Source organism: Ignavibacteriales bacterium (assembly GCA_016709155.1).
Taxonomy (GTDB): Bacteria; Bacteroidota; Ignavibacteria; order Ignavibacteriales; family Ignavibacteriaceae; genus JADJEI01.
Genome location: JADJEI010000001.1, coordinates 980,413 through 1,038,083 on the forward strand (window position 1 = coordinate 980,413; position 57,671 = coordinate 1,038,083).

At 35.2% G+C, this 57,671-nt stretch carries 56 protein-coding genes, 4 pseudogenes and 1 riboswitch (2 of these 61 only partly in view); of the genes and pseudogenes, 22 read left to right on the top strand and 38 right to left on the bottom strand.

The window, feature by feature from the left end; all coding sequences use genetic code 11:
* The 16 genes and pseudogenes from IPH11_05080 to IPH11_05155 form a co-directional block, all read left to right on the top strand.
* Positions 1 to 57 carry the end of a cytochrome c gene (locus IPH11_05080; GenBank protein MBK6913054.1) on the top strand. 387 nt of this gene lie to the left of the window's left edge, so 57 of the gene's 444 nt are visible here — the last part of the coding sequence; its start codon lies beyond the left edge, outside the window; the stop codon is at positions 55 to 57.
* Between the two features lie 59 nt (positions 58 to 116).
* A complete protein-coding gene (locus tag IPH11_05085; GenBank protein MBK6913055.1) occupies positions 117 to 443 on the top strand; it encodes a hypothetical protein in 327 nt (108 codons plus the stop codon).
* An 11-nt stretch (positions 444 to 454) separates the two neighbouring features.
* Positions 455 to 4,061 (top strand): annotated as a pseudogene (locus IPH11_05090) (nitrate reductase subunit alpha).
* A 276-nt stretch (positions 4,062 to 4,337) separates the two neighbouring features.
* A complete protein-coding gene (gene narH / locus IPH11_05095; GenBank protein ID MBK6913056.1) occupies positions 4,338 to 5,891 on the top strand; it encodes a nitrate reductase subunit beta in 1,554 nt (517 codons plus the stop codon).
* Positions 5,892 to 5,894: 3 nt separating this feature from the next.
* Positions 5,895 to 6,560, top strand: coding sequence for a hypothetical protein (locus IPH11_05100; protein MBK6913057.1), 666 nt, complete (start codon positions 5,895 to 5,897; stop codon positions 6,558 to 6,560).
* Between the two features lie 8 nt (positions 6,561 to 6,568).
* Positions 6,569 to 7,297 carry a respiratory nitrate reductase subunit gamma gene (gene narI, locus IPH11_05105; protein ID MBK6913058.1) on the top strand — a complete coding sequence of 243 codons (729 nt, stop codon included), beginning with the start codon at positions 6,569 to 6,571 and terminating at the stop codon, positions 7,295 to 7,297.
* 9 nt (positions 7,298 to 7,306) lie between these two features.
* A complete protein-coding gene (locus tag IPH11_05110) occupies positions 7,307 to 8,770 on the top strand; it encodes an MFS transporter (GenBank protein ID MBK6913059.1) in 1,464 nt (487 codons plus the stop codon).
* Between the two features lie 94 nt (positions 8,771 to 8,864).
* Entirely contained in the window at positions 8,865 to 9,293 is a 429-nt protein-coding gene (locus IPH11_05115) for a DoxX family protein (protein MBK6913060.1), read from the top strand.
* A 27-nt stretch (positions 9,294 to 9,320) separates the two neighbouring features.
* Positions 9,321 to 9,974, top strand: coding sequence for a hemerythrin domain-containing protein (locus IPH11_05120; protein MBK6913061.1), 654 nt, complete (start codon positions 9,321 to 9,323; stop codon positions 9,972 to 9,974).
* A 46-nt stretch (positions 9,975 to 10,020) separates the two neighbouring features.
* A riboswitch (molybdenum cofactor riboswitch) is annotated at positions 10,021 to 10,201 on the top strand.
* Between the two features lie 120 nt (positions 10,202 to 10,321).
* Positions 10,322 to 10,642: a carboxymuconolactone decarboxylase family protein gene (locus IPH11_05125; protein MBK6913062.1), complete on the top strand. Its 321-nt coding sequence runs from the start codon at positions 10,322 to 10,324 to the stop codon at positions 10,640 to 10,642.
* On the top strand, positions 10,639 to 11,163 hold the full coding sequence (locus tag IPH11_05130) for a chromate transporter (protein ID MBK6913063.1): 525 nt from the start codon (positions 10,639 to 10,641) through the stop codon (positions 11,161 to 11,163). The genes IPH11_05125 and IPH11_05130 overlap by 4 nt, the downstream gene beginning before the upstream one ends.
* 103 nt (positions 11,164 to 11,266) lie before the next feature.
* On the top strand, positions 11,267 to 12,262 hold the full coding sequence (gene moaA / locus IPH11_05135; protein ID MBK6913064.1) for a GTP 3',8-cyclase MoaA: 996 nt from the start codon (positions 11,267 to 11,269) through the stop codon (positions 12,260 to 12,262).
* Positions 12,259 to 12,735 carry a cyclic pyranopterin monophosphate synthase MoaC gene (gene moaC, locus IPH11_05140; GenBank protein ID MBK6913065.1) on the top strand — a complete coding sequence of 159 codons (477 nt, stop codon included), beginning with the start codon at positions 12,259 to 12,261 and terminating at the stop codon, positions 12,733 to 12,735. The genes moaA and moaC overlap by 4 nt, the downstream gene beginning before the upstream one ends.
* Before the next feature lie 32 nt (positions 12,736 to 12,767).
* On the top strand, positions 12,768 to 13,256 hold the full coding sequence (locus IPH11_05145) for an MOSC domain-containing protein (protein MBK6913066.1): 489 nt from the start codon (positions 12,768 to 12,770) through the stop codon (positions 13,254 to 13,256).
* A 40-nt stretch (positions 13,257 to 13,296) separates the two neighbouring features.
* Positions 13,297 to 14,499, top strand: coding sequence for a molybdopterin molybdotransferase MoeA (locus IPH11_05150; GenBank protein MBK6913067.1), 1,203 nt, complete (start codon positions 13,297 to 13,299; stop codon positions 14,497 to 14,499).
* On the top strand, positions 14,484 to 15,083 hold the full coding sequence (locus IPH11_05155) for a molybdenum cofactor guanylyltransferase (protein ID MBK6913068.1): 600 nt from the start codon (positions 14,484 to 14,486) through the stop codon (positions 15,081 to 15,083). Before IPH11_05150 ends, IPH11_05155 begins: the two co-directional genes overlap by 16 nt.
* A 147-nt stretch (positions 15,084 to 15,230) precedes the next feature.
* Here the strand turns inward: IPH11_05155 and IPH11_05160 are convergent, their stop codons facing one another.
* The 5 genes from IPH11_05160 to IPH11_05180 all read right to left on the bottom strand — a co-directional run bounded on the left by IPH11_05160 (position 15,231) and on the right by IPH11_05180 (position 18,733).
* Positions 15,231 to 15,527: a metal-sulfur cluster assembly factor gene (locus IPH11_05160; protein MBK6913069.1), complete on the bottom strand. Its 297-nt coding sequence runs from the start codon at positions 15,525 to 15,527 to the stop codon at positions 15,231 to 15,233.
* 5 nt (positions 15,528 to 15,532) lie between these two features.
* The gene (locus tag IPH11_05165) at positions 15,533 to 16,798 is read right to left on the bottom strand and encodes a hypothetical protein (protein ID MBK6913070.1); all 1,266 of its coding nucleotides are present in this window, start codon (positions 16,796 to 16,798) and stop codon (positions 15,533 to 15,535) included.
* A gap of 2 nt (positions 16,799 to 16,800) precedes the next feature.
* A complete protein-coding gene (locus IPH11_05170) occupies positions 16,801 to 17,613 on the bottom strand; it encodes a DUF2249 domain-containing protein (protein MBK6913071.1) in 813 nt (270 codons plus the stop codon).
* Between the two features lie 36 nt (positions 17,614 to 17,649).
* Positions 17,650 to 17,919 (bottom strand): DUF2249 domain-containing protein, encoded by a 270-nt coding sequence (locus IPH11_05175; protein MBK6913072.1) that lies wholly within the window; start codon positions 17,917 to 17,919, stop codon positions 17,650 to 17,652.
* Positions 17,920 to 18,022: 103 nt separating this feature from the next.
* Complete coding sequence (locus tag IPH11_05180) at positions 18,023 to 18,733, bottom strand: Crp/Fnr family transcriptional regulator (GenBank protein MBK6913073.1); 711 nt, start codon at positions 18,731 to 18,733, stop codon at positions 18,023 to 18,025.
* A gap of 206 nt (positions 18,734 to 18,939) precedes the next feature.
* On the opposite strand from IPH11_05180, the gene IPH11_05185 reads away from it, so the two are divergent.
* Positions 18,940 to 21,261 (top strand): hypothetical protein, encoded by a 2,322-nt coding sequence (locus tag IPH11_05185; protein ID MBK6913074.1) that lies wholly within the window; start codon positions 18,940 to 18,942, stop codon positions 21,259 to 21,261.
* Positions 21,262 to 21,306: 45 nt separating this feature from the next.
* On the opposite strand, the gene IPH11_05190 is transcribed toward IPH11_05185, so the two are convergent.
* From IPH11_05190 to IPH11_05235, 10 genes are all read right to left on the bottom strand, one after another.
* Positions 21,307 to 21,669, bottom strand: coding sequence for a GTPase (locus IPH11_05190; GenBank protein MBK6913075.1), 363 nt, complete (start codon positions 21,667 to 21,669; stop codon positions 21,307 to 21,309).
* Positions 21,670 to 21,686: 17 nt separating this feature from the next.
* Positions 21,687 to 23,633: a glycogen debranching enzyme family protein gene (locus tag IPH11_05195; protein ID MBK6913076.1), complete on the bottom strand. Its 1,947-nt coding sequence runs from the start codon at positions 23,631 to 23,633 to the stop codon at positions 21,687 to 21,689.
* A gap of 205 nt (positions 23,634 to 23,838) precedes the next feature.
* Entirely contained in the window at positions 23,839 to 24,210 is a 372-nt protein-coding gene (locus IPH11_05200; protein ID MBK6913077.1) for a GxxExxY protein, read from the bottom strand.
* A gap of 112 nt (positions 24,211 to 24,322) precedes the next feature.
* Positions 24,323 to 26,944: a glucosidase gene (locus IPH11_05205; protein MBK6913078.1), complete on the bottom strand. Its 2,622-nt coding sequence runs from the start codon at positions 26,942 to 26,944 to the stop codon at positions 24,323 to 24,325.
* 506 nt (positions 26,945 to 27,450) lie between these two features.
* Positions 27,451 to 28,575, bottom strand: coding sequence for an anion permease (locus tag IPH11_05210; protein MBK6913079.1), 1,125 nt, complete (start codon positions 28,573 to 28,575; stop codon positions 27,451 to 27,453).
* Between the two features lie 59 nt (positions 28,576 to 28,634).
* The gene (locus tag IPH11_05215) at positions 28,635 to 29,354 is read right to left on the bottom strand and encodes an NAD(P)H-hydrate epimerase (GenBank protein MBK6913080.1); all 720 of its coding nucleotides are present in this window, start codon (positions 29,352 to 29,354) and stop codon (positions 28,635 to 28,637) included.
* 107 nt (positions 29,355 to 29,461) lie between these two features.
* Positions 29,462 to 30,187, bottom strand: a complete 726-nt coding sequence (locus IPH11_05220; GenBank protein MBK6913081.1) for an HAD family phosphatase — start codon at positions 30,185 to 30,187, stop codon at positions 29,462 to 29,464.
* A 1-nt stretch (position 30,188) separates the two neighbouring features.
* The gene (gene nrtS, locus IPH11_05225) at positions 30,189 to 30,422 is read right to left on the bottom strand and encodes a nitrate/nitrite transporter NrtS (GenBank protein MBK6913082.1); all 234 of its coding nucleotides are present in this window, start codon (positions 30,420 to 30,422) and stop codon (positions 30,189 to 30,191) included.
* 134 nt (positions 30,423 to 30,556) lie between these two features.
* The gene (locus tag IPH11_05230) at positions 30,557 to 30,979 is read right to left on the bottom strand and encodes a hypothetical protein (GenBank protein ID MBK6913083.1); all 423 of its coding nucleotides are present in this window, start codon (positions 30,977 to 30,979) and stop codon (positions 30,557 to 30,559) included.
* 119 nt (positions 30,980 to 31,098) lie between these two features.
* Positions 31,099 to 31,368, bottom strand: a complete 270-nt coding sequence (locus IPH11_05235) for a hypothetical protein (GenBank protein MBK6913084.1) — start codon at positions 31,366 to 31,368, stop codon at positions 31,099 to 31,101.
* 358 nt (positions 31,369 to 31,726) lie between these two features.
* On the opposite strand from IPH11_05235, the gene IPH11_05240 reads away from it, so the two are divergent.
* The 5 genes and pseudogenes from IPH11_05240 to IPH11_05260 all read left to right on the top strand — a co-directional run bounded on the left by IPH11_05240 (position 31,727) and on the right by IPH11_05260 (position 36,555).
* A complete protein-coding gene (locus IPH11_05240; GenBank protein ID MBK6913085.1) occupies positions 31,727 to 32,845 on the top strand; it encodes an adenosine deaminase in 1,119 nt (372 codons plus the stop codon).
* On the top strand, positions 32,826 to 33,074 hold the full coding sequence (locus IPH11_05245) for a hypothetical protein (protein MBK6913086.1): 249 nt from the start codon (positions 32,826 to 32,828) through the stop codon (positions 33,072 to 33,074). The genes IPH11_05240 and IPH11_05245 overlap by 20 nt, the downstream gene beginning before the upstream one ends.
* Positions 33,075 to 33,162: 88 nt before the next feature.
* Complete coding sequence (gene hutU, locus IPH11_05250) at positions 33,163 to 34,821, top strand: urocanate hydratase (GenBank protein MBK6913087.1); 1,659 nt, start codon at positions 33,163 to 33,165, stop codon at positions 34,819 to 34,821.
* An 89-nt stretch (positions 34,822 to 34,910) separates the two neighbouring features.
* Entirely contained in the window at positions 34,911 to 35,240 is a 330-nt protein-coding gene (locus IPH11_05255) for a hypothetical protein (protein MBK6913088.1), read from the top strand.
* 127 nt (positions 35,241 to 35,367) lie between these two features.
* Positions 35,368 to 36,555: pseudogene (locus tag IPH11_05260) on the top strand (phosphoglycerate dehydrogenase).
* A gap of 219 nt (positions 36,556 to 36,774) precedes the next feature.
* Here IPH11_05260 and IPH11_05265 read toward each other — a convergent pair.
* The 23 genes and pseudogenes from IPH11_05265 to IPH11_05375 all read right to left on the bottom strand — a co-directional run.
* The gene (locus IPH11_05265; GenBank protein ID MBK6913089.1) at positions 36,775 to 37,533 is read right to left on the bottom strand and encodes a hypothetical protein; all 759 of its coding nucleotides are present in this window, start codon (positions 37,531 to 37,533) and stop codon (positions 36,775 to 36,777) included.
* Positions 37,534 to 37,571: 38 nt separating this feature from the next.
* Entirely contained in the window at positions 37,572 to 37,916 is a 345-nt protein-coding gene (rplS, locus tag IPH11_05270) for a 50S ribosomal protein L19 (protein ID MBK6913090.1), read from the bottom strand.
* Between the two features lie 11 nt (positions 37,917 to 37,927).
* Positions 37,928 to 38,606: pseudogene (gene trmD / locus IPH11_05275) on the bottom strand (tRNA (guanosine(37)-N1)-methyltransferase TrmD).
* Positions 38,596 to 39,114 carry a 16S rRNA processing protein RimM gene (rimM, locus tag IPH11_05280; protein ID MBK6913091.1) on the bottom strand — a complete coding sequence of 173 codons (519 nt, stop codon included), beginning with the start codon at positions 39,112 to 39,114 and terminating at the stop codon, positions 38,596 to 38,598. The pseudogene trmD and the gene rimM overlap by 11 nt, the downstream one beginning before the upstream one ends.
* 11 nt (positions 39,115 to 39,125) lie before the next feature.
* Positions 39,126 to 39,365: a KH domain-containing protein gene (locus IPH11_05285; protein MBK6913092.1), complete on the bottom strand. Its 240-nt coding sequence runs from the start codon at positions 39,363 to 39,365 to the stop codon at positions 39,126 to 39,128.
* Positions 39,366 to 39,512: 147 nt separating this feature from the next.
* The gene (rpsP, locus tag IPH11_05290; GenBank protein ID MBK6913093.1) at positions 39,513 to 39,899 is read right to left on the bottom strand and encodes a 30S ribosomal protein S16; all 387 of its coding nucleotides are present in this window, start codon (positions 39,897 to 39,899) and stop codon (positions 39,513 to 39,515) included.
* A 30-nt stretch (positions 39,900 to 39,929) separates the two neighbouring features.
* Complete coding sequence (gene ffh, locus IPH11_05295) at positions 39,930 to 41,255, bottom strand: signal recognition particle protein (GenBank protein ID MBK6913094.1); 1,326 nt, start codon at positions 41,253 to 41,255, stop codon at positions 39,930 to 39,932.
* Positions 41,256 to 41,298: 43 nt separating this feature from the next.
* Positions 41,299 to 42,177, bottom strand: a complete 879-nt coding sequence (gene atpG / locus IPH11_05300) for an ATP synthase F1 subunit gamma (GenBank protein MBK6913095.1) — start codon at positions 42,175 to 42,177, stop codon at positions 41,299 to 41,301.
* A gap of 6 nt (positions 42,178 to 42,183) precedes the next feature.
* Positions 42,184 to 43,737, bottom strand: a complete 1,554-nt coding sequence (locus IPH11_05305; protein ID MBK6913096.1) for a F0F1 ATP synthase subunit alpha — start codon at positions 43,735 to 43,737, stop codon at positions 42,184 to 42,186.
* A 20-nt stretch (positions 43,738 to 43,757) separates the two neighbouring features.
* Positions 43,758 to 44,312, bottom strand: coding sequence for an ATP synthase F1 subunit delta (gene atpH / locus IPH11_05310; protein MBK6913097.1), 555 nt, complete (start codon positions 44,310 to 44,312; stop codon positions 43,758 to 43,760).
* A gap of 3 nt (positions 44,313 to 44,315) precedes the next feature.
* The gene (gene atpF, locus IPH11_05315; protein MBK6913098.1) at positions 44,316 to 44,852 is read right to left on the bottom strand and encodes a F0F1 ATP synthase subunit B; all 537 of its coding nucleotides are present in this window, start codon (positions 44,850 to 44,852) and stop codon (positions 44,316 to 44,318) included.
* A 45-nt stretch (positions 44,853 to 44,897) separates the two neighbouring features.
* Complete coding sequence (gene atpE, locus IPH11_05320) at positions 44,898 to 45,119, bottom strand: ATP synthase F0 subunit C (protein MBK6913099.1); 222 nt, start codon at positions 45,117 to 45,119, stop codon at positions 44,898 to 44,900.
* Positions 45,120 to 45,151: 32 nt separating this feature from the next.
* Positions 45,152 to 45,991 carry a F0F1 ATP synthase subunit A gene (atpB, locus tag IPH11_05325; GenBank protein MBK6913100.1) on the bottom strand — a complete coding sequence of 280 codons (840 nt, stop codon included), beginning with the start codon at positions 45,989 to 45,991 and terminating at the stop codon, positions 45,152 to 45,154.
* 375 nt (positions 45,992 to 46,366) lie between these two features.
* Positions 46,367 to 46,603: an AtpZ/AtpI family protein gene (locus tag IPH11_05330; GenBank protein MBK6913101.1), complete on the bottom strand. Its 237-nt coding sequence runs from the start codon at positions 46,601 to 46,603 to the stop codon at positions 46,367 to 46,369.
* On the bottom strand, positions 46,600 to 46,983 hold the full coding sequence (locus IPH11_05335; GenBank protein ID MBK6913102.1) for a polymer-forming cytoskeletal protein: 384 nt from the start codon (positions 46,981 to 46,983) through the stop codon (positions 46,600 to 46,602). The genes IPH11_05330 and IPH11_05335 overlap by 4 nt, the downstream gene beginning before the upstream one ends.
* A 10-nt stretch (positions 46,984 to 46,993) precedes the next feature.
* Positions 46,994 to 47,836: a M23 family metallopeptidase gene (locus tag IPH11_05340; GenBank protein ID MBK6913103.1), complete on the bottom strand. Its 843-nt coding sequence runs from the start codon at positions 47,834 to 47,836 to the stop codon at positions 46,994 to 46,996.
* Complete coding sequence (locus IPH11_05345; protein MBK6913104.1) at positions 47,833 to 49,716, bottom strand: glycosyltransferase family 39 protein; 1,884 nt, start codon at positions 49,714 to 49,716, stop codon at positions 47,833 to 47,835. Before IPH11_05345 ends, IPH11_05340 begins: the two co-directional genes overlap by 4 nt.
* A 9-nt stretch (positions 49,717 to 49,725) precedes the next feature.
* Positions 49,726 to 50,349, bottom strand: a complete 624-nt coding sequence (locus IPH11_05350) for a threonylcarbamoyl-AMP synthase (GenBank protein MBK6913105.1) — start codon at positions 50,347 to 50,349, stop codon at positions 49,726 to 49,728.
* A complete protein-coding gene (locus tag IPH11_05355) occupies positions 50,339 to 51,364 on the bottom strand; it encodes a glycosyltransferase family 9 protein (protein MBK6913106.1) in 1,026 nt (341 codons plus the stop codon). The genes IPH11_05350 and IPH11_05355 overlap by 11 nt, the downstream gene beginning before the upstream one ends.
* Before the next feature lies 1 nt (position 51,365).
* A pseudogene (locus tag IPH11_05360) lies at positions 51,366 to 52,106 on the bottom strand (lysophospholipid acyltransferase family protein).
* 241 nt (positions 52,107 to 52,347) lie between these two features.
* A complete protein-coding gene (locus IPH11_05365; GenBank protein ID MBK6913107.1) occupies positions 52,348 to 53,724 on the bottom strand; it encodes a GWxTD domain-containing protein in 1,377 nt (458 codons plus the stop codon).
* A gap of 66 nt (positions 53,725 to 53,790) precedes the next feature.
* A complete protein-coding gene (locus IPH11_05370; protein MBK6913108.1) occupies positions 53,791 to 54,828 on the bottom strand; it encodes a PorV/PorQ family protein in 1,038 nt (345 codons plus the stop codon).
* Between the two features lie 71 nt (positions 54,829 to 54,899).
* Positions 54,900 to 57,671 carry the 3' portion of a hypothetical protein gene (locus tag IPH11_05375; GenBank protein ID MBK6913109.1) on the bottom strand. Its footprint extends 366 nt past the window's final position, so 2,772 of the gene's 3,138 nt are visible here — the last part of the coding sequence; its start codon lies off the right edge, out of view; the stop codon is at positions 54,900 to 54,902.

A 57,671-nucleotide genomic window follows, 5' to 3' on the forward strand; every position in this document is an offset into this window, starting at 1 on the left:
GCCTCTTCAATAACCTCAACAGATATTGAAAGAGGGAAAAATATTTTGAAGGATTAACTAAACTCACCAACGGTGGTCCGGCTTGTATTTCCTGTCATAATATTAATAATCAGTCAATGTTTAATGGTGGACTTTTAGCAAAAGATCTTACTACTGCATTTACACGCTTAAGTGCTGCTGGAGTTGATGGTATTATTCGAAATCCACCTTTCCCTGCTATGGTTAATGCCTTTGGTTCAACTCCACTAACTGATAAAGAAGCTAAGGACATACTTGCTTTTTTGTATTATACAGATAGCAAAGGGGAAGTCAATCTAAGTCCAATACAAACACAATTTGATTTGTTGATAGGAATTATAATAGGAGTAAATATAGTACTCGGGATATTTTTCCTGATGTGGCAAAGGGTTAAAAAGTACAGCGTAAATTTTTTTAATAATTAAATGGCAGTCTAATGAGCTGGATAAAAGATATTATTTCACCCGATACAAGAAAATGGGAAGAGTTTTACAGGAATAGATTTCAGCATGATAAAATAATTCGCAGCACACATGGCGTTAATTGCACCGGCGGCTGTTCATGGCAAATTCATGTTAAGGAAGGAATTGTAGTTTGGGAAACTCAGCAATTAGATTATCCGCTGCTCGAAGATGGACTCCCTCCTTATGAACCAAGAGGATGCCAAAGAGGAATTTCGTTTTCATGGTATTTGTACAGCCCGCTTCGAATTAAATACCCGCTTATCCGCGGTGCTTTGATTGATGCTTACAGAGAAGAAAAACTTAAAACCGGCGATGCACTTTTAGCCTGGGAAAATCTTCAGAAGGATCCTGAGAAAAGAAAAAAATATCAGCAAGCTCGCGGTAAAGGCGGATTTAGAAGAACTTCCTGGGATGAGGTAAATGAAATAATTTCTGCAGCCAATATTTACACCGCAAAAAAATACGGACCGGATCGTGTAATTGGTTTTTCACCTATCCCTGCTATGTCTATGTTAAGCTATGCGGCAGGCAGCAGATTTCTTCAGTTATTTGGCGGAGTTAATCTTAGCTTTTACGATTGGTACTGCGATCTTCCAAATGCATCGCCTGAAATTTGGGGCGAGCAAACAGATGTTTGTGAAAGTGCCGATTGGTTTAATTCAAAAATGATTGCAGTGATGGGCGCGAACCTGAATATGACAAGAACTCCCGATTGCCATTTCTTTGCAGAGTCTCGGCATAACGGTACAAAAGCAATTGTCTTTGCCCCGGATTTTAATCAGGTTGCTAAATATGCCGATCAGTGGGTGCCGCTTCATGCTGGCAGCGATGGAGCATTTTGGATGGCTGTTACTCATGTTATTCTAAAAGAATTCCATCACGAACAAAAGACTCCCTATTTTCTAAACTATGTAAAAAAATATACCGATTCACCTTATCTTGTTGAACTTATTAATGAAAACGGTACATACAAACCAGGCAAACTTGTAAGAGCTAATCAAATATATGAATACAAAGATATTCCCAACGGCGACTGGAAATTTTTAAACATTGATTCACAATCTGGAAAACTTGTTGTTCCAAAAGGCAGCGTTGGACACAGATGGGATTCGAAGCAAGGAGATTGGAATCTTAAGTATGAAAATTCAACAGACAACTCACCCTTCGAACCGTTATTAAGTTTAGCCGAAACACATGATGATATTTTGCTAGTGGAATTTGTTGAGTTCGGTTTGAATATGAAAAAGTTACGCGGGGTTCCGGTTAATTTTATTGTATCAATTGATGGAAAGAAAATTCCCGTCACTACCGTTTATGATTTAACAATGGCGCAGTACGGAGTTGATAGAAATTTGGGCGGCGATTATCCAAAAGAATATTCAGATAAAGATTCTTCCTACACCCCTGCCTGGCAAGAAATTTTTACGGGTGTTGATTCAAAAACAGTTATCAGCTTTGCGCGTGAGTGGGCTAACACTGCAATTAGCACCGAAGGCAAGTGCATGATAATTATTGGCGCCGGAGTCAATCACTGGTTTCATAACAATCTTATGTACCGTGCGGGAATTATGGCTTTGATGCTGTGCGGCTGTGTTGGTAAAAACGGCGGCGGATTAAATCATTATGTCGGTCAGGAAAATTAGCGCCAACCGATTCATGGGCAACAATTGCATTTGCAAGAGATTGGGTTGATGCAGTGCGCCTTCAGCAAGCTCCTATCTGGCATTATATAAATACTTGTCAGTACCGATATGATGGGCGTACATCAAAATACAATACGGCGCCGGAAAATGAATTAACAAAAAAGCACATGGCAGATTTAATTTTTAAATCTGTACGAATGGGCTGGATGCCTTTCTATCCACAGTTTAATAAAAATACACTTGAACTGAGCAATGAGGTTGAATCCAAAGATCCCGAAGTAATAAAAAAATTAATTTTAGAAAAACTCAAATCGAAAGAAATAGAATATTCTGTCGCTGACCCCGATGCAGATATTAATTTTCCAAGGTTGTGGTATATCTGGCGTGGTAATGCAATAGCCGGAAGCATGAAAGGACACGAGTTTGCACTCAAACATTATCTTGGAACTCATACAAATCTAATCGCCAAAGACAATGAAGAAAAAACCGAAGAAGTAAAATGGCACGATATAGCTCCGGTTGGCAAAATGGATTTAGTTGTTGACTTAAATTTTAGAATGGATTCCTCCGCCCTTTATTCTGATATCGTTCTGCCCGCAGCTTCGTGGTATGAAAAAAATGATTTGAACAGTACTGATATGCATTCATTTATTCACCCTTTATCGGCAGCTATTGCGCCAGTGTGGGAAGCAAAAACTGATTGGGAAATTTTTAGAAACATAGCTTACGCAACAAGTCAATTAGCCAAAAACATTTTAATCATCCTCAGATTGATATTGTTACTGCTCCTCTTGCACACGATTCACCTGATGAAATTACTCAACCTAAAATTAAAGATTGGTATCTTGGCGAATGCGAAGCTATCCCCGGAAAAACGACTCATAAGATAGCTGTAGTCGAAAGAGATTACACAAAGATTTATGATAAATTTATTTCGCTTGGACCAAACGCAAAAACCAAAGGTATGGGAGCGCACGGCAATCATTATAAATGCGATGACTTTTATGATGATATGATAACGTCGAATCACTTCCCTACTGAAAATATTGAAGACAAAGTTTATCCATCATTAAAAGAAGATGTCTCCGCGGCAAATGCCGTTCTATATCTTTCTTCTCTTACCAACGGTGAACTAACTCACAGAGCTTATAAATATATGGAATCAAAAACCGGATTAGTGCTTGCTGATCTTGCTGATGGAAGTAGAGATGTAAGAATTAATTTTAAGGATTTACAAGCTCAGCCGCGAAGATATAATACGTCACCGGTTTGGTCTGGTTTAATGAATAACGGAAGAGCTTATTCAGCTTTCACTTATAATGTTGAAAGATTAGTTCCCTGGAGAACTCTTACCGGACGCCAGCACTTTTATTTGGATCACGAAATGTACATCGCATTTGGTGAAAACCTTCCAACATACAAGCCATCACCTAAACCGGAAGTCTTTGGTGACTTGAAAGAAACATTGAAAGACGGCAATGCAAAAGTTTTAAATTGTTTGACACCTCATGGTAAATGGCATATTCACTCAACCTATATGGATAATTTAAGAATGTTAACTCTTGGAAGAGGAATGGAACCTTGCTGGTTGAGTGAAGAAGATGCAAAAGAACTTTCAATAAATGATAACGACTGGGTCTAAGTTTATAACGATAATGGGGTTTACTGCACACGTGCAGTAGTTAGCTCTCGAATTCCAAAAGGAGTTTGCATAGTTTACCATACCGTTGAGCGCACTATTTCAATTCCAAAATCGCAAGTACGCGGAAATAAAAGAGGCGGTATGAATAACAGTATTACCAGAATACATTTGAAGCCAAATTTTCTTGCAGGTGGATACGGACAGTTCTCTTTTCATTTTAATTATTGGGGACCAAGTGCACCGAATCGTGATACGCATGTAGTTGTTAAGAAAATGAGCAAGGTAGAATTTTAATTTATGGGTGTCGTGTACAAAATAAAATTTTTAATAACCACGACTTTTAAGTTGCGAAATCCCCGATCTGAGGGGTCTGTTGCGTAATTCTCATTCCGAACTTGTTTCGGAATCTTGGTTTGCAATTTTACAAGAAAACAGATGCTGAAATAAATTCAGCACGACAATTTTCAGTTATACAACAGACCCTGAAGGTCGCGGCAATTCAAATAAAGAAATCGAGCCAGGTTACTAAGTAATAAATCGCAAGAAATAATCAATAATAAATAATAAATTATGAACGTACGATCACAAATCTCAATGTTGTTTCATCTTGACAAATGCATTGGCTGCCATACCTGCTCAATCGCCTGCAAAAATATCTGGACCGACCGAAAAGGCGCAGAATATATGTGGTGGAATAATGTTGAAACAAAACCCGGAACAGGTTATCCAACCAAATGGGAAAATCAAGACATCTATAAAGGTGGATGGAAGAGAAAAGAAAATGAAAACATCTCTTTAAGAGGATCGGGCAAGTATAAAGGTCTGCTTAATATTTTTCACAATCCTTATCTCCCATTATTGGAAGATTATTATGAACCCTGGACATATAAATATCTTGATCTGATTGAATCGCCTCAAGGAGATGATCAGCCGACAGCACGACCGGTTTCATTAATAACTGGAAAGTCGATTGATATTAAAACAGGTCCCAACTGGGATGATGATTTGAGCGGTACCCCGGAATATGCACGGCACGATCCAAACATTAAAAATTTATCACCGGCAGAGCAAGAAGCTATGTTTCAATTGGAAAAAATGGCTATGTTTTATCTTCCGCGAATTTGTAATCATTGTTTAAATCCTGCTTGCGTTGCATCGTGCCCGTCCGGCGCTATTTATAAACGAGGCGAAGATGGAGTTGTACTGATTAATCAGCAAGTCTGCCGTGCATGGAGGATGTGCGTTACTGCGTGTCCTTATAAAAAATCTTATTATAACTGGAGCACCGGCAAATCTGAAAAATGTATTTTATGTTATCCAAGATTAGAGGCAGGTCTCGCACCTGCTTGTATGCACTCGTGTGTCGGAAGAATTCGTTATCTCGGTGTACTTCTTTATGATGCAGATAAAATTCAAGAAGCAGCTTCGGCGCCTGATGATGAATTGATTGATCGCCAGCTTGATTTGATTTTAGATCCATTTGATGAAAAAGTAATTCAATATGCAAAAGAAAATGGAGTTGCAGATTCAACAATTGCAGCAGCACAAACTTCTCCCGTTTATAAATTTGTAAAAGTTTGGGGATTGGGACTTCCGCTGCATTCCGAGTTTCGCACATTGCCGATGCTGTTTTACGTTCCGCCGCTATTACCTGTTATGGCTTCCCTAAATGATACCGACAACAGTGAACAATCCGGAAAGCTCGATCCAATTGCAAAGTTCTGGAATAGAGATTCTCTATATGATACCTCGACAAATGCTTTGTGGGGAACAATTGAGCAAGCAAGATTTCCAATCAAATATATGGCAAATATGTTTGGAGTTGTAAACGAAGGAGTAATCAAAAATGTTTTAAGAAAACAATTAGCAGTTCGCTTACATAGAAGAAGTGTAACCGTCGGTGATATCAATAAAACATTAGTTGAAGATGCACTTAGTGAAGTTAGTTTGAAACCTGATGATGCAGACGACATTTACAAATTAACATCATTAGCAACTTTTGATGACCGTTTTAATATTCCCCCTGCACACCGAGAGCAAGCTTTGGAAATGCTTGAAAACACCAGCGATACTAAAGGTGCAACGGGATTTGGATTTAAGGAAAAACCTGTACGAGGTTTATAATTTATGAAAGAAAAAAATATTCAGAATCACTACGAAACTTTTGCATCATTCTTATCGTATCCGAATGAAGAAACGCTTATCAAGGTGGAGGCTGCCCAGGAATTTCTTAATAATAATTATCCTGACGCCGCACAAAGGATGACTGAGTTTACAGAATTTGCCAGAATTATTCCTCTCTGGAAGTGGGAAGAAATTTACACGCGTACATTTGATGTTCAAGCAATAACAACTCTTGATGTCGGCTATGTGCTTTTCGGAGATGATTATAAAAGAGGCGAGCTGCTCGTTAATCTCAGCAAAGAGCATATTAAAGCTGGTAATGATTGCGAAACAGAATTAGCCGACCATTTGCCAAATTTATTTCGGCTATTCAACAAGGTAACCGATAAAGATTTTAAGGATGATCTTATTTATTTAATCATTAAACCTGCACTAAAAAAAATAATTGCTGAATTTGACAGCAGAAATATTGAAAAGAAAAATAAGGTTTACGAAAAACATCATCGCACTCTTATTCAATTTGAAAATAATTATGCAACAGTTTATCAAGCCTTGCTGCAAACTTTACTGTTAGTGTTGAATCAGGATTTTACTGACGATCGAAAAGCTGCTGCTGATGATAGTAAGTTTACAACCAAATTTGCAAATGAAATGGAAATTCCGGATTAGGAGAATTTATGAATGCGCTAAATAATTTTTTGTTTATTGCTTTGCCTTATATCGCACTTTTTGTTTTTCTAATTGGCTCTATCTATCGCTATAAGTCAAAAAAATTCACATACTCATCTTTGTCCTCACAATTTTTGGAGACGAGAAAATTATACTGGGGTTCGCTTCCCTTCCATTGGGGAATAGTATTTTTATTCTTTGGTCACTTAATAGCTTTTACAATTCCGCAATCAGTGCTTCTTTGGAATCAGCAGCCAGTTCGTTTGGCAATACTGGAAATTACAGCTTTCGTTTTTGGTATTATGACATTGGCGGGACTTATAAATTTATTTTATAGAAGAATAACTAATCCGCGCATTCGCATTGTAACAAATTACATGGATATAATTCTTGAAATACTTTTACTTGCTCAAATCTTTTTAGGATTGTGGGTCGCTTATGGTTTCAGGTGGGGTTCTTCATGGTTCGCTATAGTATTAACACCTTACTTGTATTCTATCTTCACTCTTAATCCCCAAATTGATTCTATTGTTATGCTGCCGGTTGTCGTGCAGCTTCATATCATAGGCGCATTTTTAATTGTTATGATTATTCCTTTTACAAGATTGGTTCATTTTCTTGTTTATCCGTTAAGTTATCTATGGCGACCATATCAAAAAGTAATTTGGAATTGGGATAGAAAAAAAATAAGAAGCCCAAAAACAGATTGGACAATTCATAAACCAACCAATAACTGATTTAACAATATGGAAGAAAAGATTACAGGTAAAGCTCATCGTATATTATTCTTCAACACGCTCGCATTCACGATATGTTTTTCTGCGTGGATGTTAAATGGAACATTGGTTTCATTTTTAATTGATAACCATGTTTTTGATTGGAGCCCTGTACAAATTGGATGGCTTCTCGGTTTGCCTGTTTTAACTGGATCAATATTTAGATTACCTGTTGGGATGTTAACCGATCGTTTCGGTGGACGAAATATTTTTAGTTTGCTCATGTTAATTTCTGCCGTGCCGATGTTTCTTCTTTCTTTTGCAAATTCATATTTTTTATTTCTCCTTTGCAGTTTTGGATTTGGACTAACCGGTGCAAGTTTTGCAGTTGGAGTTGCCTATACTTCTGTTTGGTATCCAGCAAAGTGGCAAGGAACTGCACTTGGAATTTTTGGATTTGGTACAACAGGTGCAGCATTAACTACTTTAATCACTCCTTCAGTGTTACAATTTTTAACTGAACACGGAAAGAATATTGAAAGCTGGCGTACGCTCCCGATCATTTATGCAGCAATACTTCTTCTAATGTCAATATTATTTTATCTCTCTACTGAAAATAAAAAACCTGAACTTAGCGGAAAAACATTTACTAAACTGCTTGAACCCTTCAGAAATGTAAGAGTCTGGCGTTTCGGACTTTATTATTTTCTTGTCTTCGGATGTTTTGTTGCCTACTCACAATGGCTGGTGCCATATTATCTAAATGTATATTACATGTCATTCGTGCAGGCAGGAATGATTGCAAGCTTGTTTAGTTTTCCAGACGGCATTGTGCGTACATTAGGCGGGTGGTTATCAGATAAGTACGGACCGCGCAAAGTTCTTGTTTCGGTTTTTATTGCATCAACTGTGCTGGGATTATTATTGGTCTTCCCAAAAATGGAATTGTATTCTCCCGGTAAAGGAATAATTTCAAAGAACAATGGATTAGTCACGTCAATATCAAAAAAATCAATTACTGTGGATGATAAAGAATATCCTCTTACTTCTTTAAAAAGTAATTCTGATCTTAATGAAAATGATTTTATAGTTTTTCCAAAAAAAATTATGTGGCAGGAACCCGCTGTTAAAGTTGGTGATACTGTAAATAAGAATCAGCTTATCGCCAAAGGAATTACGAAAATCAATTTTCAGGCAAATGTAAATATTTTTGTTTTCTTTGTTCTATTATTAGGAATTTCTTGGGGACTCGGTATGGGCGCAGTGTATAAATTTATTCCGATGTATTTTCCAAATACAGTTGGCGTAGTTGGCGGCACAGTTGGTGTATTAGGTGGACTCGGTGGATTTTTTGGTCCTATTTTATTTGGTTACCTATTAGAGTTTACAGGTTTATGGACAAGCAGTTGGATATTTATATTTTTACTTTCACTCGCTTGCCTAATTTGGATGCAGTTAACTATTAATAAAATGAATAAGCGAAATGCAACTTAGTATTGGAGAAGTTATAAAATTTTATTCCATATTTTTTGAAATGGCTAATTCGATTATAGTTATAGTGGTATCAAAAATTTAATTTGGAGAAAAAATGAAACTATTTAATTCTATCACTTACTGGTTGGATAAACATAGTGATGTTGCATATTCAATCATTCGTATATTTCTGGGAACAGCATTGTTTGTAAGGGGCGCAATCCTGGCATCCGATCCTGCAACTCTTACTCAACTCGCTGGCAGTAATCAGTACTATTGGTGGTATTCTTACATAATCGTTATTCATATTATCTGCGGACTCTTTATGGCGATAGGTTTTGTTGGTCGGATTGCTGCATTATTACAAATACCTATTCTTTTTGGCGCTGTTTTCTTTCTACATCTTCAGCAAGGGTTGATGACTGTAGAACAATCATTAGAATTATCAGCATTGGTTCTTGTTCTTTTAATAACCTTTTTCCTTTTTGGATCCGGTGCATTCTCTGTTGATAATTACATTGCAAAAAGGCAATCAATTAAATAATTGCGCGATTTAAAGATTGAGAAATTTATGAACAATAACGTTGAATTTAAACCAATCAATGATCCATTAAAAAGACTTGTAGAGAAGGATATTATAGGAGAAGAGTTATCGCCTTTTGATCCGCCGGATGCTTACAATCCTCAGAATATTGGGTCAATGTCTTATGATCAAATGCATCCATTCCTTCAGAAATTAATTGATGAACATAAAGTCTATACGAATGTATTGAACAACTTTGAAGCAGCATTAATATACTGGCGAAATAACAATTGGATTTTTAACGATGAAATAAATGAAAAATTCAAAAAGTTTTTTACATTCATAGATGAGAACGTCCCGCTGCATAATCAGAAAGAAGAAAAGAAACTCTTTCCACTTTTGCATAACAAACTTATTGAGACAGGTGAACACAATTCTAAAGACTCCTCGCTAACCGGTATAAATATCATGGAAGATGAACACATTAAAGTTGCACAGTCTGCCGCCATCGTTTTTAATTTTTTAGGATTAGGTTCCCGATTGCCAGATAAACGTTCACAAGAGATTACTTTTGAAGCTGCATTCGATCAAGGAATCGCAATTGTAGAAACGATGAAACTTCACATATTCAGAGAAGAAAATATTCTGTTTCCGCAGGCGATGAAATTATTTAATTCATCCGAATTTGAAAAACTGGATTGAATTGAACACACTTATAAACCTATGTAATTGAAACTATAATTGTTCTTTAAAATATTTTCTCCGAGTTGTTGAGTCTAAGTTTCAATGATTGTCATTCCCGCGAATACGGGAATCTATAAAGCAGATATGAATATGATTCATCAACCGTTAGGGTAAGTTCGGAAACGAACTCGCCTGCCCGACGACAATTTGTTGTCCCTTTGCGAAGGAGAGTTTTATGTAGATGATTGAAAAATAATCACTTATATTTATTGAACCCTGCAAATGCAAAGCGGGGTTTTTTTATTTAATTATGGTAACACAGATTAGTAATCTGTGCTACAAAATCTAAAAAAGGAGTAACTACAATGTCACAAATACCAAAACAATTTCAAAAATTCACGGAAGATTATCCGCAAGTTGCGAAAGCGTACGAAGCGCTTGGCGATGCAGTTCACGCTGCGGGACCAATGGATGAAAAAACAAGAGCACTAATCAAACTTGCAATTTCAACCGGTGCAAGATTGGAGGGCGCTGTTCATTCACACGCACGTAAAGCATTGAAAGCCGGATGCACAGCAGAAGAAATGAGACAAGTTGCTTTGCTTTCACTGCCAACGATCGGACTTCCTTCGATGATGGCTGCATTAAGTTGGATTGATGATATCATTGAGGATAAAAAGAAATGATTGAAAATCTTATCAATCTTTTTCTCGCCTTCTTAAAAGTAGGTTCGTTTTCTTTTGGCGGGGCTTACTCTCTTATTCCGCTAATTGAAACAGAAGTTGTAAAAAATCATCAATGGCTGAGTAACGATGAATTCTTAAAAGTACTTGGAATGGTCGAAATTTTTCCCGGTGCAATTTCAATTAAGTTTGCAACTTACACCGGCTATAAATCTGCCGGCATATTAGGAGCAATTGCAGCAAATCTTGGAAATATTTTTACACCGGCAATCTTGATTTTGTTTAGCACCTACATCTATTCAATCTATGAAAAAAATGTTCTTGTAACCAAGGCATTTGATGGAATTAAGTATGCAGTAATCGGAATGATTGCAGCAATTATGTATCAATATGCAGTGAAGAATGGAAACCATTTGCAAGAATTCGTTTTGTTAGCCATTGGCGCGGCGCTTATAATCTTTTTCAGATTACATCCGGCGTATGTGGTTATCATTGCTGCGATAATTGGAATGATGATTTTGTGAACGAAAAACATTTAACCACCAAGTATTACAAAGGATCCGTCAGCCGACGGACACAAAAGAACACAAAGAAAAACTTCGTGAGCCTTAGTGGTGAAAAAATAATATGAAACTGATAGACAACTTCAATCGCATTCACGATTATGTTCGCATTTCACTGATTGATAAATGCAATCTAAACTGCATTTATTGCAATCCATCAAATTCTTTTGTTCACTTTGATTCAAAAAAATCCATTCTAACTTATGAAGAGTTGTATCGTTTGATAAAAATCCTTGTGAGAGATTTGGATGTGCGAAAAATTCGCTTTACCGGTGGCGAACCGCTTATCCGCAAAGATGTAATAAAATTTTTCCAGTTGATTTCTTTGTTAAAGCTGCAGTACAATTTTGAAATAGGTATTACAACTAACGGAACACATTTATTTGATAAAATTGAATTGCTCTATCAATTTGGTGTTGACGGCTTAAATGTAAGTCTTGATACGTTGAGTAAGAATAAATTCATTGCAATAACCGGCAAAGATTATTTTGAAGAAACTCTTGCAGCAATTCAGAAAGCTGTTACAATTGGTTTTAAGTCAGTCAAGATTAATATGGTAATTATTAAAAATATAAATGATAATGAGTTGAATACATTCATTGATTATTTCAAATCATATCCAATCACTCTTCGGTTTATTGAATATATGCCGTTTGCCGGAAATCAATGGGATAATTCAAAATTCATAAGCTGGCGGGAAATGAAATCTGATATTGAAAAGAATTTTTCTTTAAATGAAATTGAAAACGAGGGGAAAGTATCAAAGGATTATTTTGTTGATGGAATGAATCTTAAAATAGGGTTTATCAGTTCAATGTCAGATCATTTTTGTGATAGCTGCAATCGTTTACGAATAACTGCAACTGGACAAATAAAAAATTGTCTCTTCTCAAATCCATCTGAAATGAATTTAAAATCTTTGTTGGCTGATGAATCAAATTCAGATGAAGTAATTGTTGAGTTCATAAAAAATTCATTGCAAGCAAAATGGCTAAAGCATCCAAGTGCGGATGAATTATCAAAACTAAATCAAAACAATATGATGAGTATTGGCGGATGAAGAAAAAATTATCTCACATAAACAACACAGGCAAAGCAGAAATGGTTGATGTTTCTGAAAAAGAAATTACAACCCGCACTGCCGAAGCCTATGCCGAAGTAAAAGTATCGAAAGAAATTTTTAACGCGATTAAAAACAACACGGTAAAAAAAGGTGACGTGCTTTCAATTGCAAAGTTTGCCGGAATTCAAGCAGCAAAGAAAACGAGTGAGCTGATTCCACTCTGCCACAATATTTTCATTTCAAAAGTTGATATTGAGCTTAAGTTGAATCAAAAAAAATCTTCAGTTGAGATTACATCATTTGCAAAAACCACTGCACAAACCGGAATTGAAATGGAAGCATTTACAGCAGTTTCAGCCGCGGCTCTTACAGTCTACGATATGTGCAAAGTCATTGATAAAGCAATGGTTATCGGAGAAATAAAACTGCGCAGTAAATCTGGCGGGAAAAGCGGTGATTATTTCTATTAAAAATAATATCACAATAAAGAAGGAATCAAATTATGGTACAAGAAATAGAAAGCGTTATAAATAAGATACAACCACATAAAAATCTTGCAGGCAAAATAGCTGCAATCTCTATAAGTAAAAAGAGAGGCATTCCAAAAACTAATGTACCGTCCGCTCGATTGATTGAGAATTATGGAATTGATGGAGATGCTCACGCCGGGAATTGGCATAGGCAGGTTAGTTTGTTACCGCTTGAAAGCATTGAAAAAATGCGAATGGCAGGGTTACCTAAATTACGCTCCGGTGCATTTGCAGAAAATCTTACCATTGAAGGCATTACCTTGAACCAATTGCCGGTTGGTACAAAATTAAAAATCGGTAATTCGATTTTAATGGAGGTTACACAAATTGGTAAGGAATGCCACAGCAAGTGCGCTATATTCTTTAAGGTAGGAGATTGTGTAATGCCTCGCGAAGGAATATTTGCAAAAGTTATTTTTGGCGGTGAAATTTTTGTTAATGATGAAATTATTATATCGTAGAACAGATTAGTAATCTGTTCTACAATAATTTGGAGCATCTATGTATACATATAACGAAGCGCTCGAAATAATTAAAAATGAAATTGTGATATTAACTTTGCACACAGAAGAAGTTTATCTTCTTGATTCTGTAAATCGAATTTTGGCTGAAGATATAATATCCGATGTTGATCTTCCGCCGTTCGATAACTCTGCAATGGATGGATACGCAATAAAATTTAGTGAAAGAAATAAGTGGAATATCATCGGTGAAATTTCAGCAGGGAATTATTCTTCAATCAATCTTTCTGAAACTGATACTGTTTTAATCACAACTGGAAGCAAAATTCCAATTGAGGCTGATACAGTCATTCCGATTGAAGACTTATTTGTCGAAGGAAATATTCTGCATTTAAAACCAGATGCGTTTTATAAAAAAGAAATGAACATTCGAAAGCAAGGAAATGATTTGAAGAAAAATGAAGTAGCTGTTTCTCGCTTTACAAAAATAGATGCAAAAACAATTGCGGTTCTTGCAAGCTGCGGAAAAGAAAAAGTAAAGGTTTACAACAAATTAAAATTTGCGATAATGGCTACTGGTGATGAACTTATACCGATCAATGAGAAACCGACAGAAGATAAACTGCGCGTGTCAAATATTTATTCGCTTTATGCTGCCATTAAGGAAATGAATAACACAGTTATCAATCTTGGCTTTACAAAAGATGATCGTAAAATTATTAGTGAAAAGATCCGGACAGCATTATCAATGAATATTGATGTTTTAATAACAACGGGTGGAGTTTCTGTCGGTAAATACGATTTCCTGAAAGAAGTTTTTGAAGAACAGGGAGTGAAAGAAAAATTCTGGAAGGTAAATATTAAACCGGGCAAACCGATTTACTTTGGCGTTTACACAAAAGATGATAGAAGAATTTTAGTTTTCGGATTACCGGGCAATCCGGTTTCATCATTGGTAAACTTTTATGTATTTATAAAATCTGCAATTGATCAGATATCTAATCAGAAATCACTGGATAAAGTTACCGCAACATTATTAAACGATTTGAAAAAGAAAGATGGTAAAAGACATTTTTCGCGAGGGATCATTCAATATGAAGAGAATGAGTTTAAAGTAACATCAGAATTTTCTCAGTCATCGGGAAATCTTGTTGAAATGAGTCGAGCTAATTGTTTAATTGAAATAGAAGAAGAGAGAACAAATCCTAAAAAAGGAGAAAGAGTAAATTGTATACTGATATAACCGGAGTGATTCTTGCAGGAGGGAAAAGCTCCCGAATGGGTACAAACAAATCATTTCTTAAACTCGGAAATAAAACTATCATTGAAAGAATTGTCGATTTGATGAAATCAATTTTTTCTGATATAATTATAATCACAAATACAGCCGAAGATTATAAACACTTAAACCTATCTTTGTTTGAAGATATTTATAAATGGAAAGGACCTTTAGCCGGCATTCATTCAGCGCTTGTGAATTCTTCAACAGAAAAAATATTTGTTCTGTCCTGCGATGTTCCTTTAATGAGTAAAGAAATGATTGAATACATTATTGAATACAAAAGTGACAAACCAATTAAATTTTGCGAAGCTGCTGGTTATCATCAACCGCTGGTTGGAGTTTATTCAAAAGAAATATTGAATGATGTGGAGAAATTTATATCATCAATGGAAGTAAGCGATAAATCATTCCATCGTTTCTTGAAGAGTGTTGATGTGGAGATAATTCATCCTAATGATTTATCTATTTATAATGACGAGATTTTTTTTAACGTGAATAAGAAAGACGATTATGAAAAACTTCTTACTATTACCAGGCAAAGTTAGATTAATTTTCTTATCGTCTAATCACATCAATACTAATCTCATGCCTTTTACTAATGTCCACAACTTAAGTACAAAAAACATTAAACAGCACATTTATTCCAGCTAAAAGATATTTATTAAATAATCAATAATAAATCATAAATTATTTCACATTCCCAATTGTTCTTTTGCTTCGCGGGTCATTTTATCAGGCGTCCATTGCGGTTCCCAAACTAGATTTATAACTACTTTTTTCTCAGGCTCTAAATGTCCGACTACATTTTCAACCCATGATGAAATACTGCTGTGCATGGGGCAGCCGGGCGTTGTTAATGTCATCGTAATAATGTTTTCTTCGTCGTTGGATTCAACTTCGTAAACAAGTCCGAGATCAACTATATTAATTCCAATCTCGGGATCAATAACACCTTTAAGTACTTCGAGTATTTCTTCTTTGTTTGCCATAGTTTTTACTTTCTGAAAATTGTTATCATATTGAATAAAAAAATTATTGAACTGATGAACATCAATGAAAATGAAATCAACAATCCTGTTTCACTTCTAAACGATAATGAATATAGAGATCCAAAAATCGCTGTAATCATTAAATAGAATCCAACCTGTGCAGACTTTTCATTAAACATATCTTTTAACATTGGGACTTTTTCAATACCGACTTTACTGCTGTATTTATGATACCATACGAGGAACGGAACGATCTTGTACATTTGCCCAACAATCAGTATTGATATAAAACCGAAGATTATCATATAACCATAAACTAAAGTTATGTTGATAATATTTTCATAATCAACAAAAGCAATAAAGGTACCAAGCAAAGTTGTTAGTCCGAACATCAAGTATGCAACTGAAGAAAACCTGATCCCAATATCAAACTTTTTTCTGATTCTGTTTTTAAAGATGATATTAATTTGAAGTAGAAAAAATAATATTCCTAAAACTATTAATGCGATGAAAATGTAGTAAAGAAAAGTAGTGTCTTTGTAATGCATTATTGTAGAAATGCCGAGCAGACCAATGTTGATCATCCATAATGCCCGATTTCCATTTGTAAGCGCAAAGCCATGCGAGAGTGTAAACATCGGGATAAGCTTGAATGAAACTCCCATAATCACCATTGAAACCCAGCCGATAAAAGCAATGTGTGCATGCAAATTTAGATATTGAAGATGATCTAATTTTATGTACGGTGTCCAAAGATTAATTGCCAGTAATAATCCGGCAATTGCAGTAACAATCAAATAAAAAATTGCTGAGGCGAGATACCATGCTGTAACATTCCACTTCTTTACGCTTTTCATTGTAGCGATTATGTTGAATGAAAAAATGGACATTGCAAGATTAAGAAGTATTGCGGATGCCGTCATAATAATTCCGGTATCAAAAACCCAGAAGCAATAAACCAGACCGATAACACCGGGCATGTAAATCCAGAATTGAATCTCAGCAAGTTTTTCGCTGAACAATTTTGTTTCAAGCACAACCGGAACAAGCTGAAACATCGCACCAAAAATTATCATCGTTATCCAGCCAAGTGTTGCAACGTGATTGATTGATAATATTTTTGGCTGAAAATGATGCCCGTCAATTGAAGAATAGTTGAGTAATAAAAGCAGGTTAAGAACAACAAAGGAAATTATAGCTGCGGTAAAATATTTCGCAACAATTCTAAAAGGAGGCGCATAAGCAGAAACTATTGATTCGGATTGAATCATAATTAAGCATTCCTCTTTTTCGTTATTACGACCTTATAATAATTTTCTTCAATTTTATTTGATACTGCTTCGTACCCTCTTTCTTCCAGCTTAGGATAAAGCATCATCGGTTCGCGGTGATGATGAACTAACAGAAGAGTATTCTCATCAACCTGCGGCAGCGTTTCAAGTATTTTTATCATTGGTTCAGGTGGAACAAGTTCCCGCACATCTAATTCAATTACATTTTTATAATCAGTTTCATTTAAAGATGTTTTCTGCTTTTCAGAATTATCATTCTGAACTGCTTCCTTATTTTTATAAAAATAAATTCTAAACAAACCGTTTTCTTTTTCAGTCCAGTGTTCAAAACCTTTTTTAGCTAATACAGAATAAAGAGGAATAGGTTCAAAAGAATTTATGATTAATAACACTTCATCATCTTTTATTTCCTTTACAGCAGCCATAATATTTTGAAAAGGGTCAACGCCTGATTCCAATATCGGACGGACATCAAGTTGACGAATTTTTTCCGCGTTGATTTGATCAATAATGTTCGGTTTTTGATTTTTTGTTTCTTCGTTATTCATTTTCTTACTTTGGATTTTTTCAAGTTCAGTAGAAATATTTATTATTTTATTTAATTCGAAAAGCAGGTTGTATAAATCCACACCTGCAATTGAAGCTGCTTGCTCAACTGTTACTCTGCTTGCAAATGTCTTTCTGAGAATTTTATTATTCAACTTTTTAAAATGCGGACTAACTTTTATCAACACATCCAGAGTTTGGGGATGCTCAGAAAGCATTTTCGATATTTTTAAATCCTTGGTTATCATAAACGAGATGCACAGATTAAAATCTGTGCTACGAGTTTATTTTTTAGAAATATTAACGCGCCAAACTTCAGGACCCTTTTCCACGTACTCCCAACCAAACTGATTCGGTCTTTCAGCATTAAACTGATAATATAACGGCATTGGATCGTGATCATTAACCAATTGAAATCCTTCGCCATTTTTTAGTTCATCGAAAGTTGCAAAAATTGTTGGATGTTTTTCACGAACGGGAACTGGACGAATATCAAGTTGTTTTAATTCCAAATTAAACTCCTTTTGTTTTATAGATTGTTCTAATCCAAACATAGCAGATACAATATAGAATTTCCTTGACTTAAGTCAGATTTAGTGCTTTTTAAAGATAGATTTGGAATTGAAGTAAAGCGGTTCGGAATTGATGAAAATATTTTTACTTAGCCAGGTCCTTTAATCGTTTCATATCATTTACAAAAATCTTTTTTCCGTTAACACGGATTATCCCTTCATCCTGCAGTTTTTTGAATGAGCGTGATAATGTCTCAGTTATTGTTCCAAGATAAGAAGCAATTGTGGATTTTGGAATTGTCAGTTTAACAAATGGTTCAGGCAATTTTTCCGTTCCGGAAGTTTTTATTTCTTTTAATAAATATTTTGACAAACGATTAGTCACCTCTTTTGAGGAAAGATCCTCGATCTGATTAACGAGTGCTTTTAACCTTTTGGCAAATCCGGCTAACATCTTTAATGAAATCTCAGGCTCTTTGCAGATAAGTTCAAGAAATTTTTCTTTCGGAATAAAGAGAGTTAAACTTTCCTCAAGTGCCTCAGCACTAACTGGGTAGTTTCCGCCTTCAAATAAAGGGATATCTGCAAACGCGGTTAATGGACGAACAAGGTGCACAACAGATTCTTTTCCCTGACTCGATATTTTAAAAACTTTTACACTACCTTTTAGCAGAATATAGAATCCCAAATAAAAATCATCTTTATTAAATATTAGTTCATGCTTATTAAAGCTTTTTAATTTACTGAATGAAGAAATTTTTCGTAATTGTTCAATGCTTAGTTCAGAAAATAATGGAATATCTCTTAGTGTAGATTTTTTTCCTTCATTCTCAATTGTTGATGATAACTGATTCATATTTCGCATTGCGTCTTCGACACGACAAGAATTTGTTAAAAATAATATTATTTTCTTAAGTGTAAATAATAAACATTGTGGTTATTACGCAATTAAAATAAAAGGAATCAAACTCAATTTTCTTTCATTTTATGAATTAACTAATAATATTATTTTGAAGTCAGAATAAGTAATTGATTCATTGATTAAATACCAACGAGGATTCTTTGATAGTTAAATCTATTTTCTCCATATCAGTTTTTTTAAGTCTTATTTTTATTTTAACTAATTGCAACTACAACTCAAGCGCTGAATCAATTCCGAAAATTAAGTATGACTCGATATCTGATGAAAAACATTCGCTTATGAACTCACTATCGGAAGAGGGTGCTCTGCTGATTTATGGAGTTGATAATCCTGCCGATACTTTAAAATATCTTCAAGTGATTGAAAGCCTAAAACAAAATTATTTTTTTCCGAAGGTTACAATCAAAATGGCTGATAAAGTAAGTGATGAAGAATTAAAAAGTTCGGCATTGATAATTATTGGATCATACAGCTCGAATAAAATTTTACAGAATTTGAACGAACACCTTTTCGTCAAATTTCAAGCGAATAAATTTTTTTTTAACGATAACGAATACACAGGCAAAGATGAAACTGTTTCGTTAATCTCCCGCAATCCTTTCAACCCTGATAAATTGCTTATGATATTTTCAGGCAATAATAACAACTATGTTTATTCCAATTTATCTTTCAACTTTATCGGCGATTTAAGCATTTCTAAAAACAGTGAGCGGGAGTTTCTCGGCTTCTATAAATATAACAGCGAGCATAATTGGGTTATTGATGAATCTTCCTCAAGAAATTTTTCAAGGCAGAAACATGAATTGACTGACATCAGTTCGCATTACAATTATATTATTCATTTTAATGAGTTTGATGCCGATCAAATTCACAAAGAAGCAGCCAGGAACGATTCACTATTCGAAACAACAAATAAATTTTTTAACTCGCTGCTCATGAACAAAAAGACTGACATACATATTTATAAAAGTTTTGAGGATGAAGGATTAATCAGCGGAAATACACAATTAAATTTTATAAATCAAAAGGATTCATCCATTAACCTTGTCTTAAATGATTTTATAAACGGAAATGATTTTTCTGAAAATGCATTATTGCTATCCCGGCATTATTTAGGCAAAGCGAATTCAAAATTTTTGGAAGAAGGACTTTCAATTTATTTGTCTAATAATTGGCGTGGAAAGGGTTACGAGTATTGGGCATCAAAAATTTTCTTATCGAATAATATTCCGCCATTAAAGGAATTATTTGATAAAGATGAACTCGAGTTTACTTCATATTTAATTTATCAGCCGCTTGCAGGAGGTTTTGTTTCTTTCCTGATTGATAAATACAGCAGTGATTATTTTCTATCAAACTATTCGAGCTGGGATTTTGATTCGGATGACATTAATCAATTGGAAGGACAGTGGCATTCCTATCTTTCAAAATTATCTTCGAATTATAAATCACAAATTGAAAAAGATAATTGGATAGATGAACTGAAACTACCCTCCTTTCAGAAAGGTTTTTGCTTTGCGCACGTTGGTTATCAAATTTATAACGGCTACGCTTCTCAAAAAGCAGTTGAATCATTAAAGAAAATGAAAACACTTGGAGCTAATTCTTTTTCGATGACGCCATTTACTTACATGCGCGATCCAAATAACCCAATTGAGTTTAAATTCTGGGAATTTGCAGAGGGCGAGAGCATTGAGAGTATGATCAACTTGATGCAAGCTTCTCGCGATCTAAATTTGACCGCAATGTTAAAGCCTCATATTTATTTAGGAGAAAGTAATTGGCCCGGTACGATTGAAATGAAATCAGAAAAGGATTGGAAACTTTTCTTTGCTTACTATACAAAATGGATAATGCACTATGCAATGTTTGCAGAAATATATCACGTGCCGCTTTTCGTTATCGGAAATGAATTTTCAAAAGCTTCCGTTGGAAATGAGCACGCATGGATTGAGCTATCAAATAAGATTAGAAAAATTTATTCGGGTAAAATTATTTATGCTCCAAATTGGGGTAATGAATTTGAGAAACTGACTTTCTGGGATCACTTTGATTACATCGGGCTTAGCGAATATTATCCAATCAGTGATAAAGATAATCCCACAGATCAGGAATTGCTAAACGGCGCAGAAGCTGTTCTTAAAAAAATAAAAACGGTTCATAAAAAATTTAACACGCCGGTGATCTTTACCGAAGCTGGTTTTAGGGCTTCAAATGCACCATGGAAAACTGCACTTGAAAAAGATGGTCGTGATCAGGTAAATCTTATAAATCAGGCAAGATGTTATGAAGCTTTGTTTACAGCTATTCAAGATGAAGATTGGCTCGCAGGAATTTATTGGTGGAAGTGGCCCACTTATTTAGAATACAAGGGATTTACTTTCGGCGAAGGGTTTGATTTATACTCTCCGAATAATGACGGGACAGAAAAGGTGATTAAAAAATGGTATCAACAATTTTGAAATTTATGAGCTGATAAATTTTTTCATATTCAATGGGAAAAATTATTATTGAATTTTGATATCAGGATTAGTAAAAGTCTTCAGTAAAAATTCAAGCGCATTAATATTACGGATCGAATTTATTTCATGAGTATTGATCCTTCCGATCTCAACATCATTCCCATTCCGAAAAATAATTATCGGATAAAGCTTCTCTTTAGAATTCTTAGCTTCATAATCATCAATGTGCCAAAGCGTAATGTTATACTTTTCCTTTAACTCTCTAAACTTTTTGTTTTCTATAAATGCACCGTGAGTAATCTTGCATAAGTTGCATTGATATGTTTCCGGTGAAATTATTTTGTGTGCTAAATCAAACAAAGAATTAGCGGCTCCGCCTTTAGCATTATATATAAATTGAGTCTCCATTTAATTTCTAAACAGGTTTATTTTCCATACTTCTTATAAATTCTTAAAAACTCAGCTACGCTCCACGCCTGTGAAATACATCCTTTTGGGTTGTTTGGATAATCACCATCAAATATTTCTGATATAGTTCCCAATCCTACAGTTGATAAATGTGGAATAAAATCTTCAATTATTTTTTTTATTCTTTCATTTTTCTCTTCAGGATAAGCATACTCGATTGCATCTGCAAAAGCACCGAGCAGGTAGCTCCAAACTGTTCCTTGATGATAAGCAGCGTCACGGGAATATTGGTCGCCGGTATAAATTGATTTATAATTTTTATCATCCGGAGAAAGACTTCTTAATCCAAATGGCGTGTAAAGTTTTTCATAAACCTTATCAACAATAGCTTTTGCTTTTTCTTTATCCATTAATTTATGAGGAAGGCTAACCGCATAAAGCTGGTTCGGACGAAATGATGAATCATTGTAATCAGCATCAACGTAATCATATAAGTAGCCCGCATCTTCATTCCAAAATGTTTCATTAAAACTTTTATATATCTGCTTTGTCTTTTCTTTAAACATCGTAATGCATTCTTTGTCATTAAACATATCTGCAAGATAAGCAGCGATCATCAACGCATTATACCAGAGAGCGTTTATTTCAAATGCTTTGCCTTGGCGTGGTGTAATAACCCAATCCCCAATTTTAGCATCCATCCAGGTTAGCTGAACTCCAGGCTCACCTGCGTAAAGTAAACCATCATAATCCTCGTGAATATTGTGACGCGTTCCTTTCTGATGCCATTCAATTATTTTTTTAAAACGCGGGTAAAGTGTTTCCCGAACAAAATAAAAATCATTTGTTGCATCAAGGTATTTTTTTGCTGCGATAAAAAACCAGAGTGTTGCATCAACAGTATTGTATTCAGGTGCTTCGCCTCGATCAGGAAATCTGTTTGGAATCATTCCCCTATCCATCGAGTTTGCAAAAGTTTCAAGAATACTTTGCGCATCATTAAAGCGATTTGTAGTTAATGTTAATCCGGATAATGCAATCATAGTGTCCCGACCCCAATCCGAAAACCAATGATAACCGGCTATAACAGTTTTACCCATTGCTTTTCTATTAACGATAAACTGATCGGCGGCGAGTGTAAGATTTTTTAATATTTCATCGTCTTTAGATTTTTCAATTATCTTTTCACGTCTTAATTTTTCCTGATTAAAAACAGCCAGGCAATCCCTGGTATTTGGATTTGTAGAAAATGTGATTACCACCTTATCACCCTTATTCAGATTTACTTTAAAGTATCCCGGTTTAAACAGGTCTTCACGATAATCAAGACCGCGATCAAGTTCTTCGAGATATTCAAAATTGTAGTGCCAATCCTGCTGAGACACAAAATCTCCTTTGCTAATATTTGCATAAAGAGAATTTGGATGGCTGTTAAATTTTAATTCGAACATTCCATTTTGAAATGAATATTCAGAACGAATATTATCGTTAGCTTTTCTAAGTGAATGAAAATCGCGCATCGCAATAAATGGAGATAAGTGAAGAGTAAAGCTATCCTCCGCATCTAAAATATCGTAAATAACCGTTGTGGAATTTTTGCAGTGGATAGAAGAGATTGTTTTTTTAATCTTAACCTGACATACTTGATAAATAAATTCCGGGAATAAATCTTTGTTGAATTCAACTAAATATTTATAACCTTCAGGATGGACTTTGCCGGGAAATTGATTTGTGGAAAGTTCGTAAGATTTGTTTTTTATGATCAGAGTTTCATCAAGTTTAGATACTATTACTTCTCTTTCAACTGGTGGATTAAGTGCGGCTACAAGCAGTCCATGATAGCGGCGAGTATTTAAACCAAGCACCGTTGAACTTGCGTACCCGCCAAGTCCGTTTGTGTCAATCCATTCTAATCTTGATGATTTAGAAAAATCATTCAGTGTTTCTCTATTTATAGTATTCATAAAATTATTCCTTAAAATATTTCTTCGTACTACTTTGTGAAATCCTTAGTGATACTTTGTGGTAAAAGCTTTTTCACCACAAAGGCACTCAAAGTACATCGCTAAGGCGCACTAAGAATTTTTTACTTTGTGTTACTTTGTGAAATCCTTTGTGATACTTTGTGGTTAGTTCTTCTTCATCATAATGGCGCACAAAGAATTAGTTTTACATTATCACTCGTTTAATTCCTTCTTTAAGATGCTTTACATTAAAATTTGCTAAAAGACCTAAGCGACATTTAGAAAGTTTTAAGTAAGTAAGTATCTGTGCTAAATGAATATCCGCTAAGGCTTCAACAGATTTTATTTCAACGATAATACAATTCTCCACCAATAGATCAACTCTATAACCAGCATCTAACTTTACTTCTTTATAAACAAGAGGCAGCGGTTTTTGTTTTTCAACTTTTAATCCAGCATTAACAAGTTCAAAGTACAAACACTCTTCATAAGCACTTTCAAGTAAACCCGGACCAAGTGCTGTGTGCACTTGAAAAGAACAATCTAATATTTTCTTAAATATTTCTTCTTGATTCATAATAGTACTCCTTCTTTTTTGTTAGTTCGTGAAATCCTTAGTGATACTTCGTGGTTAATTCTTCTTCACCACAAAGGCGCTCAAAGTTCGTCACAAAGGCGCACTAAGTTTTTTATTTACTTTTTGGCTGTAATATTTTTGCAATTAATCCTGTCCAGCCGGTTTGATGTGAAGCTCCAACACCTCTGCCTGAATCACCATGAAAATATTCATGAAATAAAACATAATCCTTAAAGTGCGGATCATTCTGAATCTTGCTGTTATATTTAAACACCGGACGCAAACCTGTTTTATCTTTTAGAAATAATTTTGATAATCTATTTGCAAGTTCATCGGCAGCATCTTTTATGGTTACAAAATTTCCGGAGTTAGTTGGACATTCAATTTTAAAATCATCCCCGTAATAATGATGAAACCGGTACATTGATTCGAGAATTAAAAAATTTACAGGAAACCAAATTGGTCCGCGCCAATTTGAATTGCCGCCAAACAAACCGCTGTCAGATTCTGCCGGAGTGTATTTTACCTCAAACTTTTTTTCATCGAGTTTTAGCTGATAAGGATTTTGTTCGTGATATTTTGAAAGTGCACGTATTCCATAATCAGATAGAAATTCGGTTTCATCAAGCATTCGCTTAAATAATTTTTTCATTCGATGCCCTCTTAACAAAGAAAGAAGTCTCCGTTCTCCCATCCCTTTATCATTCCATCTCGAAACAAGTTTTGCCATCTCCGGTTTGTTTTTTAAAAACCAATTTAATCTTAACTCAAACTCAGGTACTTGCTGCATTAATTCAGGTTCAAGAACTTCCACCGCAAAAAGTGGAATCAATCCAACCATTGAGCGAATCTTCAAATGAAATATTTTTTCATCAAGATGAAGAGCATCATAATAAAACCCATCTTCATCATCCCAAAGACCAACTCCTTTGCATCCCATATTTGTCATTGATTGTGCGATGTATAAAAAGTGTTCGAAAAATTTTGTGGCTAAATCCTGATAGATTGGTTTTGTTTTAGAAAGCTCGAGAGAAATACGAAGCATATTAAGTGAAAACATTGCCATCCAACTTGTACCATCGGACTGATCCAGATGTCCGCCGGTTGGAAGCTGTGTGCTTCTATCGAAAACACCGATGTTATCTAAACCAAGAAATCCACCCTGAAAAATATTATGCCCATCGTGATCTTTTTTATTAACCCACCATGTAAAGTTTATTAATAGTTTGTGAAATACTCTTTCTAGAAAATCAGTATCAGGTTTTCCCCGAAGTTTTTGATCAATCTTAAAAACGCGCCACGTTGCCCAGGCATGCACAGGTGGATTGACATCGGAAAAATTCCATTCGTACGCAGGCAATTGCCCGTTCGGATGCATATACCATTCGCGTGTAAAAAGTATTAACTGTTCTTTTGCAAATTCAGGATCTATCATTGCAAAAGGAATGCAGTGAAAAGCTAAATCCCAGGTTGCATACCACGGATACTCCCATTTATCGGGCATTGAAATTATATCGGCATTGTTAAGATGAGTCCAGTCATTATTCCTTCCATCTTCACGCTGCTTGGGAGGTTTAGGCTGCCCCTTATCACCGTTTATCCATTCTTCCACATCATAATAAAAATATTGTTTACTCCACAGCATCCCGGCAAACGCCTGCCGCTGAACATTTTTTGCATCCTGATTTTTAATGTCTTTCTGAACTTCAGAATAAAATTCATCAGCTTCTTTTTTTCTAAGCTCAAATATCTTCTCAAAATCATTAAATGGATTCTGAATTGAAACTTTGCTTAATCTTAAATTAATTGAGACGGAAGATCCTCCATCTATTTGCAGATCAAAATTGCACGCTGCTTTAGTTCCGGTTTTAGCTGGATTTACAGCTTGCTTATTTTTTTGTGTGATGTAATCGTTAATTCCATCTTTAACAAATTTAGATATGTTATCTGAATTGTATAATCGCTTATTGTTTGTTTCATTCTCGCAAAAAAGAATTTCGGGAGATTGATCAAAGTACAAGTTGTATTCACCAAGATGCTTATGTATTATTTTGATTGAGTTGTGTTCTGATAAAAACATTTCGGGAATGTAATTACTTTTTCCCCAACGCCAGGTATTTCTAAACCAGATTTGTGGAATAATGTTTAATTCTGATTTTTCTTTTCCGCGGTTATGCGCTGTTATTTTAATAAGAATATCTTCCTCAGAATTTTTTACATACTCAACAAACACATCAAAGTATTTGTCTTCGTTAAAGATACCAGTGTCAATCAACTCGAACTCATTATCATTTTTTGTTCGCTTGTTGTTTTCATCAAGAAGTAATTGATAGGGAAATTCTGCTTGAGGATATTTATAAAGCATCTTCATATATGAGTGAGTTGGAGTGTTATCTAAATAATAATAATACTCTTTCACATCTTCGCCGTGGTTGCCTTGATTACCGGTTAATCCAAAATATCTTTCTTTTAAGATAGGATCTTTTTTATTCCACAGTGCAACAGAAAAACAAATAAGCTGTTGATCATCGCTAATACCTGCAATCCCCTCTTCACCCCAGCGATAAGCTTTGCTGCGTGCATCATCATGCGAAACAGATTCCCAAGCTGTTCCGTTTGGCGAATAATCTTCACGCACAGTTCCCCATTGCCGGTCGGTTAGGTAAGGTCCCCATTTACGCCAATGCAAGTTTTCAGATTTGATAGATTGTATTCTTTGTTTTTCTTTGTTCATAATTTTTTATTTCCAATATATAAGATTGCAAGTGTGCATGTTGTCATAATAATGACAAATCGAAATCCTTTAAAAAGTAATTAATTGACATTAAACATGTTAAGTAAAACCTTGAAGGTCTTTCTAATTTAGTTTTGTCCTGATTAATCCGCGATGGTGAATCCTATTTAATTTCTAGCAAAACTTTCAAGGTTTAGCCATTGGGCATGAGGGAACTTATTAACTACGTTACGCAAATTGAAAAAAACCTTCGAGGTTTTCTGAAATAATAAAGAGTTACTCTATTATTTTAACAATTGTATTAACCAAACCTCAAAGGTTTCACAGAAATGCGAAAGGTGACTTATTAACTGAAGTTACGCAAAATCACAAAAACGGCATGTCATACACGCGAAAGCGGGTATCTACTGTGCTAAAATGAACTAAAAAATGGATTCCCACTTTCGTGGGAATGACAAATCAAGTCCTTTTTTCTTTTAAAAAGTATCTGTGCGTAACTTCAGTTATTAATATAGCTTGAGCAATAACCAATAACTGACTGCACTAAATATTGCCGCAATAGGTAAAGTCAATGCCCATGACATTAGAATATTCCGAACAACTTTTACATCAGCGCTTTTAGTCACCGTGCCGATTCCGAAAATAGAACCAACTGAAACGTGTGTTGTAGAAACCGGAAGTCCGTGAATTGATGCTGTGGTAACTAATAAACCAGTAATAAGATTTGCAGTAAATCCCTGCCCGTGATCCATTGGTGTAATTTTTTTGCTGACAGTAACACCAACCTTTTTTGCATTTAATAATCCACCAACTGCCATTGCAATAGCGATTGCAATCATTCCATATTTAATATCTAATGCGCTAATCACTAAAAGTAGTCCAACTATTTTAGGAGTATCATTCAAACCTCTCGCAAAACTTACCACACCCGAACTAACGAAATGTGCATAATCTAAAATTGTTTGCGCGTCAATTCCGAAAATTCTTCCTGTGTAAGTTGTAATACATTGTTGATTTGTTCCAACAATAATTTTTTTGCGGGCTTCTCCATCCAGAGCAATGGATTGACTTTGATAAGAAGCTTCACTTACAGTATCACAATCATCAACAACGCAAAAGCAAGTTTCTTTTGTAATTCCAGAAGCAATTCTGATCTTTCTTAGTATAACGTAAGCTGACATACTTAATATCAGTGCTATAAGCGGACTAACAATCAGAGGCATTAAAAAAGTATCTCCCAACTTGGAAAAATTAAAAGTCGTTCCAACAGCAAGAAATCCGCTTCCTAATAAACCACCTACCAACCCGTGAGTTGTTGAAATCGGCATTCCTATTTTTGTTGCTAAGAAAACTGTTGCAGCAGCACCTAATGCAATTGAAACTGCGAATGCCGGCGTTTGAATTAATTCATCCGGAATTAATCCTTTGCCGGAAAAATTTTTAACTAATGTGCCGGCAAGAAAAATTGCAGTAACAGATCCAAGAAATGTGGTGATGGTTGCCCAGTTTATTGCTCTTTTATAATTAGTCGTACCGCTTCCAAATAAAGTGGCGACACCTTTAAAGTTATCGTTAGCGCCATTGCTGTATGCTAAAAATAAGGCTGCACAAAAGAGAAGAATTAATATCACAGTCCATTTCCCATAATTAATGAATTAAAAATATTTTTATTTGATTAAAACTTGCCCGTTCAGTTAAAAAGTTTAATGTAATATTTTTCACTAAACGGTAATTGATAATTAAGATTTAACTTTTCATAAACTTTAGAAGGAATTCCAATATCAGCAAGATATAGATCACCTGTAATTTCCGTAAGCAATCCTGTTTTAGGCAGTGCAAGTGTCATCGTAATATCAGGATTGATAAACGTGCCCATCTTTTCACCAGAAGTTGCGTTCACGCCTGATGGAACATCCAATGAAATTCGTATTCCCAATTTGTTTGAAGCCCAATCAATCATTTCAGCGGAAATGCCTTTTGGTTTTCCGGTTAAACTATAACCGATTATTGCATCAATAATCAGATCAGGATTGAGTTGTGATATTTCTTTAAATCTAATTTGCTTTGCGTTTGTTGATCTGAGAATGTGGAGCTGATATGCAGGAACATCTTTTAATTTTTCAATATCTGTAATGCATACATAAACTTTAGCACCTCTGTTTGCAAGATGTCGCGCTGCACAAATTCCGCCGCCGCCATTACCCCCTGTTCCTGCAAGAATTAATATTTCCGACTTGTTCCAGCTTTTGCCCAAAGTTTTAATCGTAAGCTCTGCTAAATTTCGTCCGGCGTTTTCCATCATCTGAAAAAGATTCGGACCTGTTTCTTCCATAGCTATTCTATCTATTTCAATCATCTGTTCTTTAGTTACTGCGGGAATTTCAATTCCATTTTCTGTTTTTAATTTCATATTTGTTTCTTCTTTGTGCTACTTTGTGCCATCCTTCGTGATACTTAGTGGTTAATTCTTCTTCACCACGAAGGTACTCAAAGGACATCACCAAGGCGCACTAAGTTTTATCTAATTGAATTAATAAAATTATAAACTCTTGTTTTTAACTCTGCTGGATTATCAATAATAAACTTTTTATCAAGCAATTTTGATGAATGAACAGAATCATGCGTAATGCTATTAGTTACAGCAAAAACATTCATATTAGCACTAAGTCCTGCTTTTATTCCCGCCACCGAATCTTCAATTACAATACACTCCTCGGGTTCTACCTGAAATTTATTTTTCATACGCAGGTAAATCTCTGGATGAGGTTTTGCATTTTCAATTTCATCTCTGGTAATAACAAATTTAAAGTGATTTTTTATGTTCATAATTCCCAATACTTTTTCAACTTGCCTGCAGTGAGACATTGTAGCCAATCCTGTAAGATAATTGTCTTTTTTCACTGAATGTAAAAATCCCATCGTCATTTTGCAGCAGTATTTTGGAAGAATATTCGGATCTTCCAGCATCGTGTTATAAATCTCTAAGCGATGTTCAATTAACTTATCTTCAACTTCTACAGAATCAGAAGATAAATAATTTAATTTAGACCAATAATCTTTAACAAGATTTTTGGCTACATCAGCTCTGGATAATCCCACATAATTTTTAAAGTTTTGTATTACCTCATCTTCAGTTACTTTATTTTGACTAATAGACGCAAGCGCTTTTGCATAGGAATGTGCTTTAACTATTTCTGTTTGCACAAGTGTACCATCCAAGTCAAAGATAATTGCTTTGATCATTTTATTTTTCCTGTTGATTTATAGTGGCAGCAGAATAAACTGAAACGGAAAATGGAATCAAATAAGTAATAACAACCTTAAATACATTCAGATTAACAAAATTCAAATTTGAGATTGCATCAAATTGATTTAATATGTTCAAAATGCTTCCAACAAAAAGAGCAATTACTATATGTTTCTTTAAATGCAATCTGTTGAGGGTTTCGCGATAGCAAAGATAAAATTGTTTTTTCATTTTAACTTATTTGATAAAAAAATATTGCTTAAAAAAATATAACCGGAAAAGTTTTCAGGATAAAAATAATAAAAATAAACGCTTGAGAGTAAGAAGCTGAAGAAACAATTCATTAATTGGCTTTAGTCTATACTTTAATAATGATAGTAAATGTCGCTTCCATTTATATGCTCTGCTAATTCCTTCAGGTCAAGAGGTTCAACAAAGGCAGGGATATGTGATTTTCCATTTAATGACCTTTCCCCCCCGGTTAAAATATTCCATGTTCCATTTACAGATATTTCAGCTCCATTCTTATGCAGGAATTCTAAGAACTCACCAAAGTTTTTTAACGTCAAAATGCTGCTGTCATGGAATTGTTCATTTACCAGATTTTTCAAATCCATCGGCACTTCAAATCTATCAAAATCATTTTTACCATCCGTACTATCAACCTTTAAGTTCCAAGCAGCTTCAGCATCAAAAAGTAATTCAACTCCTCCATAAAGTTTTAAATTAGCAAGAACAAGATCGAAAGCAACGCAAGGCGGACCATCTTCTTTTTTGATATTAGTCACTAAATGGATTAATATCTTTTAATTCGATCTCGCCGGAGTTGAAGAATTATTGTATAACAGTAAAACCCCAGCTGAAGCCAGAACAACTAAACTGATTGAAATTAATATTTTAGTCATGACTATGATATATTTTTATCTCGTTTGAAAAATATAATCAGCGCTGAAACCAGTGCTACTATTCCGCTAAAACCAACTGTATAATCTAAACCGAGAATAAATTGATCTTTCCATTCCTTGTAAGTAGTACCAAATAATTCATCCTGCTTCTCGACGAGAACCTGAGTTTTTGTGAAAATCTCACCGCCAAATCCCGCCCAGACTATTACTGCAGCAATAATTATCATAATTCCAATAACAAATGTTTTTTTCTGCTTGCTGTTAAATTTCATTTTATACACCTTATTAATTTTGTTTATTTTTTATTCAATTTTATCAAACCTGTAAGAATTGAGTTGTCAAATTTTTGACAAGTATAGAGATAGCACTTCAACCGACCGAGTGAAATTAGTAATGTAAATCACCTTACGCAATAGTAACAATTATGTCGTTCCAGCTTAAAAAATTTCAGTTTCGGAATCAGTTTAAAAGGATTTTTATTGGTAAACCAATCATTTAGCTAATGAACAACATTACAACATCGTAAGATGCCGGAGGCAATTATACGAATTGTAACATCACTGATTGATAAGAACAATTGCATTTACACGGTTAAAAGAATATTTTTGTGAAAGGAATTAAAGAAATAAAATGACAACAGAACAAATCATAAAATCAGTCCCAAAAGTTTTATTGCACGATCATCTTGATGGTGGTCTCCGTCCACAAACAATTATTGATCTTGCGGCGGAGCTGAAATACAAAAAATTACCCACAAAAAATCCAATTGAACTTGGTGAATGGTTTCATCGAGGCGCAAATAAAGGCAATCTTGTTGAATATCTGCAAGGATTTGAACATACTACAGCAGTTATGCAGACAAAGGAAGGGCTTTCAAGAGTTGCTTATGAAATGATTGAGGACATGAAAAATGATGGCGTTGTATATGTAGAGACAAGATTTGCACCAGTTTATCACAGAAGCATGGGGTTGTATTATGAAGACTCGGTTAAAGCTGTCCTTGAAGGATTAGAAAAAGGCAAGAACGATTTTGGTGTTGGTTACGGTTTAATCCTTTGCGGTATGCGTAATATGAAAGACACAATAGATATTGCCGAGCTTGCTGTTAATTTCAGAAAGGAGGGTGTGGTTGGATTTGATCTTGCCGGTGAAGAGGGGGGTTATCCTCCCAAAAAACATATCGAAGCCTTTCAATATATTCAAAGAGCAAATTTTAACATTACAATTCATGCCGGTGAGGCATTCGGTAAAGATTCTATTTGGCAGGCTATTCAATGGTGCGGCGCACATCGAATAGGACATGCAACTCGATTGCTCGAAGACATTGTGTTGGATTCTGAACGACACGTATTAAGTTTTGGCGACCTTGCCCAATATGTGCTTGACAAAAGAATTCCCTTAGAAATTTGTTTACTTTCCAACGTGCATACAGGTGCTGTGGATAAAATTGAAAACCATCCATTCGGAATATTGTATAGAGAAAAATTCCGGGTTACAATTAATACCGATGATAGATTGATGAGTGACACAACTATGACAAAGGAATTTTTAACTGCTATAAATTATTTTAATTTGAATTTTGATGACTTTGAAAAAATAACAATCAACGCAATGAAATCAGCTTTCATTCCTTATAAAGAAAGGCTGCATTACATCTATGATATTATCAAACCCGGCTATCAAAAAGTCAGAGAACAACTGCTATCATTAAATAATAATTCAGGAAATCATGAAAAAACTTTTCACTAATTATAATTTTGAATTTGAGAAAAATGAAAAAAAACTTGTTACAACATTTTGCAAACAAGTATTAAAACAAGTTGAGGGTGATTCTAAATTTTTTGCAGAGTCGCGTGCGTTCAAATCAATTCTCGAAAAACTGAACACTAACGGTGATGTTGTAAAACTTACTAAAGATGAAAAAATAAGATTGGTTCATCAATTAGAGCAGAACATTTCTTTTATAAAAAGGAAATGAATAAAAGCTGGTTTCTGAAAAAATGGCTATACAAATCACTGTATAATCAATATGATAATTTATTAGAAAAGCATTTTAAGGATTAAGAATGTTAACGGATCATAAAAATATAATCGCCCCAACCGGAACTAAAATTACTTGCAAAGGCTGGATACAAGAAGCTGCAATGCGTATGTTGATGAATAATCTTCATCCCGATGTTGCAGAAAATCCAGCAGAATTAATTGTTTACGGAGGGAGAGGGAAAGCTGCCCGAAATTGGGAGGCTTACGAAGCTATCATATCCTCGCTAAAAAATCTTGAGAATGATGAAACACTTTTAGTTCAATCAGGAAAGCCTGTTGGAATTTTTAAAACATATACCAATGCACCACGAGTAATAATTTCAAACTCAATGCTTGTTCCCGACTGGGCAACATGGGATGAATTCCGAAGGCTCGAGCAGCTTGGATTGACAATGTATGGACAAATGACTGCCGGTAGTTGGATTTACATCGGCACGCAAGGAATATTACAAGGCACTTACGAAACTTTTGCCGAAGCAGCAAAAAAATATTTCAGCGGATCACTTAAAGGCAGATTCATTTTGACTGCCGGGTTAGGCGGAATGGGCGGGGCTCAACCACTTGCTGCAACTTTTAACGGCGCTGCTTTTCTTGGTGTTGATGTTGATCGTTCAAGAATCCAAAAAAGAATTGATACCGGTTACATTGATGTAATTACGGATAATCTTGATGAAGCTTTAAAAATTGTACTCGACGCTAAATCAATTGGCGAGGCTATCTCTGTCGGATTAGTTGGTAATGCAGGCGAAGTTCATCACGAAATTTTAAAGCGTGGAATTATTCCCGATATCGTTACTGATCAAACATCTGCTCACGATATGTTAAACGGATACGTTCCAATGAATATGAGTTTTGAATCAGCAATTGAGTTAAGAAAATCCAATCCTGAAAAATATATTTCTCTTTCCCGAAAAACTGTTATAAAGCATGTGGACGCGATGTTGGAGTTTCAAAAACGCGGCTCAATTGTTTTTGACTATGGAAATAACGTTCGCGGTGAAGCAAAAGAAAATGGATTAACAAATGCGTTTGATATTCCCGGGTTTGTTCCTGAATTTATCCGCCCCCTGTTTTGTGATGGAAAAGGTCCATTCCGCTGGGCTGCACTTAGTGGCGACCCAAATGATATTTATGTAACTGATCAAGCAATACGAGAAGCCTTTCCAGATAATAAGCAGCTTATCAATTGGATTGATATGGCGCAAAAGAAAGTTCACTTTCAGGGATTGCCCGCACGTATTTGCTGGCTCGGTTACGGCGAACGTTCAAGAATGGGAAAAATTTTTAACCAACTTGTTGCTGATGGAAAAGTCAAAGCTCCAATTGTAATCGGCAGAGATCACCTTGATTGCGGATCTGTTGCTTCACCAAATCGTGAAACTGAAGGTATGATTGATGGCAGTGATGCAATCGCTGATTGGCCAATTCTTAATGCACTATTAAATGCAATCGGTGGTGCGAGCTGGGTTTCTGTTCATCACGGCGGCGGTGTAGGAATTGGAAAATCTATTCATGCGGGAATGGTTGTTGTGGCGGATGGAACTAAAGAAGCAGAGAAAAGATTGGAAAGAGTGCTGACTTACGATCCCGGCATGGGCATAATGCGTCACGCTGATGCCGGCTATCAACAGGCAATTGATAATGCCAGAAAATGGGGTGTCCAAATTCCAATGCTAAAATAAAAGTGATTATTAATCCTATTAAGTGAAGTAACTTTTTTTAAATTTATTGATTCCCATTTTCGCGGGAATGACAAAAAGAAAAAAAGATTTTGAAAAATATTTTATTTTTTATCATACTCATTTTTTCAGTTAATCAAGACTTTTTTGCTCAAGATAAAAACAAAATTGATTTTGATAATTGTACATTTAAGGGTTTTTCGCTTTACGGAAAAATACAATTTGTAGAGTCATTTCCTGATCTAACTGTTCAGATTGTAGAGTCATTTCCGGATTTGAAAATTAAACTTGTTAATTCATTTGCAGATGATTGCGGGGAATGGCAGATAGTTGAATCTTTTCCCGATGTTAAAATTAAAGTAGTGGATTCGTTTCCTGACATAAAAATAAAATTTGTAGAATCGTTTCCGGGGGAACCATAATTAAAAAATCATTTGTCACACTGAGTGGCGGTGCCATCGAAGTGTGACCTTAGTTAAATAAAAATCTGGTCATCCTTCGACATGCTCAGGATGATAATTGAATATAAATTATATCAAAGAGGTTAAAATGAAACTGAAAGTATTAGTAGCAGATAAATTTCCGGATAAATATATCCAGCAAATGAAGGATCTTGATCTTGAAGTAATCTATAATCCAAAGCTTGGAGAAAAAGATCTTCCTGAGGCAGCAAAGGATGTTGACATTGTTATCGTACGCTCAACAATAGTAAACGAGGAAACAATCAACAAAAGCAAAAACTTAATCTTATAATTCGTGCCGGCTCCGGAGTTAATAACATAAATATTGCCGCTGCAAATAAGAAAGGCATTTACGTCACTAACTGCCCCGGTATGAATGCAGTTGCAGTTGCAGAACTTGCTATAGGATTAATGATTTCTCTTGACCGTTCAATTCCAGATAATGTAATAGACTTTAACAACGGTGTTTGGAATAAAGACAAATATTCAAAAGGTAGAGGGTTGAAAGGTAAAACGCTTGGACTTATCGGTGTTGGAAACATTGGGAAAGAAGTAGCCAAACGCGCGCTTGCTTTTGAAATGAATGTTTACGGAAAAGACATAACTCGAATTGAGGGTGTACAAATCAAAGATTTTAGCGAAATGGATCAACTGCTCCCTTTGTGCGATATTGTTACTATACACCTTCCTGCTACTCCTCAGACAAAAGGATTGTTCAATAAACAAATTTTCAGTTATGAAAAACGGAGCTTATCTTATTAATACTTCCCGGCAGGATATTATTGTTGAAGATGATCTTCTTGAAGCAATAAAAGAAAAAAATATTCACTATGCTTGCGATGTATTTAAAGGTGAACCCGAAGGAAAGTCAGGCGAAGTTTCATCCAAGCTTCAAAACAATCCAAATATTTATGTTACTCATCATATTGGTGCTTCTACGGAACAAGCTCAGGATGCGGTAGCAGAAGAGACAATAAATATAATTAAGCATTTTATCCACAGTGGAGTGATTGATCATTGGGTAAACCGTGCAAAAATTACAGATGCAAAATTTCAATTAGTTGTTAAACATTTTGATAAGCCGGGTGTGCTTGCTGCCGTACTTGATGTTATCAGAAACGGGCACATTAACCTTGAAGAAATTGAAAATATAATTTTTGAAGGCGGCATTGCAGCTTGCTGTACAATGAAATTACAATCTGCAGCTACTGCAGATATGCTTAAGAGAATAAGCGAGAACCCAAATGTAATTAGTGTGAGTCACGTAGAGATTTAGTTAAAATTGAGGTTTAAAAATTAAATAACCTGCAGACTTTGCATAAATTGAATTTGTTGTCTTAAAAGCTAAAAATACTGAATTGTTATGAAGCTGTCTTAAAAGTAATTTTTACTGTCACACTGAGCCAGTCGAAGTGTGAATTCATTACATCATTGCCATCAGTCTTCGACAAGCTCAGACTGACAAAATGAGATTTTTGAGACAGCCTCTTTTATTTCATACCAATTTCAACTCGACAATTTCTTTTACCATACCATGATAATAAGGAAGAAGAAGTAGATGGTTGATTCCATCAATCTCATTCTGTTCAAAATCAAAGACAATGGAAGAAATTTTCGATTTAATAAATTCGTTTGTATCATCATTAAAAGATAAAAGCAATTTGTCTTCTTCAACTGAAGAGTATATTTCATCTGAAATTCCTAACAGTGAGTTCTGAAAACTATTCAATAAGTTTTCATCTTTAGAGGCGAGAATAAAATTCACAAAGGGTAGTGCAAGAAAATCACTCATTTCTTCGGCAAGACTAATACCCTTTTTAAATAATCCCGATGAGAAATTATAATCGCCGCTAATAATAGAATTTTCGTTCTTAATCAACTCGGGATACTGTTCGATACGAATCTCTATCTCGATGTCATACAATTCTTTAAATAAAATTTTTGCAATTATCGGCTCAAATGAAGAGACATCACCGGAAAGAATCAAATCACTGATTTTTTTGCTTTCAGATTTGAAGTACAGATACGTTGTTGATAATTGTCCCTCGAAAGCCACACCAAATTTTGACGAAATAAAAAAATCTTTATGAAAGATTAGATCAATCGTTGGGATAATTCCTACAGCTGCATCTATTTCGCTTATCGAAGCAGAGATCAATGCTGAAGGTTTGAAAATTACCTGCTGTCTGATAGTCGCGGGTAGCGAATCAGAGAACAAGTGAAAGATAAAATTATCCGGTAAAAAGATTTTCATTCAAATAAAAAAGCCGCTTATGGCGGCTATAAATTTTATTAGATTTTCTTGCCTTTTATTCTGGCAGCTTTACCGGAAAGGTCGCGCAGGTAGAAAAGTTTTGCTCTTCTTACGTTTCCAAATTTAAGCACTTCAACTTTTGCAATTTTGGGGGAGTGAAATGGAAAAATTCTTTCTACTCCAACACCGCTCGAAATTTTTCTAACTGTAAAGGTTTTACTCATACCACTTCCTCGGATTCCAATCACATCACCTTCAAAAGATTGAATTCGCTCTTTATCACCTTCAATTACTCGAACCTGCACTTTGATGTGATCACCGGGATTAAAAACAGGCATATCTGTTTTTACTTGTTCGGGTAAAATATTATTTACGTCTATCATTTCTGTCTCCGCTAATTATTAAAAGTTTTCCATTTTTCAGTCAATAAGTTTGACTGTTCTTCTCTCCATTTTTTTATTTCCTTATCGTTACCGGATAGGAGAACATCCGGGACTTTTAAGCCTTTGAATTCTGCAGGTCTGGTAAAATACGGGGGTTCAATATAGTCCGCTCCATCCTGAAAAGAATCATTTAGGGCAGCTTCACTATCATTAAGAACTCCGGGAATTAAACGAATCACTGCATCAATAATTACAAGAGCAGGCAATTCACCTCCGGTTAAAACATAATTGCCAATAGAAATTTCATCAGTTGCAAATTTTTCGCGGACACGATCATCTATTTCTTTATAATGCCCCGTAATAAATAAAATATTTTCAGCCAACGAAAATTTATTAGCTGTTTTTTGATCAAACAATTTTCCTTTGGGGGTAGTAAAAATTAAATTATCGTATTTTCTTTCAGATTGCAATTTCTCGATGCATTCAAAAAAAGGTTCGGGTTTTAAAATCATTCCCGGACCACCGCCAAAAGGTTTGTCATCAATTTGCTTGTGCTTATATATGTGCAAAGTCCCGCAAATTATGAATATAAATACTGACCTTACCTTTATTCTGAGCCCGTCCAAGAATACTTGTGTTTAATGGACTCTCGAGCAAAGCGGGAACGGCGGAAATAATATCAACTCTCATCATCGTCGTAAATATTTTCAATTGGTTTCAGTATCAATATTTTTTTTCTGCTGTCAAATTTTTCCACGTAATCGTCAATTGCAGGAATTAGCAATTCATTACCATTATTTTCTTTGATGACATATACATTATTCGATTTGAGAATAATTATATCTGTCACTACTCCAATCTTAACATCATTTTTAAGAACATTACTGCCAACAATATCATGAATATAAGCTTGATTAGCCGGCAGTATTAAAAGTTCATCCTCTTTAATAAATAAATCTTTACTGACTAAGATATTTACATCTTTGCTGGAATTGAAATTTTCAAATTTAAGTAAAATTGAATTTCCTAATTTCTTAACAGACTGAATTTTTAATTCTTTCTTGTCATTAAAAAAATCAATAAAAATTTTTTTAAGCTTGTAGAATCGTTCAGGATAATCTGTAAACAATTCGATTTTTACAAAACCGTCTTTTCCCGCTATAGATAAAATACGGGCAACAAGAAAAAACTCAGACAATTAAATAAGAATTATTTTCTATCATCAATTTCAAATGCAGCTTTCTTTCCGGCTTTGGCTGCTACTGCAGTCAATAAAGTTCTGATAGCCATAGCAGTCTTGCCTTGCTTACCAATTAATTTTCCAACATCATTAGGCTGCACTTTGAGAGTGAAAACTACTCTGTTTTCTTCATCCATTTTCTCATCAACAATCACGCTTTCAGGATGATCTACAAGTGATTTCGAAATGAATTCGATGAATTCTTTCATAGACAGAATCTCCTAAAATTAAAGCAGGGAGCTGATGCAATTAATAAGAAAAACATTTGATTGTTTTTCAATCAGAAGCAGCACCAACAACTTCTGAAATAAGGTAAAAAAAATACATGTCAATCGAACTCTAACTGCCGATTAACTTTACTTCTCCTCTGTTGCAGCTTTCTTTTTATTTTTCTTTCTTTTTTTCACAACCGAGTTTTTTGCTTCGCGCAATTTAACCCAATTGTCTAATTCCTCTTTAATTTTATCCTCACCTAAACCTCTTCTTGCGAGTTCACGTTTCATAAGGATTCCCTTTTGCCTTAAAAGGCTTCTAACAGTATCGGTCGGTTGTGCACCAACATTCAACCAGTAAAAGATCCTATCTTCAAGCAGCTCAACGGTATGAGGATTTGTTAAAGGATTATAGGAGCCAACAGCTTCTAAAAATTTTCCATCTCTGGGCGATCTTGAATCTGCGGCAACTACTTTGTACATGGGCTGTTTTTTCTTGCCCATACGTCTTAGTCTTAGCTTAACTGCCAAATTTAATAACCTCCGAATTTATAACTATTATCAATTGAATTTAAAATTTTTCATTGCCTGAGGCGAAAAACCTTTTCTCGCCATCTGCCCCATCATCCTTTGCATATCTTCAAATTGTTTTATCAATCTATTTACATCCTGAATCGAAGTACCACTGCCACGAGCAATCCGTTTCCTTCTGCTTCCATTTAGAACTTTGGGGTTTGTTCTTTCCTTTTTGGTCATTGAATTGATGACTGCTTCAACTTTAACTAATGCTTTATCATCAATCTGGGCATTTTTTATTTGTGCACCCATCCCTGGAATCATCCCAATTAAGGAAGATAAAGAACCCATTTTCTTAATGACTTTAATTTGCTTAAGAAAATCTTCAAAATCAAATTTATTTTTACGAAGTTTTTCTTCGAGTTTGTCGGTTTCGAAGCCTTCGAAATTCTGCTGAGCCTTTTCAACAAGTGAAATAACATCACCTTTCCCAAGAATTCGCGAAGCTAATCGATCTGGATGAAATATTTCAAGAGCATCAAGTTTTTCACCATTACTGATAAATTTAATCGGCTTTCCAACAACACTGCGAATGGAAAGAGCTGCGCCCCCTCTTGCGTCGCCATCAAGTTTTGTAAGAACTATTCCATCATAATTGATTTTTTCGTTGAATGCTTTTGCTGAATTAACAGCATCCTGCCCGCTCATCGAATCAACTACAAAAAGGATTTCATTAGGATTAATTATTGATTTAATATCTGCGACTTCGTTCATCATCTCTTCATCAATATGAAGCCTGCCGGCAGTATCAAGAATAATTGTGTTATAATTATTTTCCTGAGCGAAAAGAATGGACTCTTCAGCTATTTTCTTAGGATTCTCACCGGGTAAAGAAAAAACATGAACATCAAGCTGCTTGCCAAGCATTTTTAATTGATCTATTGCTGCAGGTCTATAAATATCAGCCGCGACCAGTAAAACCTTTCGTTTATTGCCGACCAGCTTTTTTGCAAGTTTTCCACAGAAAGTAGTCTTACCGGATCCTTGTAACCCGACGACCATTATTTTAGTAATGCCGCTGGGGTTTAATGCGATCTCAGTTTGTGAACTTCCCAAAAGAATAACAAGCTCATCAAAAATAATTTTTGTAATTAATTGCCCGGGGGTGATCGAATTAATAACTTCTTGTCCGAGAGCTTTTTGAGAAACTTTTTCAATAAACTCTTTAGCGACAGAAAAATTCACATCTGCATCGAGCAAAATTCTTCTAATCTCCCGCAGAGAATCAGAAATATTTTTTTCGGTGAGTTTACCCTGCCCTCTAATTTTCTTTAGTGCGTTCTCTAATTTTGTTGTTAATTCATCAAACATAATATCTCAATCTGTAACCAGTCGTATCAAAAATAAAAACAAATCAACCACCCGCCCTGAGTGCATTTGCTCCGGTAACAATTTCTAAAATTTCTTTAGTGATGGCTGCCTGTCTTTCCCTATTAAATTTCAAGCGTAGAGTTCTAATCAATTCTGTTGCATTAGTGGTTGCATTATCCATTGCTGTCATACGGGCTCCAAATTCAGAAGCATTTGATTCGAGCAGCACCCGCCAAATTTGAGCTTTCAAATGTTTTGGCAAAAGGTATTCGAAGATAGAAAGTTGATTTGGCTCGTAAATGTAGTTTGATTTCGAAGCTTCGTTTTCTTTTTCAATAGTCAAGGGAATCGGGAGGAATTGTTCAATCACGACTTTTTGCTGGATAATAGATTTAAACTCATTATAAATAATTACAATCCTATCATACTCGCCCGATAAATATCCTTCAATCAAATCATTATAAATGTTAAGCGCAGAGTCATAACGTAATGATGAAAACAGTCCTACATTATCACCACTTTTTTTATAATCGGAGTTCTTATAAAAATCAAATCCCTTTTTCCCAACATTATAAATAATTGGAACTAGATTTTGCGGAAGCAGCTGTTCCTGGATATAATGTGTTGACTCCTTCAAAATATTTGCATTGAATGCACCACATAAACCACGATCTGCTGTAACAACAACGACACAGACTCTTTTAACTTCGCGCTCAATTAAAAAAGGATTGGATATAGTTGAATCTGAACTAAGCAAATGTGAAAGTGTCTGGTTAATCTTTCTGGCATAAGGGCGAGCATTAATTACCCCTTCCTGTGCTCTTCGCAGCTTTGCAGCCGCCACCATTTTCATAGCTTTGGTGATCTGCTGAGTGTTCAGGACACCCTTGATTCTTTGTTTTATATCGCGTAAGGTAGCCATTATCTATTAAGCTGTTTTTTTGAAGACTGTTAAAAATTCTTCGGCAGCTTTTTTAATCAAATCAGTTGTGGCAGCGCTAAGATCTTTATCTTTTTTAATACTTTCAAAAATTGAATTGTATTTTACTTCGACAAATTCTATAAATTCTTTTTCAAATCTCTTTATATCATGAATGGCAATAGTGTCAAGATAACCGTTTGTACCGGCAAATATACTTAGCACTTGTCTTTCAACAGGAACAGGAGCGTATTGACCTTGCTTTAACAATTCAACAAGACGCGCACCTTTGGCAAGTGTTCGTTGAGTAGATTTATCAAGATCCGATCCAAATTTCGCGAAAGCTTCAAGTTCACGATACTGAGCAAGATCAAGCTTTAATGAACCTGCAACTTTTTTCATTGCTTTGATTTGTGCGTTACCGCCAACACGAGAAACTGAGATACCCACGTTAATTGCAGGTCGTACACCGGCATTGAATAAATTGGACTCAAGATATATCTGCCCATCAGTGATTGAGATAACGTTTGTAGGGATGTAAGCCGAAACGTCACCTTGCTGAGTTTCAATAATCGGAAGAGCAGTTAAACTACCTCCACCCAAATCATCACTTAACTTTGACGCTCTCTCTAACAATCTTGAATGAAGATAAAAAACATCGCCGGGGTAAGCTTCTCTTCCAGGAGGTCTTCTCAGAAGCAAAGATAATTCGCGGTACGAAGCGGCTTGCTTTGAAAGATCATCATAAATTACCAAAGCATGTTTCCCATTATCCCTGAAATATTCACCGAGAGTGGCACCGGAATAAGGAGCAATAAACTGTAGCGGAGCGGGCTCAGAAGCAGAAGCAGCAATAACAGTTGTGTAATCCATTGCGCCCTGTTCGTGTAATTTAGCAACTACCTGAGCAATTGTTGAACTTTTTTGTCCGATAGCTACATACACACAATAGACAGGATTTATACCGTTCTTTTTAGCATCTTCAGTATGAGTAAATTTCTGATTTATTATAGCATCAACGGCAACAGCAGTTTTACCTGTTTGTCTATCACCGATAATTAATTCTCTCTGCCCCCTTCCAATCGGAATCATTGCATCAATAGCAGCAATTCCTGTTTGAAGCGGTTCTTTAACCGGCTGCCGTTGAATTACACCTAATGCTTTTCTTTCGATGGGTAAAAATTTATCTGTATTAATCGGACCCTTTCCATCAATAGGAAAACCAAGTGGATTTATAACTCGACCAAGCATTTCATCACCGACGGGTAAAGAAGTTACACGCTTAGTTCTTTTTACGGTATCGCCTTCTTTAACAAGTGTTGTATCACCAAAAAGAACACAACCAACACTGTCTTCATCAAGGTTTAACACCATCCCAAAAACATCATTCGGGAATTCCACAAGTTCACTTGCCATTACTTTCGAAAGCCCATAAACTCTTGCGATACCATCTCCAACTTGAAGGACGGTTCCGACATCATAAACATCAACTTCACTTTCGAATCCTGAAAGCTGCTTTCTAAGTATTGCAGAAATTTCATCCGGTCTGACTTCAGCCATTATACTTTCCTTTTAAATTTCTTTTAATTTAATGATGAACCATAACGCAAAAACTCTTTGCGCATTAAATCGAGTTGATGCTTTAATGAAGCATCATAAACAGTATCTTTTATTCTGGCAATAAACCCTCCGATTATACTGGCGTCGGTAGAATAGTTTGCACGAACAGTCTGATTAGTTAATAGGTGTACTTTTTTCTCAATCTGCACTTTCTGCTCAGAACTTAATTCTGTTGCAGATTTAATATTTACAGATACAATGCCGTTATATTCATTACACAATTCTATGAATTTAGTAAGAATACTAAACAAAAGATTCACTCGGTTTTTATTTATAACAAACTCAATAAATTCAAATGAGTCTTTGCTGATTTTATTTTTAAATATCTCACTAATGATCGTGATTTTAATGTTCGCTTTAACAACCGGGCTTTCTAATACTCTTCTTAGCTGTGTATTAGTATTGAGGACACTGATGATGAAATTTATATCCTCAATTGTTTCAGACAAGTTCTTTTTATCTAATGAAGATCGAAGAAACGAATTAGCATATCTGAGAGAAACTTTTACGTCAGCCATCGATTAATTTTTCACTATTTCATTGATAAATTTATTAACGACTTTTGCATGAGTTTCTTTATCAAGTTTTTCATCGAGTAATTTGCCGGCAGCACTGATGGCTATATCCACAACCTCGCTTTTTAATTGTTCGAACGCCGCCTGATTTTTTCTTTCAATCTCTGCAGCAGCCTCGCTAATAAGTTTTTGCGATTGTAGTTTTCCATCTGCCAAAATTTGATCTTTCAGTTTTTCAGCATAAGAACGACTTTGCTCAATGATCTTACGAGCTTCATCTTCTGCTTTAGCCAAACTATCCTGATTTTGATTAAGAATTTTTTGAGCCTCTTCTTTGGCTATCTCAGCTTTGGATAAAGACTCCTGTATAGTCTTTTCACGCTGATCAAGTGCGGTAAGGATAGGCTTCCATGCTACTTTTCTAAGAATAAGCAACAATACGATGAATGTAAGAAAAGTCCAGAAAATTAATCCTGGATTTACATCAAGTAGAGTACCATTGCTTTCAGAAGCAAGTACGCCAAATATAAAATTTGAAGGCATCTTGTGTTCCTTAAATAATTAACAATGCATAATTCAAAAAGCTGATTAAGCTTTAAGAGCTAAGAGGATACAGATAACAAGACCGAAGAAAGAAATACCTTCGATAAGCGCTGCAGCGATAATCATTGAAGTTCTTATTGCGCCCGCAGCTTCAGGTTGTCTTCCACTTGCTTCCATTGCGGAACTTGCGAGTTTTCCAATTCCAAGCCCACCACCAATTACTGTTAAACCTGCACCGATACCGGCTGCTAACCAAGCTAAATCCATTTATTACTCCTTTATTTTATGTTTATGTTTTATTAATGTTCCTGATGTACTGCCATCCCGATGAATAATCCGGACAACATCGTAAAAATATAAGCCTGAATTAAGGCAACTAAAATTTCCAATAGATAAATAAAAAGCGCAAAGCCGATTGAAACCGGCGCAATGAAATATGTCCCCATAAAAAATATTAAACCTAATAAAGCCAAAATTACTGTATGCCCAGCCATCATATTAGCAAAAAGACGAATCGCCAAAGCAAAAGGTTTTGTCAGCAATCCCAGAAATTCTACTACGATCATTAAAGGCAAAAGCGCGGTTGGTATGCCATGCGGTACTAACCCTTTAAAATAGCCAAGAAATCCGTGCTGCATAATTCCACCAGCCTGCGTAACAAAAAATGTAAAAATTGCAAGTGAGGCAGTAACTGCAATATTTGCTGTAAATGTAGCCGAGAACGGAAGCAATCCCAGAAAATTTCCAAATAGAATAAAGAAAAATACCGTTAATAAATAAGGCAGGAATTTCTCAAATCCTTTTCCAATGGTAGGTTTCGCAATTTCATCTTTTACGAAAACTATTAAAACTTCAAAAAAATTAACGAACCCTTTGGGGATTAAAGATTTTTTATATTTCGATGCAACAATTGCAAATGTGATGAGCACAAGAATTGCCGATAGCCACATAAAAATCACATGCTTTGTTGGCGTTATATCTAATCCAAAAAGCAAAGGAAATTGAGGGATATGAACTTCTCCAAATGGCTCAAAATCAAGTGTTCTGCCATCCATAATATGATGAAGAATCCACCCACTGTCATTTTTAGTTGCCTTTTCTAATGTATCGGCTACGGCAAGGCTGTCAGGAAAGTTCATATTATTTATTTTTTCTTTGATTCAGATAAATTACTTCAAAAATTAAATACAAAATGTAAAAAATGAAGGATGAAAATATAAAGGTATTCTGATTTATTTCCAAGAATTTAAGCGTTAGAAATGTCATGACAGTTAATAGAATTAGCCTAAGAAACATTCCTCCCCACACTAAAGCAAGAAAGATGGGATTTGACTTTTTTATTCCGATAATATACACTAAAACTCCCAATCCGAAACCTAATGACATAATCAGGTATGAATAAATGATACTTGTAAAGATTATCTCGTCAATAATTTTAGAACTAAACAATGTGTATAAACTGAGTGGTACAAACAGGATAAAAGCGACTATCAAGAACGGTAAAATTTTTTTTTTCATTTAGGAGGAGTTAGAACGTTTTTGATGAAATTATAAAGCCCGGCAAAAATCCCAAGGCAAGCAAAAATAATAGTGAAAATTGGGCTCGACTCAAACTCCCCATCCATCCAGATTCCAGCAAATGTCAATAATGCAACTGTTGCAGCAAGCTGTAAACCCAATCCGAGATAAGGTCCGACCTCACGATAAACTTTTCCAAGATTTTCTGAATCAATGATTTTATTTTTTTTCATTTTGAAGACAAATTGAGCGCGGAGGTTTCGGTATTTACCTCTGCCATTGAACTCTTACCGTCAAACTTAGCCCCTGATTCTATAATCAAAAGCTTCGTTACAATATCTCCTTTTAATTGTGCATTGGATTCCAAAAGCAATTTTTCATTCGCATTAACAGAGCCGTTTACTTTTCCGCCAATATTAATTACTTCCCCTTTTATATTTCCGAAGATCTCACCGCTTTCACCAATGGAAACGTTGCCTTTGGCTATTAAATCGCCCCGAACAATTCCTTCAATTCGAATATTCCCATCACTACTGATTTTACCTTCTATAACAACACCTCTGCTTATTATGGAAATATCGTCGGACACTTCTGAAGAGTTTCTGATTTTCATTATTACTCCATTATAAATTAATTAATATTTTCGATGGATCCAGCGGGATTCCATCTTTCCAAATTTCGAAATGTAAATGTGGACCGGTTGTTATTTTTCCGGTATTACCGCTGAGTGCAATCAATTCACCTTGAATCACATTATCTCTTTCTCTTTTAAGTAGCATACTACAATGCTTATAGATTGTTATATAACCATCACTGTGTGCAATAATAATCATATTCCCATCATCAACATTGAAGTTAGAATAGATAACATAACCATTAGCGGAGGCAAAAATTTCTGATCCTTCTTTCAGCACAAAGTCAATTCCTACATGACCCTTTGATGAAAGAAATCCCCGGCTGATAAAACCATCAGCGGGTTTGATGAAACTTCTGGACTCTTGACTATATATTTTTGTAAAGAAAATTTCCTTTACAATGTAATAAATATTTCCGCCAAACTGATTTTTATCTTTTTGTTTTTTTTCTTCCTTATCTGATTTGATAGAATCAACTAAGGACGAATCACCCAGGAATATTGCGTAACGTAATTTCTCGTTTGAGGATTTTAGCTTGCCTAACTCCTGAGTGAGAAATATAATTTTTTTGTTTAGTTCATTAATATCTGAAGAATTTGAAAATGATTTTGAATTCCCAAATGGAATAATTATAGAACTTAAAGGTGTTAGATTCAGTGTAAAAAAACCAAGTACCCCTATAAAAATTGAATAGATAATCACTACCGGCAAAAAACTTTTGAAAGTAAATTTAAATGATTTTGACGTTGGATTATTATGGTCAGGAATAAATACCACAACATAACCTAAAGTTCTACGTACAAATTGTTTAATGTCGTTTAGGACTTTCATTTCTTCACTTCCTTATTTCTCAATCTCTTTTCAATTTCAATTATATCTTGTTTAACTGTGTACTTAGCTTGTTCATCTTCGGTAAGGGTTAAATATTTATTAAAGCTTTTTAATGCTTGCTCGTAATTTTCAGTAATGAATTGTATGACCGCCATATTTCTATATGCCTCTCCAAACGTCGGATCAATTTCTATCGTTTTATAAAAGTCTTTCATTGCGATTTCAAAAATTCCTTGCTGAGCATAAACAAGTCCACGATTAAAATATGTCATTGAACTGTTAGAATTTAGTTGCAGTGCCAAATTATAATTGATGATTGCTTCATTAAAGTCCCCTTTAGCTGCCAAACAATTTGCAAGTAAATAAAAAGAAATTTCATTCTCCTTAATTGATATCGATTTTCTTGCATAAGATATTGCTGCATCATAGTGTTTATTCTGAAATTCAGCATCTGCTAAATTGTTCCAGGCATCAAAGTTAAGATAATTGTACTTTGGTATAAAGAAAAATTGCATCACAATGATGAGAGAAATAATTCCCGCTGGAATCAACAAAGTACTATATTCCTTCCTCAAAATACCTTGGTAAGTTGAATAAAATCCATAACCCGAAAAAATTATAAATATAGGCATAGCTACAAGCCGGAATCTTCCTATTACAAAAAATACAATCGTTGAAATAATAATCGCGATTAACATACTTATTAAATGCCATATTTTTTTTTTATTTCGAGCGGCAAAATAAATCCCTGTTATTGCAGAAAGGAGAATAACTTGAAAACTAATCAGTGGCAGTTTAAGTACATTGGAATAATTTTCGCGGAAGAAATCAATATTAACATTCGTTGACTGGGGATTTTCGTCACCGCCAAAATAAAAAAGAATTTTTTTAAACATCAAAATACTTGCATCAATAGGCTTAGAAACTATAAATGCCAAACCCTGATTATACCAGTATGAAGATACTTCTGACGGCATAAATTTTTGACCGCTAATTTTTTGAGCATATTTTTCTCCCGGCATGTCATTAAAAATTTCAAACCCCTTGGGATTCACATAAACTCCAAGAGCATTTTCATTATTGCCGATATAAAAATTGATCCCGCCATTCGAACTTATCATTACTAAATCTTTCCCTACAAAATAATTCCTGGCGGTCACAATGAGAACTGGAATAGCAATACCAATGATTAGAAATAAAGCAGGTTTGAAATTCGAAGTTTTATTTTTACGTAGTAGTAGCACTAAATAAATTAACAATCCAGCACCAGCTAACAAAATATTAGCCCTAAAAAGTGCTGCAATTCCAATCATGATTCCGATCTTAAACCATCTATTTACCGATTCAGAATTTTCGTGTCTACTTAAAGTAAAACATATAACCGAGATAATAAGTACTTGAATCGTTTCGCCAAGGACAGCTCCTGAATAAAAAATAAAAATGTCATACGATGCTGCGACAAAAGCAGATATTAAGGCGGAAGCCCGACCAAAAATATTTTCTGCCGACTTATAAATTAAGTAGATGGTAATTGAACTGATGATTACTTGAACTATTCTAATTGCTAGTATTGAAGACCCAAATAACTGGAAAAGGAAAGCGAGGAAGTATGGGTAACCAGGTGACATGAAAAATATTTTATCCCCCATCCAATCCCCAGAAGCAAATATTTTGTTTGCCCAGTCAAAATATATTTTAGAGTCTGAAAATAGATTCAAATAAAAGGGGGAGTTTGTAGTTTCAAAAACATAAACCAGACGCAGAATAAAACCTAAGGTAATAATTGATAAAACAATTTTTAATCCATTGTTTTTCCCTGTCTTATTCTTAACTACCTTGGCTTCTGAATTAGAACTTTCGTACTTTTTCTTTTTGCTCATCTAAAAAACTTAAACAAATTTTTTCATTAAATCATTGAATTTAATTTTGCCTTCGCGTATTAGAACCGGTTCATCCCCCGTTAAATCAATCAGTGTTGAAGCCTGAAAGAATGATTTTTTCTTATTATAAAAAACTGCATCTACTTCATTTCCGAAAATTTCTGTTATCAAAGATGCGTCATTTAAAGGATCTTCCTCTGTTCTGTTTACGCTCGTTGAAATAAGCGGCATTTTTAATTCATTTAGAAGCTGACTACAAAATCTATGATTGGGAATTCTAAAGGCACTTGTCTCAGAGTTAAATAATTTTTTCATTTCGTTATTTAGTTTTAGTACAACTGAGATAGGGTTAGGCCAAATTGAAAGTAAATAATCAAAATGTTTCTCTGAACTTAATTCCACGTATCTTTTCAGATCATCTATGCTGCTGATTAGCAGAATATAACGTTTCCATTTCTCCCTACCTTTTATCAGGTTTATTCTTTGAATAGCTTCATCGTTAAATGGATTAGCGCCGAAACCGTATATTGTATCAGTGGGATAAACAAAAACTCCACCCTCCAGGTATATTTTTTTTGCTAATAACACTGCGTCAGCGGGGCTTTTGTCAATGTAAATAATCTCAGCTTTCATTATCCAATATTTTATTAATGATTGGTAGTATATTTTCCGGAAGCAATTTATTACCACAATCGAAATGACCAAGTGGACAAATGGAATGCCCATGAATTCCGCATGGTTTGCAGCTTAAATTATTAATACCAATAGATTGGCTTTTATTATTATATGGGTAAAATCCAAATTCAGGTACGGTAGAACAATAAATAGTCAAAACCGGAATATCTGCACACATACCAAGATGTGTAGGTGCGCTGTCATTGCAGATTAGTAACTTGGCTTTTTTTAAAAGTTCAATTGACTCAACTAAACTTAGCTCGCCAGCTAGGTTAATCACTTTTTCACTGTTGTTTGAAATTGAATTGCACATTTCAAAATCTTCTTTACTGCCAAGAAGAAGAACAGTCTCATTTAAACTAATTAAGTAATCAATTATTTTTTTGAAATATTCTTCGGGATATCTTTTAGTTGCCCAGATACTTCCTGGTGCAATTGCCACAAAGTTATTTATTTTTTTTATCGAGAGTATTTCCTCTACTTTTTTTCTTACTTCTTCCGTGGGATTACTTATTGGCAGAATTTTCCAATCTGTGTCATTTGTATTGCTTCCTGCAAGTTCAAGGTTTCGCCTAACTTCCTGAAAATCGTGTCTATATTCAATTATATTCTCATAAACCTGTTTAAAGCTCGAATTTGAAAATCCAAATGTTTCTTTCACTTTAGAAAACAATACAATCAACGCGGTTCTGAATGATCTATGGGGGGAGTATATTTTTGTGTAATTGTTGGCAGAAATTATTTTTGCTATTTTGATTACAGACCCAAAAGATTTGTACTCATTCTTCTTATCAATTACAAATACTTTATTAACGAATGGTGAAGAATAAAACAGCTCTGCCGTCGCTGGAATAGCTAAGACATCAACACCACAATTATTAAATTTATTAGAAAGAAATTGTATCATTGGCAAAGTCAGAATGGCATCACCAATAAAGGCTGTTTGAATTACAAGAATTTTTTCAACAGTCATTTCAGTATTTCCACCTATTATGCATCCAAAACCATTGCTCGGGATATTGTCTGATAATACGCTCTAATATTGAAGTGTGTCTTTGAGTAATTTCTTTAATCTTTTCCTCTTCATTCTCCGGCAAATTATTCATATCGATTTCTTCTAATTCAAGTAAATATGAGTAATCTGATTGCCTGACGCCGATGCCGTAAATCATCGGAGCTCCTGTCTTGACTGCAAGAGTTGCCGGTCCATCATAAGTTGCTGATTGTATTCCAAATAAATTAACTCTCATTCCATCCGCCGGACCCCTTTGATCAGCCACCATTGCGATAATATTTTTTGCTTTTAATTCTTGAAAAATCGTTCTTACTGACATACCCAGCGGTACAATTTTATTTCCCCATTTTGTACGATACTTGTTCATTCTGTCGGAGACAAACTTGTTGCTTTGGGGCTTAATAATTACTGAGAATGGAATACCAATTTGTTGAGCGACAGAAAGTGCAACAAATTCCCAATTCCCAAAATGTGCAGAAAGTAGAATAACTCCTTTTCCTTCGTTGAATTTGTTCACTATTAAATTTTTATTCGGGCAGTTGACAGCATTAGTTAATTCATACGTTGATAAATTTTCCAATAATAAAATTTCAATAAACGTAACAGCGATACTTTTATAATTTTCCCAGGCTGTTTTTTTTATTTTAGGCTCCTCCCAATTAGGAAATGCAAGGCGAAGGTTATTGAAAACCGTTTTTTTTTCGGACGGGGATTAAATAGTAAAAGACAAAAGCAACAACTGAATTAAGTTGTCTGGCATTCTGAAGTCCAATAAGACCAAAGAATTTTTGGAAAGAAATTAATAAAAAGTATTCGAGTTTCGATTTCAATGTATTCTAATAGATAAAAGTATAATTGCAAAATTAGAATAATGAAAAGAGATTGCAATTTATTTTATTTCATCTCAAGAGTTCAGAAGCCGAATTCTGGGCATTAAGTAGTTAATGTACAAAAATTTTTTGTGCCCAGTCGTCATCACGCAATTCACCTCTTTTCGTTGAATGCAAAAGTAAATAATCTGAGAAGCCTGAGAGATCACCAAAAACAAACTGTACTCCCCCCTCAATCTGATTGTAATACCATATCTCGTAGGGTTTTTTATCCACCTCATTGGGAAAGCGTTCAATTTCAGATGGCTCTCCATAGGTAATAAACACTCTTCCTCTATCAGTTTTCCAGCCAACTTTTTGAATTGTAGTAAACCGTTCATTTGCTTGCTTCACGCGATTAAAGTATTCATACTTAAAATCTATTTCGGGAAATTCCGGATTAAAAATCCTATTGCTCCAGAACGCAACTAAAAACTTTTTCTTGCCTTCAACGTTAGTCAATCGCTCCCACTGCTTATTTTCGTCAGAAACAGAAATGTAGCTCGATTGTTCATAAATTTCATTTAATTCTTCTTCAGACATTGCTCCAAATTCTGTAGCAAGCTGGGAGCCATCTGTTTTAACTAAAGTAGTTGAGTCAATAACACCGGGGTTAAAAAGGTAAACTTTTTTAGATGTTAGATAAGAAATATTCTTAATACTATCTGATAATATTTGGACAAGAGTATATGAACCGCTCGGGAACTTACTCACATTACAAGTTCCGACATCAACCAGAGATGCATGATCACGATTAATAAATTTCCTTTTTCTATAAACTGTTTTGCTTGATGAGTTTACTAACAAATAATCAAGCCGAAGCTTCAACTCATTTATGTCTTTGTTGATTGAATACAGCTCCGAATAAAAAAATACTACCGGCATTTTGTCACCATAAACTCCCGAAGGATTAGGAATTACATCGAAAGTGTTTTTATAGAATGGTGAACCATCTCCATTTTCATTTTCTATTTTGGTAATTGAATTTGCAAGTTGGATATCACTGGCAAAAAAAGTTTTTTGTTTATTATAATCCAGGGTAAATTCAAAAGCTATATCTTCCGATTGAGTAGTATCATTCAAATCAGATGCGAAAATTTTACAAATGTATTCACCATACTTTAACCTGTAAGTAAGCACACCAATCAGTGATTTTGTTTCTTCGGCTGAGGATGAATCAAAAACAGGATTTTGAAACTGATATTGTTTATTCACTTGCAAAGCATTAGTACTTTTCTCAAAAATATTTATGCTGAGTTTACCTGCAACTTCCTTTTTACCCGCAGATTCCTTTACACTCATATTTGGTGTATAGAATCCATAATAAATTTCGATATACCCGGTTGAATCATCGTAGAAAAACCGCGCATAATCAATATCTACTTTAAAATTTGTTTGGGCAGATATTACTGCCTGCCAAAACAATAAAGAGAATATTATTCTTTTCACTTTAATTATCCTTGTTAATAAAAAAGGCAGGGGTTGCCTGCCTTTAATTTAATTCAAACAGAAAGTTTAGAAACCAAGTTTTACCGTAACCATATGATTAGCATCAAAATAATCCACTGAGCGATACGCATAATCAACAGAAATATCAACTCCGGTTTGGAGTTTTACACCAGCACCGAAAGTCGGGCCCCAAAGACTTTCGTCAGTATTTCCGGCGTTTTCAGATACAAATGCATAACCGCCTCGAACGAAGAAAGTATTCTGAAACCCATATTCGCCCGCAAGTCTGTATTCATCATTTGCAAAGTTGTTATTCTGAAATGATGACGCAAACAGCATCTGATTGCTTTCATCAAATTGGTATTGATATGCTAAACCGAGTTCCAACTGGGATGGTAATTCGAAGGAGGCAGCTACTATACTGTATCTTTGATCGCCCCTATCGGAACCAGATTCTTGAGCAACTCTTAACAAATCAGGTCCATCGAATGCCATTTGAGGTCCAAGATTTCTCAAAACAACTCCCATCTGCAATCCTTCTACACCTGCTAAGCCATTATATTGGATACCAGCATCAAAGGAAAAACCGGAAGCGCTTGTACCGATAATTTTTTCAGAAATAAGATTTAGGTTAACACCAACACGGATCCTATCAGTTAAGGAATTAGAGTAGGTTATCCCTGCAATCACAAAGGTGGGTGAAAAAGTCGAACCAGTGCCATAGGGATTCTCGACTGTAGTAATAGGTATATCACCAAAATCTAAAGTCCTAACGCTAAATGCGATTGCACCAAAATCACCGAGGTTGGCACCGATTGCAGCATAGGACAAGCCAATGTCGGCGATGTAATTCATATAAGAAAACATTGCTTCAGTATTAGTAGAGCCTGCACCAAATCCGGCGGGATTATAATAAAGTGCATCAATTCCTGTCATACCCGAAATATATGCACCGCTCATTGCTAACCCACGTGCATTAACTGGAATAAGTAATTCCTGAGCACCGGCAGTTCCGTTTCTTTTTCCTCCACCGGCATAAAGATTGAGTGATAAAGTCATCAAAGTCATTATCACCATTAAAACTACTGTCAATTTTTTAGTCATTTTTAATTTCTCCTTAGTTAATAGCAATACTTTTAATTAATATTTGGGGAAGGTTTAACTTCCCCGATAATTTAGATTCTATCAATGTATTGCGTTTCTTGAATAACTGCCAGCTTCATTATTTTTGTACCGATACCGGGCATATCAATATATGCAATATAAACTCCACTCGCGACTGGAATTCCGGACGTATTTAAAAGATCCCAGTCAACATACGGTGAGGTAGAATTTTTTTCAATTTTGCGAACAAATACCACAGCAAGTGACACAATTCTAATCGTTGATTGAGTTGGTAAGCCGGTAAACCTCATAAATCTTGCGTATTTATTCTGCTCTAGACTATGTGCTCCAAAGTAGGGGTTAGGAAATACAGTAATCTTATCAAGATTCTCAGCACCCGCAGTGGTGTTACCAATTTCTGATTTTAATGGCATACTTCTATATTTATCACCGCCAGCTAAACCAGATAATCCACGCCAAGGTGAAACTCTTAGAACGGTTCCTGGTTCGGGTAAATCACCATCAATTGCCAATTGCCCGAATTTATGAATAGTTGGATTGTTTCTTGAATTACCACTTGGATTAGGTAGCGAATCTAAATTAAAACCAGGGTCGTAAGCAAAAATTTCTTCCCATTTTCCATCTGATTTGTGGGTCCATTGATTATCCCAAACACCACGACCAAGAATGGCACGGTCAAAATCAACTACTTTAACCACTAATCTTTTATCATCGGAAGGATCATCATAAGTTCTCCCAATATTCCATATTTCAAAAGGAACCGTCCCAATTCCTAACGAATCGCTACCAAAAGCAGGGAATAAAGTAGGAAGATGTCCACTGACATAATATTGAGATTCACCTGTAAATCTAATTTCATAATTATCAAAACCCAAACCTTCCTCAGCTTTGGTGCCCTGCCAATTTAATCTAAAATTGGATCCGCCGGCTAAAATCTGCCACTTTCCTGTTGAGTTAAAGCTGGTATCAACATTAACAATAGGATCAAGTACGACACCTCCAGGACCCTTAACTTCATCGACGCTTTTGATTCTATACTTAGTGGCAACTTCTTCAAGTTTTTCTAATCCAGTATTTTGAACACTCGCTAATATTCCATCAAACACAAGTTTGTCAAGCAAACTATCAGATCCAAATGAAGTAAGATTAGAATACAGTGTATCAGCCTTTGTGACGTTTATAATGGAATAAGAAGTGTCACCTTCTACAACTCCACCAACAACCGAAATTTCATACTCGTCTCCCGTGACAGCAAGAGGATCAATGACATAGAAATTGATATTGCCGTCTCCGCTACCGGAAACTTGAGTGGCTGTTTCAGAATCACCCGAATTGTTTGAAAGAACAACATCAACAGCCTGTCTTCCCGGTCTAACTTCAAAGATCTGAGGCGGATTTTCTAGATATTTTGGATCAGAATTCGGAGAATATCCAAATGACGTAACACCAAAATAATACGGATGAGCATCAACCATTGGGATTTTATTTATTTCATCTTGTCTGGTTCGATAAAAATGTGCTGTTCCTGTATTTGGTAATTCATAGACCGGAAGTTCAACAAGCACACCCCCAACTGTGGTTGCTTGTGTCACTAGATCTATATCATCGGCAACGTCAAAAATTCCTAAAAGTGTAGGATCTGATCCTGCCAGGTCACTAAACTGCCAAACTAAATATCCTTGAAATGTATATGTGGTATCCGAAAAACCCTGTCCATAAATTAAAGGATCCCCTTCATCATAAGATTCAGAATTTGGTTCCCAATAAAGCGTCACTTCACCTTGGTCTGTATATGCGCTAACTTTTGGTGCTGGAGGAGTGTTTGTGATTTGGAAATCCAGATCATAGGCAATTTGAGCAGCCAGGTCCTTTCTTTTCAAATCTTTAACAGCAAGAATTCTATCATTAGCCCTGGTTATTAAAATACCTACTACAACTTCCTGAGTATCGCCCGGAGCCATATCAAACGGCCCAGAAGCCATTACATGCCTTCTATCGTCAGGCGCTTCACCGCCAGGCCATCCCTCCCCTTCATACCAACCGGTACCAGCAACGGGATCTCCAGCGACAGTAAATTTAACTGTCTGACCAGTATTCGGGTCAATAAATGGCTGACCGTCCGCAAGGAACCCTGTCATATAGTTATAAAATTGAACTGAGCCTGCAGCTACTCCAAGATCCGGATCTGTATAGAGTGCATTACCATTAATATAAAAGGTAAAAGCAGTCATAGGTAAATTTCTAAATCCTTTTCTGTAAGTGGCTTGCACTATCGGCCCTTGAAAGAAATCATCTCCATCAGCGGCAGGCTGGGTTCCATAAAATCCTTCATCATCGTTATCACCATTATATCTATAACCCAAACTGAGTACAGTATCGCAGCCAGTAAAATCATCACCGGCATAACCAAGATCAGTATCTGACCAGTAGGCAAGTACTACATCTTTAAGTGTTAACGTGCCTTTGTTAATAAGTGTGTATTTCTTAAATACCATATCACCCAGATCACCTGTTCGGTTAAAGGCAAAAACAGTAGTCTGTTGTTCAAGACCCATTGGTAGAGTTCCATAGGTAAAAGTACTTCTCGAAGCATCCATGTCATTCGAAACACACCAAAGTACTTCGTCACCAATAAATTGAGGTAAGTCTACACCTTTTGTATAGATTCCATCTCCATCAATATCATCCCACGGTGCACCGTCTTCAACAGGCCATTCATTATAGTCCTTTTCATATGCATCACGCACCGGTCCCGGGGGTAAGGATTCCCAACCTTTACGGATTTTAAAAATACGGTATTTACTCAAACTTGGATCATCTGC

Bases quoted from the DNA above. Each gene is read 5' to 3' on its own strand.
- IPH11_05085 (MBK6913055.1), top strand. From the start codon at position 117: ATGTTTAATGGTGGACTTTTAGCAAAAGATCTTACTACTGCATTTACA.
- narH (MBK6913056.1), top strand. From the start codon at position 4,338: ATGAACGTACGATCACAAATCTCAATGTTGTTTCATCTTGACAAATGC.
- IPH11_05100 (MBK6913057.1), top strand. From the start codon at position 5,895: ATGAAAGAAAAAAATATTCAGAATCACTACGAAACTTTTGCATCATTC.
- narI (MBK6913058.1), top strand. From the start codon at position 6,569: ATGAATGCGCTAAATAATTTTTTGTTTATTGCTTTGCCTTATATCGCA.
- IPH11_05110 (MBK6913059.1), top strand. From the start codon at position 7,307: ATGGAAGAAAAGATTACAGGTAAAGCTCATCGTATATTATTCTTCAAC.
- IPH11_05115 (MBK6913060.1), top strand. From the start codon at position 8,865: ATGAAACTATTTAATTCTATCACTTACTGGTTGGATAAACATAGTGAT.
- IPH11_05120 (MBK6913061.1), top strand. From the start codon at position 9,321: ATGAACAATAACGTTGAATTTAAACCAATCAATGATCCATTAAAAAGA.
- IPH11_05125 (MBK6913062.1), top strand. From the start codon at position 10,322: ATGTCACAAATACCAAAACAATTTCAAAAATTCACGGAAGATTATCCG.
- IPH11_05130 (MBK6913063.1), top strand. From the start codon at position 10,639: ATGATTGAAAATCTTATCAATCTTTTTCTCGCCTTCTTAAAAGTAGGT.
- moaA (MBK6913064.1), top strand. From the start codon at position 11,267: ATGAAACTGATAGACAACTTCAATCGCATTCACGATTATGTTCGCATT.
- moaC (MBK6913065.1), top strand. From the start codon at position 12,259: ATGAAGAAAAAATTATCTCACATAAACAACACAGGCAAAGCAGAAATG.
- IPH11_05145 (MBK6913066.1), top strand. From the start codon at position 12,768: ATGGTACAAGAAATAGAAAGCGTTATAAATAAGATACAACCACATAAA.
- IPH11_05150 (MBK6913067.1), top strand. From the start codon at position 13,297: ATGTATACATATAACGAAGCGCTCGAAATAATTAAAAATGAAATTGTG.
- IPH11_05160 (MBK6913069.1), bottom strand. From the start codon at position 15,527: ATGGCAAACAAAGAAGAAATACTCGAAGTACTTAAAGGTGTTATTGAT.
- IPH11_05165 (MBK6913070.1), bottom strand. From the start codon at position 16,798: ATGATTCAATCCGAATCAATAGTTTCTGCTTATGCGCCTCCTTTTAGA.
- IPH11_05170 (MBK6913071.1), bottom strand. From the start codon at position 17,613: ATGATAACCAAGGATTTAAAAATATCGAAAATGCTTTCTGAGCATCCC.
- IPH11_05175 (MBK6913072.1), bottom strand. From the start codon at position 17,919: ATGTTTGGATTAGAACAATCTATAAAACAAAAGGAGTTTAATTTGGAA.
- IPH11_05180 (MBK6913073.1), bottom strand. From the start codon at position 18,733: ATGAATCAGTTATCATCAACAATTGAGAATGAAGGAAAAAAATCTACA.
- IPH11_05190 (MBK6913075.1), bottom strand. From the start codon at position 21,669: ATGGAGACTCAATTTATATATAATGCTAAAGGCGGAGCCGCTAATTCT.
- IPH11_05195 (MBK6913076.1), bottom strand. From the start codon at position 23,633: ATGAATACTATAAATAGAGAAACACTGAATGATTTTTCTAAATCATCA.
- IPH11_05200 (MBK6913077.1), bottom strand. From the start codon at position 24,210: ATGAATCAAGAAGAAATATTTAAGAAAATATTAGATTGTTCTTTTCAA.
- IPH11_05205 (MBK6913078.1), bottom strand. From the start codon at position 26,944: ATGAACAAAGAAAAACAAAGAATACAATCTATCAAATCTGAAAACTTG.
- IPH11_05215 (MBK6913080.1), bottom strand. From the start codon at position 29,354: ATGAAATTAAAAACAGAAAATGGAATTGAAATTCCCGCAGTAACTAAA.
- IPH11_05220 (MBK6913081.1), bottom strand. From the start codon at position 30,187: ATGATCAAAGCAATTATCTTTGACTTGGATGGTACACTTGTGCAAACA.
- nrtS (MBK6913082.1), bottom strand. From the start codon at position 30,422: ATGAAAAAACAATTTTATCTTTGCTATCGCGAAACCCTCAACAGATTG.
- IPH11_05235 (MBK6913084.1), bottom strand. From the start codon at position 31,368: ATGAAATTTAACAGCAAGCAGAAAAAAACATTTGTTATTGGAATTATG.
- IPH11_05240 (MBK6913085.1), top strand. From the start codon at position 31,727: ATGACAACAGAACAAATCATAAAATCAGTCCCAAAAGTTTTATTGCAC.
- IPH11_05245 (MBK6913086.1), top strand. From the start codon at position 32,826: ATGAAAAAACTTTTCACTAATTATAATTTTGAATTTGAGAAAAATGAA.
- hutU (MBK6913087.1), top strand. From the start codon at position 33,163: ATGTTAACGGATCATAAAAATATAATCGCCCCAACCGGAACTAAAATT.
- IPH11_05265 (MBK6913089.1), bottom strand. From the start codon at position 37,533: ATGAAAATCTTTTTACCGGATAATTTTATCTTTCACTTGTTCTCTGAT.
- rplS (MBK6913090.1), bottom strand. From the start codon at position 37,916: ATGATAGACGTAAATAATATTTTACCCGAACAAGTAAAAACAGATATG.
- IPH11_05285 (MBK6913092.1), bottom strand. From the start codon at position 39,365: ATGAAAGAATTCATCGAATTCATTTCGAAATCACTTGTAGATCATCCT.
- ffh (MBK6913094.1), bottom strand. From the start codon at position 41,255: ATGTTTGATGAATTAACAACAAAATTAGAGAACGCACTAAAGAAAATT.
- atpG (MBK6913095.1), bottom strand. From the start codon at position 42,177: ATGGCTACCTTACGCGATATAAAACAAAGAATCAAGGGTGTCCTGAAC.
- atpH (MBK6913097.1), bottom strand. From the start codon at position 44,312: ATGGCTGACGTAAAAGTTTCTCTCAGATATGCTAATTCGTTTCTTCGA.
- atpF (MBK6913098.1), bottom strand. From the start codon at position 44,852: ATGCCTTCAAATTTTATATTTGGCGTACTTGCTTCTGAAAGCAATGGT.
- atpE (MBK6913099.1), bottom strand. From the start codon at position 45,119: ATGGATTTAGCTTGGTTAGCAGCCGGTATCGGTGCAGGTTTAACAGTA.
- atpB (MBK6913100.1), bottom strand. From the start codon at position 45,991: ATGAACTTTCCTGACAGCCTTGCCGTAGCCGATACATTAGAAAAGGCA.
- IPH11_05330 (MBK6913101.1), bottom strand. From the start codon at position 46,603: ATGAAAAAAAATAAAATCATTGATTCAGAAAATCTTGGAAAAGTTTAT.
- IPH11_05335 (MBK6913102.1), bottom strand. From the start codon at position 46,983: ATGAAAATCAGAAACTCTTCAGAAGTGTCCGACGATATTTCCATAATA.
- IPH11_05340 (MBK6913103.1), bottom strand. From the start codon at position 47,836: ATGAAAGTCCTAAACGACATTAAACAATTTGTACGTAGAACTTTAGGT.
- IPH11_05345 (MBK6913104.1), bottom strand. From the start codon at position 49,716: ATGAGCAAAAAGAAAAAGTACGAAAGTTCTAATTCAGAAGCCAAGGTA.
- IPH11_05350 (MBK6913105.1), bottom strand. From the start codon at position 50,349: ATGAAAGCTGAGATTATTTACATTGACAAAAGCCCCGCTGACGCAGTG.
- IPH11_05355 (MBK6913106.1), bottom strand. From the start codon at position 51,364: ATGACTGTTGAAAAAATTCTTGTAATTCAAACAGCCTTTATTGGTGAT.
- IPH11_05370 (MBK6913108.1), bottom strand. From the start codon at position 54,828: ATGACTAAAAAATTGACAGTAGTTTTAATGGTGATAATGACTTTGATG.